General features: G+C 64.1%; 58 protein-coding genes and 1 pseudogene (1 of these 59 running past the window's edge). 40 read left to right on the top strand and 19 right to left on the bottom strand.

The genetic code is table 11. From position 1 onward, the window contains the following. Positions 1 to 297 precede the first annotated feature (297 nt). Positions 298 to 636, bottom strand: coding sequence for a hypothetical protein (locus AC0L15_RS19385; RefSeq protein ID WP_473496779.1), 339 nt, complete (start codon positions 634 to 636; stop codon positions 298 to 300). A gap of 278 nt (positions 637 to 914) precedes the next feature. Here AC0L15_RS19385 and AC0L15_RS19390 point away from each other — a divergent pair, with 278 nt between their 5' ends. The 9 genes from AC0L15_RS19390 (at position 915) to AC0L15_RS19430 (ending at position 9,284) form a co-directional block, all read left to right on the top strand. Beyond that, a complete protein-coding gene (locus AC0L15_RS19390) occupies positions 915 to 1,640 on the top strand; it encodes a GntR family transcriptional regulator (protein ID WP_287250382.1) in 726 nt (241 codons plus the stop codon). A 2-nt stretch (positions 1,641 to 1,642) separates the two neighbouring features. Beyond that, on the top strand, positions 1,643 to 2,677 hold the full coding sequence (locus AC0L15_RS19395; RefSeq protein ID WP_473496782.1) for an ADP-ribosylglycohydrolase family protein: 1,035 nt from the start codon (positions 1,643 to 1,645) through the stop codon (positions 2,675 to 2,677). Between the two features lie 38 nt (positions 2,678 to 2,715). Beyond that, positions 2,716 to 3,684 carry a PfkB family carbohydrate kinase gene (locus AC0L15_RS19400; protein ID WP_473496821.1) on the top strand — a complete coding sequence of 323 codons (969 nt, stop codon included), beginning with the start codon at positions 2,716 to 2,718 and terminating at the stop codon, positions 3,682 to 3,684. 55 nt (positions 3,685 to 3,739) lie between these two features. Next, positions 3,740 to 4,795 (top strand): ABC transporter substrate-binding protein, encoded by a 1,056-nt coding sequence (locus tag AC0L15_RS19405; RefSeq protein WP_287325554.1) that lies wholly within the window; start codon positions 3,740 to 3,742, stop codon positions 4,793 to 4,795. 23 nt (positions 4,796 to 4,818) lie between these two features. Beyond that, positions 4,819 to 5,688 (top strand): ABC transporter permease, encoded by an 870-nt coding sequence (locus tag AC0L15_RS19410; RefSeq protein WP_473496784.1) that lies wholly within the window; start codon positions 4,819 to 4,821, stop codon positions 5,686 to 5,688. Further along, on the top strand, positions 5,688 to 6,476 hold the full coding sequence (locus tag AC0L15_RS19415; protein WP_023798617.1) for an ABC transporter permease: 789 nt from the start codon (positions 5,688 to 5,690) through the stop codon (positions 6,474 to 6,476). The genes AC0L15_RS19410 and AC0L15_RS19415 overlap by 1 nt, the downstream gene beginning before the upstream one ends. Then, complete coding sequence (locus tag AC0L15_RS19420) at positions 6,476 to 7,540, top strand: ABC transporter ATP-binding protein (protein WP_473496786.1); 1,065 nt, start codon at positions 6,476 to 6,478, stop codon at positions 7,538 to 7,540. Before AC0L15_RS19415 ends, AC0L15_RS19420 begins: the two co-directional genes overlap by 1 nt. A gap of 68 nt (positions 7,541 to 7,608) precedes the next feature. Beyond that, on the top strand, positions 7,609 to 8,856 hold the full coding sequence (locus tag AC0L15_RS19425; protein WP_473496788.1) for an aconitase X: 1,248 nt from the start codon (positions 7,609 to 7,611) through the stop codon (positions 8,854 to 8,856). Next, positions 8,853 to 9,284 (top strand): aconitase X swivel domain-containing protein, encoded by a 432-nt coding sequence (locus AC0L15_RS19430; protein ID WP_473496790.1) that lies wholly within the window; start codon positions 8,853 to 8,855, stop codon positions 9,282 to 9,284. The genes AC0L15_RS19425 and AC0L15_RS19430 overlap by 4 nt, the downstream gene beginning before the upstream one ends. Here AC0L15_RS19430 and AC0L15_RS19435 read toward each other — a convergent pair. From AC0L15_RS19435 to AC0L15_RS19445, 3 genes are all read right to left on the bottom strand, one after another. Continuing rightward, positions 9,281 to 9,499, bottom strand: a complete 219-nt coding sequence (locus tag AC0L15_RS19435; RefSeq protein ID WP_473496792.1) for an SIP domain-containing protein — start codon at positions 9,497 to 9,499, stop codon at positions 9,281 to 9,283. The genes AC0L15_RS19430 and AC0L15_RS19435 overlap by 4 nt on opposite strands. 69 nt (positions 9,500 to 9,568) lie before the next feature. Beyond that, positions 9,569 to 10,600 (bottom strand): LacI family DNA-binding transcriptional regulator, encoded by a 1,032-nt coding sequence (locus tag AC0L15_RS19440; RefSeq protein ID WP_287307680.1) that lies wholly within the window; start codon positions 10,598 to 10,600, stop codon positions 9,569 to 9,571. Positions 10,601 to 10,649: 49 nt separating this feature from the next. Further along, complete coding sequence (locus AC0L15_RS19445) at positions 10,650 to 10,859, bottom strand: hypothetical protein (protein WP_473496794.1); 210 nt, start codon at positions 10,857 to 10,859, stop codon at positions 10,650 to 10,652. A 125-nt stretch (positions 10,860 to 10,984) separates the two neighbouring features. Between AC0L15_RS19445 and AC0L15_RS19450 the strand changes: the two genes are divergently transcribed. The 15 genes from AC0L15_RS19450 (at position 10,985) to AC0L15_RS19520 (ending at position 26,842) form a co-directional block, all read left to right on the top strand. Continuing rightward, entirely contained in the window at positions 10,985 to 12,598 is a 1,614-nt protein-coding gene (locus AC0L15_RS19450; protein ID WP_473496796.1) for an extracellular solute-binding protein, read from the top strand. A 79-nt stretch (positions 12,599 to 12,677) separates the two neighbouring features. Continuing rightward, positions 12,678 to 13,538, top strand: coding sequence for a carbohydrate ABC transporter permease (locus tag AC0L15_RS19455; RefSeq protein WP_473496797.1), 861 nt, complete (start codon positions 12,678 to 12,680; stop codon positions 13,536 to 13,538). Beyond that, on the top strand, positions 13,535 to 14,512 hold the full coding sequence (locus AC0L15_RS19460) for a carbohydrate ABC transporter permease (RefSeq protein WP_473496799.1): 978 nt from the start codon (positions 13,535 to 13,537) through the stop codon (positions 14,510 to 14,512). The genes AC0L15_RS19455 and AC0L15_RS19460 overlap by 4 nt, the downstream gene beginning before the upstream one ends. Next, positions 14,509 to 15,594, top strand: coding sequence for an ABC transporter ATP-binding protein (locus AC0L15_RS19465; RefSeq protein WP_473496801.1), 1,086 nt, complete (start codon positions 14,509 to 14,511; stop codon positions 15,592 to 15,594). Before AC0L15_RS19460 ends, AC0L15_RS19465 begins: the two co-directional genes overlap by 4 nt. A gap of 4 nt (positions 15,595 to 15,598) precedes the next feature. Beyond that, complete coding sequence (locus tag AC0L15_RS19470; protein ID WP_287249982.1) at positions 15,599 to 16,690, top strand: ABC transporter ATP-binding protein; 1,092 nt, start codon at positions 15,599 to 15,601, stop codon at positions 16,688 to 16,690. A gap of 35 nt (positions 16,691 to 16,725) precedes the next feature. Next, the gene (locus AC0L15_RS19475; RefSeq protein WP_287249980.1) at positions 16,726 to 17,838 is read left to right on the top strand and encodes a Gfo/Idh/MocA family protein; all 1,113 of its coding nucleotides are present in this window, start codon (positions 16,726 to 16,728) and stop codon (positions 17,836 to 17,838) included. Positions 17,839 to 17,864: 26 nt separating this feature from the next. Continuing rightward, entirely contained in the window at positions 17,865 to 18,779 is a 915-nt protein-coding gene (locus tag AC0L15_RS19480) for a sugar phosphate isomerase/epimerase family protein (RefSeq protein WP_023798628.1), read from the top strand. 25 nt (positions 18,780 to 18,804) lie between these two features. Continuing rightward, on the top strand, positions 18,805 to 19,746 hold the full coding sequence (locus AC0L15_RS19485) for a sugar ABC transporter substrate-binding protein (RefSeq protein ID WP_287249979.1): 942 nt from the start codon (positions 18,805 to 18,807) through the stop codon (positions 19,744 to 19,746). 61 nt (positions 19,747 to 19,807) lie between these two features. Next, on the top strand, positions 19,808 to 20,812 hold the full coding sequence (locus tag AC0L15_RS19490; RefSeq protein ID WP_287249978.1) for an ABC transporter permease: 1,005 nt from the start codon (positions 19,808 to 19,810) through the stop codon (positions 20,810 to 20,812). Further along, positions 20,809 to 21,591 (top strand): ATP-binding cassette domain-containing protein, encoded by a 783-nt coding sequence (locus AC0L15_RS19495; RefSeq protein WP_473496822.1) that lies wholly within the window; start codon positions 20,809 to 20,811, stop codon positions 21,589 to 21,591. The genes AC0L15_RS19490 and AC0L15_RS19495 overlap by 4 nt, the downstream gene beginning before the upstream one ends. Positions 21,592 to 21,607: 16 nt before the next feature. Then, entirely contained in the window at positions 21,608 to 22,789 is a 1,182-nt protein-coding gene (locus AC0L15_RS19500) for an aldose 1-epimerase family protein (RefSeq protein WP_287249974.1), read from the top strand. 91 nt (positions 22,790 to 22,880) lie between these two features. After that, positions 22,881 to 23,969, top strand: coding sequence for a fatty acid desaturase family protein (locus AC0L15_RS19505; RefSeq protein ID WP_287249972.1), 1,089 nt, complete (start codon positions 22,881 to 22,883; stop codon positions 23,967 to 23,969). Positions 23,970 to 24,013: 44 nt separating this feature from the next. Further along, a complete protein-coding gene (locus AC0L15_RS19510) occupies positions 24,014 to 24,328 on the top strand; it encodes a MocE family 2Fe-2S type ferredoxin (RefSeq protein ID WP_287249971.1) in 315 nt (104 codons plus the stop codon). Between the two features lie 37 nt (positions 24,329 to 24,365). Next, positions 24,366 to 25,166, top strand: coding sequence for a 3-methyl-2-oxobutanoate hydroxymethyltransferase (locus AC0L15_RS19515; protein WP_287249970.1), 801 nt, complete (start codon positions 24,366 to 24,368; stop codon positions 25,164 to 25,166). 239 nt (positions 25,167 to 25,405) lie between these two features. Next, on the top strand, positions 25,406 to 26,842 hold the full coding sequence (locus tag AC0L15_RS19520) for a DHA2 family efflux MFS transporter permease subunit (protein ID WP_287249968.1): 1,437 nt from the start codon (positions 25,406 to 25,408) through the stop codon (positions 26,840 to 26,842). A 37-nt stretch (positions 26,843 to 26,879) separates the two neighbouring features. Here the strand turns inward: AC0L15_RS19520 and AC0L15_RS19525 are convergent, their stop codons facing one another. From AC0L15_RS19525 to AC0L15_RS19575, 11 genes are all read right to left on the bottom strand, one after another. Further along, positions 26,880 to 27,767, bottom strand: coding sequence for an amidohydrolase family protein (locus tag AC0L15_RS19525; RefSeq protein WP_287249991.1), 888 nt, complete (start codon positions 27,765 to 27,767; stop codon positions 26,880 to 26,882). After that, positions 27,767 to 28,843 (bottom strand): vWA domain-containing protein, encoded by a 1,077-nt coding sequence (locus AC0L15_RS19530; protein ID WP_287249990.1) that lies wholly within the window; start codon positions 28,841 to 28,843, stop codon positions 27,767 to 27,769. The genes AC0L15_RS19525 and AC0L15_RS19530 overlap by 1 nt, the downstream gene beginning before the upstream one ends. Positions 28,844 to 28,896: 53 nt before the next feature. Continuing rightward, positions 28,897 to 29,793: an AAA family ATPase gene (locus tag AC0L15_RS19535; RefSeq protein ID WP_128170190.1), complete on the bottom strand. Its 897-nt coding sequence runs from the start codon at positions 29,791 to 29,793 to the stop codon at positions 28,897 to 28,899. Between the two features lie 9 nt (positions 29,794 to 29,802). Then, the gene (locus AC0L15_RS19540) at positions 29,803 to 30,807 is read right to left on the bottom strand and encodes a xanthine dehydrogenase family protein molybdopterin-binding subunit (protein ID WP_287249967.1); all 1,005 of its coding nucleotides are present in this window, start codon (positions 30,805 to 30,807) and stop codon (positions 29,803 to 29,805) included. A 1-nt stretch (position 30,808) separates the two neighbouring features. Beyond that, complete coding sequence (locus AC0L15_RS19545) at positions 30,809 to 32,176, bottom strand: xanthine dehydrogenase family protein molybdopterin-binding subunit (protein ID WP_473496804.1); 1,368 nt, start codon at positions 32,174 to 32,176, stop codon at positions 30,809 to 30,811. 14 nt (positions 32,177 to 32,190) lie between these two features. Further along, positions 32,191 to 32,673, bottom strand: coding sequence for a (2Fe-2S)-binding protein (locus AC0L15_RS19550; protein WP_287249963.1), 483 nt, complete (start codon positions 32,671 to 32,673; stop codon positions 32,191 to 32,193). Positions 32,674 to 32,721: 48 nt separating this feature from the next. Further along, on the bottom strand, positions 32,722 to 33,516 hold the full coding sequence (locus AC0L15_RS19555; protein ID WP_287249962.1) for an FAD binding domain-containing protein: 795 nt from the start codon (positions 33,514 to 33,516) through the stop codon (positions 32,722 to 32,724). 31 nt (positions 33,517 to 33,547) lie between these two features. Continuing rightward, positions 33,548 to 33,991, bottom strand: coding sequence for an SRPBCC family protein (locus AC0L15_RS19560; protein WP_128170186.1), 444 nt, complete (start codon positions 33,989 to 33,991; stop codon positions 33,548 to 33,550). 139 nt (positions 33,992 to 34,130) lie between these two features. Beyond that, on the bottom strand, positions 34,131 to 34,958 hold the full coding sequence (locus AC0L15_RS19565) for an AraC family transcriptional regulator (protein WP_027154337.1): 828 nt from the start codon (positions 34,956 to 34,958) through the stop codon (positions 34,131 to 34,133). Positions 34,959 to 35,134: 176 nt separating this feature from the next. Further along, a complete protein-coding gene (locus tag AC0L15_RS19570; RefSeq protein WP_287249960.1) occupies positions 35,135 to 36,133 on the bottom strand; it encodes an ABC transporter permease in 999 nt (332 codons plus the stop codon). Between the two features lie 40 nt (positions 36,134 to 36,173). After that, complete coding sequence (locus AC0L15_RS19575; protein WP_027154335.1) at positions 36,174 to 36,914, bottom strand: ATP-binding cassette domain-containing protein; 741 nt, start codon at positions 36,912 to 36,914, stop codon at positions 36,174 to 36,176. 424 nt (positions 36,915 to 37,338) lie between these two features. On the opposite strand from AC0L15_RS19575, the gene AC0L15_RS19580 reads away from it, so the two are divergent. From AC0L15_RS19580 to AC0L15_RS19590, 3 genes are all read left to right on the top strand, one after another. Then, complete coding sequence (locus AC0L15_RS19580; protein ID WP_023798646.1) at positions 37,339 to 38,328, top strand: sugar-binding protein; 990 nt, start codon at positions 37,339 to 37,341, stop codon at positions 38,326 to 38,328. Positions 38,329 to 38,462: 134 nt separating this feature from the next. Beyond that, positions 38,463 to 39,296: a FadR/GntR family transcriptional regulator gene (locus tag AC0L15_RS19585; protein ID WP_287249959.1), complete on the top strand. Its 834-nt coding sequence runs from the start codon at positions 38,463 to 38,465 to the stop codon at positions 39,294 to 39,296. Between the two features lie 182 nt (positions 39,297 to 39,478). Then, a complete protein-coding gene (locus tag AC0L15_RS19590; RefSeq protein WP_023798648.1) occupies positions 39,479 to 39,787 on the top strand; it encodes an EthD family reductase in 309 nt (102 codons plus the stop codon). Between the two features lie 154 nt (positions 39,788 to 39,941). Here the strand turns inward: AC0L15_RS19590 and AC0L15_RS19595 are convergent, their stop codons facing one another. After that, on the bottom strand, positions 39,942 to 40,097 hold the full coding sequence (locus AC0L15_RS19595; RefSeq protein WP_473496806.1) for a hypothetical protein: 156 nt from the start codon (positions 40,095 to 40,097) through the stop codon (positions 39,942 to 39,944). A 588-nt stretch (positions 40,098 to 40,685) separates the two neighbouring features. On the opposite strand from AC0L15_RS19595, the pseudogene AC0L15_RS19600 reads away from it, so the two are divergent. Continuing rightward, positions 40,686 to 40,838, top strand: a pseudogene (locus tag AC0L15_RS19600) (FadR/GntR family transcriptional regulator); the annotation flags it as partial. Between the two features lie 175 nt (positions 40,839 to 41,013). Here the strand turns inward: AC0L15_RS19600 and AC0L15_RS19605 are convergent. Next, entirely contained in the window at positions 41,014 to 41,952 is a 939-nt protein-coding gene (locus tag AC0L15_RS19605; RefSeq protein WP_287249957.1) for an NAD(P)-dependent oxidoreductase, read from the bottom strand. 153 nt (positions 41,953 to 42,105) lie between these two features. On the opposite strand from AC0L15_RS19605, the gene AC0L15_RS19610 reads away from it, so the two are divergent. Both AC0L15_RS19610 and AC0L15_RS19615 read left to right on the top strand, forming a co-directional pair. Then, positions 42,106 to 43,002, top strand: a complete 897-nt coding sequence (locus tag AC0L15_RS19610) for an NAD-dependent epimerase/dehydratase family protein (RefSeq protein ID WP_287229379.1) — start codon at positions 42,106 to 42,108, stop codon at positions 43,000 to 43,002. Between the two features lie 102 nt (positions 43,003 to 43,104). Continuing rightward, positions 43,105 to 43,881, top strand: a complete 777-nt coding sequence (locus tag AC0L15_RS19615) for a FadR/GntR family transcriptional regulator (RefSeq protein ID WP_287249955.1) — start codon at positions 43,105 to 43,107, stop codon at positions 43,879 to 43,881. 526 nt (positions 43,882 to 44,407) lie between these two features. Here the strand turns inward: AC0L15_RS19615 and AC0L15_RS19620 are convergent. Then, complete coding sequence (locus tag AC0L15_RS19620; RefSeq protein ID WP_023798654.1) at positions 44,408 to 44,695, bottom strand: DUF3175 domain-containing protein; 288 nt, start codon at positions 44,693 to 44,695, stop codon at positions 44,408 to 44,410. Between the two features lie 194 nt (positions 44,696 to 44,889). Here AC0L15_RS19620 and AC0L15_RS19625 point away from each other — a divergent pair, with 194 nt between their 5' ends. The 10 genes from AC0L15_RS19625 (at position 44,890) to AC0L15_RS19670 (ending at position 54,191) form a co-directional block, all read left to right on the top strand. Then, positions 44,890 to 46,122: an MFS transporter gene (locus AC0L15_RS19625; RefSeq protein WP_287249953.1), complete on the top strand. Its 1,233-nt coding sequence runs from the start codon at positions 44,890 to 44,892 to the stop codon at positions 46,120 to 46,122. A 139-nt stretch (positions 46,123 to 46,261) separates the two neighbouring features. Then, positions 46,262 to 46,585 (top strand): ArsR/SmtB family transcription factor, encoded by a 324-nt coding sequence (locus AC0L15_RS19630; protein WP_023798656.1) that lies wholly within the window; start codon positions 46,262 to 46,264, stop codon positions 46,583 to 46,585. Next, positions 46,582 to 46,992 carry an SRPBCC family protein gene (locus AC0L15_RS19635; protein WP_287249952.1) on the top strand — a complete coding sequence of 137 codons (411 nt, stop codon included), beginning with the start codon at positions 46,582 to 46,584 and terminating at the stop codon, positions 46,990 to 46,992. Before AC0L15_RS19630 ends, AC0L15_RS19635 begins: the two co-directional genes overlap by 4 nt. A 124-nt stretch (positions 46,993 to 47,116) precedes the next feature. Then, positions 47,117 to 47,338 (top strand): hypothetical protein, encoded by a 222-nt coding sequence (locus tag AC0L15_RS19640; protein ID WP_023798658.1) that lies wholly within the window; start codon positions 47,117 to 47,119, stop codon positions 47,336 to 47,338. 247 nt (positions 47,339 to 47,585) lie between these two features. Beyond that, positions 47,586 to 48,614, top strand: coding sequence for an HTH-type transcriptional regulator GntR (gntR, locus tag AC0L15_RS19645; protein ID WP_023798659.1), 1,029 nt, complete (start codon positions 47,586 to 47,588; stop codon positions 48,612 to 48,614). 296 nt (positions 48,615 to 48,910) lie between these two features. Next, positions 48,911 to 50,035 carry a sugar ABC transporter substrate-binding protein gene (locus AC0L15_RS19650; RefSeq protein WP_027154324.1) on the top strand — a complete coding sequence of 375 codons (1,125 nt, stop codon included), beginning with the start codon at positions 48,911 to 48,913 and terminating at the stop codon, positions 50,033 to 50,035. Positions 50,036 to 50,105: 70 nt separating this feature from the next. Then, positions 50,106 to 51,674, top strand: coding sequence for a sugar ABC transporter ATP-binding protein (locus AC0L15_RS19655; RefSeq protein ID WP_287249950.1), 1,569 nt, complete (start codon positions 50,106 to 50,108; stop codon positions 51,672 to 51,674). Beyond that, on the top strand, positions 51,671 to 52,651 hold the full coding sequence (locus tag AC0L15_RS19660; protein ID WP_127293490.1) for an ABC transporter permease: 981 nt from the start codon (positions 51,671 to 51,673) through the stop codon (positions 52,649 to 52,651). The genes AC0L15_RS19655 and AC0L15_RS19660 overlap by 4 nt, the downstream gene beginning before the upstream one ends. Then, positions 52,648 to 53,634: an ABC transporter permease gene (locus AC0L15_RS19665; protein ID WP_023798663.1), complete on the top strand. Its 987-nt coding sequence runs from the start codon at positions 52,648 to 52,650 to the stop codon at positions 53,632 to 53,634. Before AC0L15_RS19660 ends, AC0L15_RS19665 begins: the two co-directional genes overlap by 4 nt. 29 nt (positions 53,635 to 53,663) lie before the next feature. Beyond that, entirely contained in the window at positions 53,664 to 54,191 is a 528-nt protein-coding gene (locus AC0L15_RS19670; protein WP_287249947.1) for a gluconokinase, read from the top strand. A 38-nt stretch (positions 54,192 to 54,229) separates the two neighbouring features. Here the strand turns inward: AC0L15_RS19670 and AC0L15_RS19675 are convergent, their stop codons facing one another. Further along, positions 54,230 to 54,389 carry the 3' portion of an RrF2 family transcriptional regulator gene (locus AC0L15_RS19675; protein WP_027154320.1) on the bottom strand. The gene runs 290 nt beyond the window's last position, so the window shows 160 of its 450 coding nt (coding positions 291-450); its start codon lies off the right edge, out of view; its stop codon occupies positions 54,230 to 54,232.

Raw genomic sequence — 54,389 nt, forward strand, 5'->3', positions numbered from 1 at the left:
GGCCCGAAGCGTTATGTGCGAAACCTTTGATGGCAGAGCGAGGCGCCCCCCTCTGTCCTGCCGGACATCTCCCCCACTTGGGGGGAGATTGGCTGTCATCACTGATTTCGCCAATCACAAAAGTCGCAAGAAGAGTGCCGTCGTCGAAGCTGCCAATCTCCCCCCTCGTGGGGGAGATGTCCGGCAGGACAGAGGGGGGCGCCTCGCTCTGCCATCAAAGGTTTCGCACATAACGCTTCGGCCGCGGGACGAAGCACTGTCCCGCGGCCGAAGCGCTGGTCCCGAAATCGATCTCGGCTACATGCCGCAGTGCCTGTCGTTGACGGTCGGTGAAACCGTGCCGGGAGCCTTGTGCGTGGCATCAGGCATCGCGCCCTGCGGGCCTGGCGGGCAGTTCCGGTCGGCATTGGAATTCGTGCCGTCGGGGCCCGCAATGATGCTACCGGTAATCCCGGTATCGACAGCATCCGGCTCGGCCAGGTTCGGATCGGTTGGGGCCGGGTCGATGACGACGCTCCTGCCGCTGCCGGGAGCCATGCCAGCCTCTGTGTCGGCTGGGTCGGCTGTGCTCTGGGCCATCGCAGAAGTGGCCAGACCAGCGGCGAGCACGGACGCCGCGAGTAACTTCATAAGCATGGTTTGCCTCCATTTGTCTCCATTTTTTCGGTCGTCGCCGCATCGCGACTATAGAAAAAACCGCTCGGGCGCGGTGAAGGTTCCCATAAAATTCCAGCCTGCGACGAACCGTCGTGATCAGCAGGGCCCGTCGTGATCGGGAGGGGCCGTCGCGACCAGCAGGGGCAATCTTGCCCGGGATGCCGGGAACCCAAAAGCGTGCCGGCCGCGAGCCGTTGACATGACTTGCCTATCGCGTTATTGAACAGGATTATACAGGTTTACTGAACAGGTATTCCATGGCGCGTCGCACGACCCTGTCGTCTCCCGGAACCGGCAAGCCCGAACGGATCGCCACCGTCCTCGAGCACGAGATTCGCTCCGGCGTGCTCGGCTTCGGCGACCGCCTGCAGAGCGAGAACGAGCTTGTCCAGCGCTTCTCCGTCAGCCGCAACACCATCCGCAAGGGTCTCGAGGAACTGTCGAGCCGCGGGCTGATCACCACCAAGGTCGGCATCGGCTCGTTCGTCACCTTCGACGGCATGCCGGTCGACGACGCCGTCGGCTGGTCGCGGGCACTGGCCAATGCCGGCGCCAATGCCGAGACGCGCACGCTCAGGCTCGAAGTCATGCAGGATGCCGAGCTCGCCGCCACACTCGGCGTCGAAAGCCCGTTCTTCATCGCCGTCGACCGGGTGCGCTCAAACGCCGATGACGGCCACGCCATCTCGATCGAGCGCAGCCGCCTGCCGCTGTCGCCCGAACTGGAGGACGTGCCGCTGCGCGGCCTGCGCGAGGGCTCGCTGCACCAGACGCTGCGCGCGGCGGGGCTTGTCCCCGATCACGGCGAGGAGTGGGTCGATATCGAGATGCTGAGCGCCGAGGACGCGGCCATTCTCGACTGCGCGCCGGACGCGCCGTTCCTGCGCACGCGGCGCCTGACGCGCGCCGCCGACGGCCGCGCCATCGAATATGTCACCAGCCTGCTCAATCCGGCGCATTTCGCGCTTCACCTGGAGTTCTGAGCATGGAGATGGCCGCGGCGATCGACCGGGCGATGGGTGCGCTTGTCGGCGGGGCGCTGGGCGATGCGCTCGGCATGCCGACGCAGCTTTTGTCGCCGGCCCGCATCGTCGAGCTCTACGGTCCTGTCGAGGGTTTCGTCGCGCCCGCCGCCGACCATCCGGTGTCGAAGGGCCTGTCCGCCGGCACTGTCACCGACGACACCGAACAGGCGCTGCTGCTCGGCCGCATCCTGGTCGCTTCAGGCGATGGCTTCGACCACACGCGCTGGGTCAAGGCGCTGCTCGACTGGGAGCGCGAGGTCAAGGCGCGCGGCAGCTACGATCTGCTCGGACCTTCGACCAAGCGCGCCATCGACGCCATCAATGACGGCGTGCCGGCCGAGGAGGCGGGGCGCAGCGGCGACACCAATGGCGCGGCGATGCGCATCGCGCCGGTCGGCATCATGATGCCGCTGGAGCCGCTCGGCGCGCTGGTCGCCAAGGTGGCGGAAACCTGCCGGGCGACGCACAACACCTCGATCGCCATTGCCGCGGCGGCTGCCGTTGCCGCCGCCGTCAGCTGTGGCGTTGCCGGCGGCGACTGGCGCGCCGCCTCGGATCGCGCGGTCGTGGCGGCCAGGCAGGGCGCAGAACGCGGTCACTGGACCAGCGGCGGCGATATCGCCGCGCGGATCGACTGGGCGAGGGGCCTGGTTCGCGGCAAGGCCGTCACCGACGGCATCCGGCTGATCGTCGACCTGGTCGGCACCGGCGTCGCCAGCCAGGAATCGGTTCCGGCGGCCTTCGCGGTGCTGGAAATCGCCGGCGGCGATCCCTGGCAGGCGGCCGTCATCAGCGCCAATCTCGGCGGCGACACCGACACGATCGGCGCCATCGCCGCCGGCATGGCAGGCGCCTGCGCCGGCTTTTGCCGATTGCCAAGGGAATACATCGCCCGGCTCAGAGGCCTCGACATGGCGCAGGTGCACGCGCTCGCCGCCGACCTGGTCGCGGCGCGGATGGCGAAAAGCAGCGCGGCCAAGGATGCAGCGGCATGAGCGGAGCTCAGCCTGACATGAGCGGAGCTCAGCCTGACATGAGCCGGCGTCTCGTCCATATCGGCAGCGCGGTGGTCGACTATGTCTACCGCATCGACGCCTTGCCGGCGCCCGGCACCGAAAAGACCGCATCGAGCTTTGCCCAGGTCGCCGGCGGCGGCTTCAACATGATGGTTGCGGCCAGTCGCACCGGCATGAAGGTCGTCTTCGGCGGCCAGCTCGGCAGCGGACCGAATGGCGATTTCCTGCGTGCCGCTTTTGCCGCCGAAGGCATCGCAACGCTGACGCACCCATCGCCTTTGATGGACAGCGGCAATTGCGTCGCCATGATCAGCGGCGACGCCGAGCGCACCTTCGTGTCATGGCCTGGCGCCGAGAGCGTGCTCAGCCTCGGCATGTTGGCGGCCGTCCGGGTTGCGCCGGGGGATTGGGTGTTCGCCTCCGGCTATACGCTGAGCTATGTCGGGAGCCGCGACGCGCTGGCCGACTGGATCCAGGCGCTGCCGGCGGAAATTCCCTTCGTCTTCGATCCGACGCCGGTCGTCTCGGACATTCCGCGCGCCATTCTCGACCGGGTGCTGGCGCGCACGAACTGGCTGAGCTGCAACACAACGGAAGCGGCCGAGATCGCCGGCCGCGGCGATGTCGAGGCCGTTGCCGCCCGGCTTCTTTCCAATCACTGCCCGACCGCCGAGGCGGTCATCATCCGCGCCGGGGCGGAAGGCTGCTTCGTGCGACTGGCTGACGGCACCGCGCAGGCCGTGGCCGGTTTCAAGGTCGCCGCCGTCGATACCAACGGCGCCGGCGACACCCATATCGGCGTTTTCGTCAGCGCGCTGTCGCGCGGCGTGCCGCCCTTCGAAGCGGCAAGTTACGCCAATGCGGCGGCGGCGCTCTCGGTCACCCGCCATGGCGGATCGTCGGCGCCGACCGACGAGGAGATCCAGACATTCCTCAGCCATGACGATCGATCCGTGCACGGCCGGAAGCAAAAGGCCCATTTATGACAGCCTAAATGACGTAACAAGCCCGCCAACCGGGCAAACAATGAGAGGAACGAACATGCGCATGCCCAAACTGACTGCTTTTCTGACGGCAACCGCCGTCTTCGCTTCCGCACTGGTCGCCAGCGCCGACGAGGTGCATGTGCTCAACTGGAAGGGCTATGGCGCCGACGAGCCCTGGGCCATCGCCGCCTTCGAGAAGGCGACCGGCAACAAGGTCGTCAACGACTTCTTCAATTCCGAACAGGAAATGCTGACCAAGCTGAGGACCAATCCCGGCCTCTACGACGTTGTCATGATCAACGCCGCCTTCAACGACCAGGCGACGGCGGAAAAGCTGATCCAGCCGATCGATGTCTCGAAGATCCCCAACTATGCCGACATCAGCTCGGACAAGGCAGGCTCGCCGATGCTTGTCCGCGACGGCAAGGTCTATGGCGTGCCGTGGGTGTGGGGCTTGACCGCGCTCGCCATCAACGAGAAAGCCTTCGAGACGCCGCCGACCAGCATCGCCGAGATGTGGAACGAGGCGCATAAGGGCCGCGTCACCATTCGCGACGATGCCGTCGAAGCGGTCCAGTTCGGTGCCATCGCCACCGGCCAGAACATCAACGACATCAAGGATATGGAGGCGGTCAAGGCGAAGCTGACCTCGCTGATGCCGCAGATCAAGACGTTCTGGAGCTCGGAAAACGACTGGAACCAGATGGTCGCCTCCAACCAGATCGACATCGGCACCTATTGGAGCGGCTCCGCCGACCGCGCCAAGACGCATTTCAAGCTGCCGGTGTCGCTGGTCATCCCCGGGGAAGGCGCCGTCGCCTGGCTCGACGCCTTCTCCATCCCGGTCGGTGCCAAGAACGTCGCCGGCGCTGAGGCCTTCATCAACTACATGACCGACCCGAAATTCTACGTCGAATGGGTCACCAAGGTCGGCGCGCCGGTGTCGGCCAACGCCAAGGCGGTCGCCGCCCTTCCCGAAGACGCCTTCAACCGCAAGGTGATGGGCGACCCCGATGTCGCCAAGCGCATCCAGTTCCAGGCGCCGATCAGCGACGCGCAGCGCGAGGCTTATCTGGCGCTGTGGCAGGAGCTGAAGGTCAATGTGAAGTAACGCAAGCTTTTCGGGAGGAGCATATGGCAGGACAGGTCGCAACCGGTTCGAGGAGCGGATTGCGATCGGCTTTGCCGCTGCTTGTGCCGGCCTATCTCTGGCTGACGGTGGCGATCTTCTTGCCGCTGTCGGCCATGGTGTTCTTCTCCTTCATGACCGAACTGCCGCTGTCGGGAAAGGCGTGGTCGTTCACGCTGGACAATTATGCCACCTTCTTCTCGCAAGGCCTCTACCGGACGCTGCTGCTGGCCTCGCTCAGGCTCGGGCTCGAGGTGACGCTGTGGTGCGTCGTCATCGGCTATCCCGCGGCCTATGTGCTGGCCAAGGTGCTTAGGGGACGCAGCCGCGAGGCGATCTTCCTGCTCGTCATCCTGCCGTTCTGGTCGAACGGCCTGGTGCGCATCTTCTCCTGGGCGATGGTGCTGCGCGAAGGCGGCATTCTCGATACCGCGCTCAATGCCGTGCTGCCGTTCAAGATCAACATCGACCTGATGTATTCCTATCCGGCCGTCATCATCGGCCTGGTCCACTCCTACGTGCCCTACATAGTGCTGACCTGTTACCTGACGCTGCAGGCCATCGACGATTCGCTGATCGAGGCAGGGCGCTCGCTCGGCGCCTCGCGGCTGCAAATGCTGAAACGGGTGATCATTCCGCTGTCGATGCCGGGGCTGGTCGCCGGTGCGGCGCTGATCTTCGTTCCCGTCGTCGGCTCCTTCATGGAACCGCGTATTCTCGGTGGCCGCACCGGCACTTTCTACGGCACGGTCATCGAGGACCAGTTCGTCGCCGTGTTCAACTGGCCGCTGGGTGCGGCGCTGTCCTTTATCCTGCTGGCCGTCGTGCTGGTCATCCTGGCATTGGCGTCGCCGGTGTTGAAGAGGGCCGCGTGATGGCGACGACGCGTATCCTGGAATGGTGTGGGCGCCTCTACATCTGGCTGCTGCTCGCCTTTCTCTACCTCCCGATCATCATCATGGCGCTGATGTCGTTCAACGTCTCGCCCTTCTACCAGTTGCCGTTCGAATGGACGACCGAGTGGTACGCGTCGTTGTGGCAGAACGACCAACTGATCTCGGCCACCTGGAACAGCGTGGAGATCGCCATCATCACCACCATCATCTCCACGGTGCTCGGCTCGGCGGCATCGCTGGCGCTCTATCGCCATGAATTTCGCGGCAAGAAAGTCCTGCAAGCGCTGCTGTTTCCACCGATCGCCATTCCGTGGCTGATCACCGGCACGGCGATGCTGATCTTCTTCTTCGGCGTCGGCATCGGCCGTGGGCTGTTCGCGATCCTGCTCGGCCATGTGGCGCTGGCGCTGCCCTATGTCATCGTCGTCGTCTCAGCCCGGCTGCAGACCTTTGCGCCGGAGCTGGAAGAGGCGGCGCGATCGCTCGGCGCCAACCAGTGGCAGGTGACTTCGCGGGTCACGCTGCCCTGGATCATGCCGGGCGTCATCGCCGGCGGGCTGTTCGCCTTCGCCGTGTCGTTCGACCAGTTCGTGGTCTCGTACTTCCTGTCGACGCCGGGCCAGACGACCTTGCCGGTCGAGATCTACGCCGCGATCCGCAAGGGTTTCACGCCGGAGATCAATGCCGTCTCGACGATCATCATCGTCGTCTCGATGGCGCTGATGCTGCTCACGGCAAAATTCTTCAAATTCGGCGGAGAGAAATAATGGCCGGCGTGCAGGTAGCGAATTTGTCGCGCAGTTTTGGCGCGCACAAGGCGCTGGACGATGTCTCGATCGATTTCGCCGACGGCGGTTTCTACGCGCTGCTCGGGCCGTCGGGCAGCGGCAAGACCACGCTCCTGCGCCAGATCGCCGGCTTCGATTTCCCCGACTCCGGCCGCATCGCCATCGGCGGCGAGAGCGTCGAGCGGGTGCCGGTCGAGAAGCGGCGCATCGGCATGGTGTTCCAGAACTATGCGCTGTTTCCCAATATGAGCGTCGCCGACAATGTCGGCTTCGGCCTGTCGGTGCGCGGGCAAGCCAAGCCAACGATAGCCAGCGAGGTGCAGCGCGCGCTCGACCTGGTGCAGCTCGGCAAGCTCGGCGCCCGCCGCCCGCACCAGCTGTCGGGCGGCCAGCGCCAGCGCGTCGCGCTGGCCCGCGCCATCGTCACCAAGCCGCGCGTGCTTTTGCTCGACGAGCCGCTCGGCGCGCTCGACAAGGCGCTGCGCGTCGACATGCAGATCGAGCTGAAGCGCATCCAGCGCGAGATCGGCATCACCACCATCTTCGTCACCCACGACCAGGAAGAAGCGCTGACGATGAGCGACCGCATCGGCATCCTGCGTGACGGCAGGCTTGTGCAGGAGGGGCCGCCCGAGGAGATCTACGACAGGCCGAAGAGCGAGTTCGCCGCCACCTTCCTCGGCGACGCCAATATTTTTTGCGGCGAGACCACCGGCGCCGGCATCCGGCTGCCGGACGGCACGGCGATTGCCGCTGCGGCAGGCGCGACGCTTGCCGCCGGCGCCAAGGCCAGCTGCGCGGTGCGGCCCGAACGCATCCGCATCGCCACCGATTCAGGGACATCCGATCCGAACGCCAATATGCTCCGCGGCCAGGTATCCAAGCGCATCTTCGCCGGCAACAACAGCACCTATTTCGTCGATCGCGACGGGCAAACGCTCAAGGTCATCGTGCAGAACACCGGCGTTGAAAGATTGGCGGAGGGGCAAAAAGTGGTGCTGCGCTGGTCGCCGGAGAGCACGGTGCTGATCGCTGCCGGCTAGTAAAAGCTGGCGATCCGTCCCACCTGTCCCGCTGTCTGTCGAGCAAAATGGGGCGCCGGAGCATGCCGATGACGCTTGAACTCAGTGCGGGCGACCAGTCGATGCTCGACGGCGAGCACGACCGGGCCGTGGCCGCAGCGATGAAGATACTGGTCGCCTTTTCCAACGCCGTCGGCGCGCGCAAATTGTTGGACATTGCCGGGGCGCATATCGACGGCTGCCTCTATCACGGCCAGGCCAGCCTCGATTTCGTCGAAAGGCTGGTCGAGGGCGGCGGCCGCGTTCGGGTGCCGACGACACTCAATGTCGGTTCTTTCGACCTCATCCATCCCGGGCTGGTGAAGATGCCGCCGGCGCAAGAAGTGCCGGCGCGGCGGCTGATGAAGGCGCATCTAAAACTCGGCTGCCAGGCGACCTTCACCTGCGCGCCCTATCAGACGCGGTTCCGGCCGGGCTTTGGCGAGCAGATCGCCTGGGGCGAGTCCAACGCCATCGTCTTTGCCAATTCGGTGATCGGCGCGCGGACCAACCGCTATGGCGATTTCATCGATCTGTGCTGCGCGATGACCGGGCGCGCGCCGGCCTGGGGACTGCATCTCAGCGAAAACCGGCGCGGCCAAATCCTGTTCGAGCTGACCGGTTCTTTCGAACCTGCCGATGCCCTGTTCGTCGGCGTCGGGCTGGTAATCGGGCAAGCGAGCGGCGACCGCATTCCGGTCATATCGGGCCTGCCGCAGCCGCGCGACGAGGATCAGTTGAAGGCGCTTGGCGCGGCGGCGGCAACGACGGGTGCGGTGGCGCTGTTTCATGCGGTCGGCATCACGCCGGAAGCAAGGACGCTCGACGAGGCATTTCGCGGCATGGCGCCGGAGGCGACGATCCGGATCTGTCGCGCCGGCATCGACCAGGCGCTGGCAAAACTGTCGAGCGTCCCCGACGGAGCGCCGCTTGCGGCCGTATCGCTCGGCACGCCGCATTTTTCGCACGAGGAATGGATGCGCCTGTTGCCGATGCTGCGCGAGGTGGCGCCGGGCAGGGGCATCCCGATCTACGTCAACACCGGGCGCGCCACTTTCAAGAGATTGCAGGACGAGGGCGAACTGGACGATGCGCAAAAGTTCAACCTCATTCCGGTTACCGATACCTGCACTTATGTCACCTCTGTGCTCGAGCGTCTCGACGGCGTGGTGATGACCAATTCCGGCAAATTTGCGCACTATGCGCCCGGCAATATCGGCGTGACAGTGGCCTTCGGCGACCTGGCAGACTGCGTTCGCTCGGCCGCTGCCGGCCGCGTCGTGCGAGGCGCGCGATGAGCCAACAGGACAGTCGAGCCCTGAACAGAGTTGGCACGTTCCAGCATGCCGGCGAGGCGCAGGGATCGGCGCTGGTATTGTTGGATGCGCTCAGCTTCTGGGGTGGCGTCGATGCCGAAACGGGCGACATCATCGACCGATCGCACCCGGGCGGCAACGTTGCCGGCAAGATCCTGGTGATGGCATCCGGGCGGGGATCGTCGTCCTCGTCTTCGGTCCTGGCCGAGGCGATCCGCCGGGGCACGGCGCCGGCCGGCATCATCCTGCAGCGGCCCGATCCGATCCTGGCCGTCGGCGCCATCGTCGCCGAGTTCCTCTACGAAATCAGCATGCCGCTGGTCGTCTGCGACATATCGGGCATTGTCTCCGGCGACCGGATCGCGATCGGCCTCGGCGAGGGTGACCGGGCGATCGTGAGCAGGATCTAGCCGGCCATCAGTCCTGCCGCGCCGCGCCGCCAATAGGCGGCAACCAGCGTCTCGTCGCGACCGAGCCCGAGCGTGCCGCGCCAGTGTTCGCGAACGATCCTGGCGGCAGCTGCTTCCGCTGCAAACCAGCCGAAGGCCGAGCCGTTTGGCACGCAAAGGCGATCCGCGGTCGTCCTCGTCCCCGAAGACAACAGCCCGCACGGCATCCAGCTCATGATTACCTGATCGCCGGAGCACCACAGGCCGCACTTGCTGGCGCGGCCAACTTGTTTCGAGCGGAAGGTTCAGATCTCCGGGATGCTCTCCCTGAAGATCACCTGCAGCCTCGGCTGGTGCAGTTCGTAGGGCAATCCCCTGATCGCATGGGTCAAGGTGTTGAGTGCTTCGCGGGCCTCGACGCGCGGGTTCTGGTCGATCACTGCATCGAGCGTGCCGTCGAGCAAAAGCTCCTTGGTGCCTTCCGTCACCTCGTGGCCGAGAAACACGGTCGACAGCGCGCGGCCTCGCTCCTTGAGCGCGCGGGCGATGCCGGTGTTGCCGGCGCCGACATTGTAGATCGCGGCCAGGTCCGGATGCCGGTCCAGCAGGGCGGAGGCTTCCGCATAGGCCTTTTCCCGGTCGTCGAGCATCTCGCGCATCTCGACGATCTGCAGATTGGGCGATTCTTCCGTCAATATGTGGCGGAACCCCATCTCGCGTTCCTCATGGCCGCGATAGGAGAGCGAGCCGGCGAACAGCGCGACCTTGCCCGGACGACCGGCGCCCATGAAGCGGTTGAGCAGATAGCCGGCGAGCCGGCCGGCGGCGCGGTTGTCGATGCCGATATAGGCGACCCTCGGCACATGCAGGATATCGGACGCTATGGTGACGACCTTGACGCCGCTGGCCGACAGCGAGCGGATCGCTTCGCGGACCGTCGGGTGATCGAGCGCGATGACGCCGACGCCCTGCGTCTGACCGCGCAATTCCTGCAGTAGGCGGGCCAGCCGGTCGGGATTGAAGCCTTCGATCGTGGCGACGCGAACATCGAGGTCTGGCCGCGATTGCGCCTGCGCCTCGATATGCCGGTGCAGCATCTTGATGAAGGAATTGGTGCCGGCGGGCAGGGCGAAGTCGAGCCGTATGACATCGCCGGGCGGTGCGTGGCGCGGGGTCGGGCTGTTCGAATTTTCAGCGATGTAGCCCAGTCGCTGCGCCGTCTCCAGCACGACCTCGCGGGTGCGCGCCCTGACCCCGGCGCGGTTGTTGAGCACACGATCGACCGTCGCGGCTGAAACGCCGGCTTCCCGGGCTATGTCTGTCAGGGTGGACCGCACAGTCGATCACCTCACTGCTTGCGCGCTATCGCGCATCAAAATCGCGCGTTCAATGGTTCGAATGCCGGATGACGGCTTCATGCCATCCGCGATTCTGATGGGAAATGATGTATCCGGCCTTAGCCGATGCGCAAGCCGGCGCGCTACACCAAATCGTCGAGCCGGGCCGAAAAGGATCGGCGCGGCGCACGATGCCCTCAAATTCAGGCCCCTCAAATTCAAGCAGCGATTGCGGTGTGATGATCTGGGTCGACTGCATTTTCCCTCATTTTGCTATGTTGTGAGTTGTTTTGAGTATTTATGATGTTGACAGCCTTCCCATACTGCCGTCAATATCCATCATAAGGGCCGTGGAGGAACAAGGCCCCCGAGGGAGGAGTTCCAATGTCTGATATGATCCGCATGTCGCGGCGCCGTCTGCTGGCGTCCGGTGGAAAGGCGGCCGTGCTTGTTGCCGCCGCAGGTATCGCGCCGAAATTCATCCGCCCCAGCCGCGCCTATGCGGCCGATGCGCTGGCGCCGGGCATGATCGGCGGCCCGACCGGCTTCGACGGCTCGGAGCGCTATCAGTATGGTCCCGACACGCCGGAAGGCCGCGCCATCGAGGCGGCCAAGGCGATGAAGGGGGCCGGCAAGGCGCCGGCCAAGATCGTGCTTGGCCTGTCCGACGGCTCGATCGGCCAGCTGACGCAGCCATTTCCCGCCGGCGCGCCTTCGATCAAGGATCTGTGGGAGAAAGAAACCGGCATTCCGCTCGAGATCGTCGGCGTGCCGAACGGCCAGGAATTCACCAAAACGATGCAGGACATCTCCACCAAGGGTGGGGCCTATGACATCTACGCGGTGGAATGGAACCGTCTCGGCGACCTCGCCGAAACCGGCGGCATCCTGAAGCTTGACGACTTCGTCGCCCAGTACAAGCCGGAATGGGACGACCCCGAGCGCGGCTATGTCGACGGCGCCAAGGGCGTCTCGCTGCTCAACCAGTATCGCGGCTCGACCTATGGCGTGTCGCTGGACGGCGATTTCCAGACTTGGGTCTATCGCACCGATCTGTTCGGCGACGCGGCCGAGAAGAAAGCCTTCTCCGACAAGCATGGCTATGAACTGGCGCCGCCGAAGACCTGGAAGCAGCATGACGAGATCGCCGCCTTCTTCCATCGCCCGGACAAGGGCCTGTTCGGTTCGACCGATCTGCGCAACCAGGGCTGGGGCTACACCAACTGGTATCAGCGTTATGTTTCAATGGCTTCGCCCAATCAGTTCCTGTTCGACGATACCGGCAAGCCGCTGATCAATTCGCAGCAAGGCATTGCCGCTGTTAACGAGTACATCGCCTCGCTGGCCCACCATTCGCCGGATGCGATCTCTTGGGGCTGGCCGGAGCAGTACGGAAATTTTGCCAAGGGCGGCGCCGCCATGACCTGCGCCTTCTCCAACTTGCCGAAATTTTTGGACAATGCCGGCAACAAGGATTCAGCCGTCACCGGCAAGATCGGCTCGATGCTGCCGCCCGGCCGCGAGATCGACGGCAAGCTGATCAGCCGCTCGGTGCTGTGGCTCAATCTGTCGGCCTCGGTCTCTTCGCAGGCCAAGAATCCGGAGGCCTGCTACCTGTTCCTGCAGTGGCTGGGATCGAGCCGCATCTATGCTTGGATGACCGCCAATCCGGGTGGCTATTTCGATCCCTTTCGGCTGTCGGATTTCTCCGATCCGCTGGTCCGCCAGACCTATCACGCCTACCACATGGATGTGGTGCGCGAGACGGTCGCCCGCACCGTGCCGACCATCAACTATCCCGGCGCCACCGCCTTCCACAACGCGCTGGACGAGAACCTCGTCGCCGCGCTGACCAAGGCCAAGAACGCCGAGCAGGCGATGGCCGACACCGAGGTCGAATGGAAGAAGATCGCCCGCCGCACCGGCGAGGAGAAGCTTCTCGAAGCCATCAAGACCAACAAGGAGGCCTGGCCCACCGTTCTCGATCCGGTCAGCTGATCCTCCTCCCAGGATCCGAATGGAGGCGAGGAGTTTGCGCTTCGCCTCCGCAAGTGATGGTTACCAGCAAAGCGGCAAGATGAAGCGTTCCGTTCCCTTCGAAATATTCCGCTATGCAGCGATCCTTGCCGCCATCGCGGTGACGCTGGTGCCGATCCTGTGGATGGTGTCGATGGCCTTCAAGCCGATCGCCGAATGGTCGGCGACCGGCGCCGAGCTGAGCTGGTGGCCGAAGGATCCGACGCTCAGCAATTTCCGCTTCGTCTTCGGTGAATCGACCAACAACCTGATCGTCGCGCTCGACCGCACCGCCCTGAAGCCGATCCTGTCGTCGCTGCTGTCGGCCACCTTCGGAACGGCGATCGCCATGTCGGCGGGCACTGCGGCGGCCTACGGGCTGTCGCGCTTCGGCTCGGGCCAGAACCTGCCGCTGGCGCTGATCCAGCTCCGCCTGTTTCCGCCAATGGCGGTGATGACCCCGGTGATGATCATGTGGGCCTTCCTCAACTTCACCGACAGCTGGTGGGGGCTGTCGCTGATCTACGGCATCGTCACGCTGCCCTTTGCGTTCTGGCTGATGAAGACCTTCTTCGACGACATGCCGCGCGAGATCGAGGAAGCGGCACTGGTCGAGGGCTGCTCACGGCTGCGCGTCTTCACCCGCATCACGCTGCCGATGATGCGCGCGCCACTGGCCAGTGCAGCGCTGTTCGTCTTCATCCTCAACTGGTCGGACTATCTGATCGCGCTGCTTCTGACGACGCGCGAATGGGTGACGGTCCCCGTCTACATGGCCTCGCTGTCCTCCTCGATGACCGGGCAGCTCTATGGCGCCAAGGCAGCTCTCGGCCTGATCGCGGCGGTGCCGCCTGTCATCATGGGTATCGCCATCCAGCGCCATCTGGTGCGTGGGCTGACCTTCGGGGCGCTCAAGCAATGAGCGCTGCGACTGCCGCAATTTCGGATCAGGCTCCCATCCCGGAAGACAACAGCGATCCGGCCCAGGCAAGACCGGCTTTGCGTGATGAAGGGGCTAAGCTCGGTTTCCGGCTGACCTTGCCGGCGCAGATACTGGTGCTGTTCATCGCGGTCTTCCCGCTCTTGATGCAGCTCTATATCAGCCTGACCGACTGGTCGCCGCTGTCGGGCCTCGGCTGGTGGAGCGCCTGGTCGCTGTGGAACAATTTTGCCAACTACACCGACCTTGCCGCCGACGCTCGCTTCTGGAGCGCGCTCAAGCGCACCGCCATCGTCATGATCGTCTGCGTGCCGGCGGAATTCCTGCTCGGTCTGGCGCTCGCAACACTGTTTGCCGACGAGTTTCCGGGCAAGCGGATATTTTATTCGATCCTGCTGATGCCGATGATGGTGGTGCCGGCGGTGGCCGGCTACATGTTCTTCATGCTGTTCCAGTCGGGCGGACCGGTCAACGACATCCTGTCGGCGCTATCAGGCTTGCCCGTCACCATCGCCTGGCTGTCGGACCCGACGCTGGCGCTCATCGCCGTCATGGTCGCCGATATCTGGCAGTGGACGCCGCTGATGTTCCTCATCCTGCTTGCCGGCCTGGTCGGCGTGCCCGAAGACCAGATCAAGGCGGCGACGCTGCTCGGCGCCAATCCCTGGCAGCGCTTCGTCACCATCGTGCTGCCGAAGATGAAGACGATCATCATCATCGCGCTGGCGATCCGGTTGATCGAGAACTTCAAGATCTTCGACACGCTCTACATCATGACCGGCGGCGGCCCCGGCGTCGCCACCGAGACCATGTCCGTCTACATCTACAAGCTCACCACCCAGGACCTGATCTGGGGCTATGTCGCGGCGATCGCGCTGGCCATATTGATCGTGCTGTCCATCGCCGCGGTGTTTGCCATGAAGCGCATGGCCCGGGCACGCGAGTTGACGGCATGAGCGCCATCCATCTGCAGAACCTGGTCAAGAAGTTCGGCGACTTCACTGCGCTGAAGACGATGGATCTTGCCATCGCCGACGGCGAGTTCATGGCGCTGCTCGGGCCGTCGGGCTGCGGCAAGTCGACGACGATGAACATGATCGCCGGCATGGAGGAGCCGAGCAGCGGCAAGATCCTGTTCGGTGAGCGCGATATGGCCGGCGTGTCGATGGGACGCCGCGGCGTCGGCTTCGTCTTCCAGAACTACGCGATCTTCACCCATATGAGCGTGCGGCAGAACCTCGCCTACGGCCCGAAAATGCGCGGCGCGCCAAAAGCCGAGATCGACCGCCGCGTCGGCGCGATTGCCGAGATGCTGCAGCTGACGCCGCTGCTCAACCGCAAAGCCGACCGGCTGTCGGTCAACATATTGCAGCGGGTGGCGATCGGCCGCTCGGCGATCATGGAGCCGTCGATCTTCCTGCTCGACGAGCCGCTGTCCAATGTCGACGCCGCCTTCCGGGCGGTGATGCGGACCGAGCTGAAGCAGCTGCAGCGGCAGTTCCGGCAGACCATGGTCTATGTCACCCACGATCAGCTCGAAGCGATGACCATGGCCGACCGCATCGCGGTGATGGACCACGGCGTGCTGCAGCAGGTCGGCACGCCGCTCGAGGTCTACAACAATCCGGTCAACGTTTTCGTCGCCGGCTTCATCGGCGCGCCAGGCATGAACCTGCTGAGGGGCAGGCCGGCGGAAAGCGATCGGGGCCTGGTCATCGACCTCGGCCCGCTCGGTGTCACGCCGCCGCTGCCGGACAATCTCGCCGCGGCGGTGAGGGCCGCGCGCGGAGATGTGCTATACGGCTTTCGGCCTGAGCAGGTGATTCTCTCAGACCGCGGCCTGTCGATGCCGGTAACGTTCGTCGAGCGCATCGGCGCGCGCACCATCGTCCATTTCGGCCAGGGCGAGAGCACGGTGAAGGCGGTGTTCGACAATGACGTCGGGCTGGCGATCGGGCAGACAGCGGTTGTCGCGCCGGCCCAGGCGTCCGTGCGTGTGTTCGACGCCGCCACCGGCCTTGCCATGAAGGCGGGCTGAGACCATGGCCGATATCGTCTTCCGCAATGTGACGAAACGCTATGGCGACACGCTCGCCGTCGACGACGCCTCGTTCACTGTCAACGACAATGAGTTCTTCTGCTTCTTCGGCCCGCCGCTATCGGGCAAGTCGACGGTGCTGCGTCTGGTGCTCGGGCTGGAGACGCCGGACGCCGGCGAAATCCTGATCGGCGGCAGGCCGGTCAACACGGTGTCGCCGGCCGAACGCAATGTCGCCATGGTGTTCCAGAACCTGGCGCTGTTTCCGCATATGAGCGCGCGCGACAATGTCCGCTTTCCCCTGGTCGAACGCCGGGTCGCCGAGGCCGAAATCGAAAAGCGTGTCGCAGACGTCGCGGCCAAGCTGCATATCGGCCACATCCTGCATAAGCCGCCGGCGCAGCTTTCGGGCGGCGAGCGGCAGCGCGTGGCGATCGCTCGGGCGCTGGTGCGCGACCCCAATGCCTATCTGATGGACGATCCGATCTCGGCGCTCGACGCCAGGCTTCGCGAGGAGACTCGCGTCGAGCTGAAGCGCATCCAGCGCGAGCTCGGCAAGACGCTAATTTATGTCACGCACGACCAGGAAGAGGCGATGTCTGTCGCCGACCGCATCGCCATTCTGGAAAACGGCAGGATCAGGCAGACCGGCGCGCCGGCCGAGATCTATGATCGGCCGGCCAGCACCTATGTCGCGCGGCTGCTCGGTTCGCCGATGATGAACATCTTGAAGTCGGTGCGCGGCGCGGAAGGCATGGAGGCGGCCGAAGGCACGATCCGCATCGCGGACCAGGCCGCGCCGGCCGATGCCGTCGAGATTGGGCTCAGGCCGGAAGACATCAAGGTCCGGCCCTGGCAGGATGGGGAAATATCGGATGATGGAATGTCGGTTGGGCGCGCGGGCCGCCCGGCGCGAGTGTTCGAGGTCGAGCCGCTCGGCGGCTACACCGTGGTGACACTCGCCGCCGGGCAGGCGCGTCTGCGGGCACTGCTGCGCGGCCAGCCCGATATCAGGCCGGACGCGATGGTGGCGATATCCTGCGAGCCGGGCAGGGTGCATTATTTTGGGCAAAGCGGGGCAGCGCTGGCGCGATGACAGCGGTTCTAAGAAACGAGCTTCGGGAGGATCAGATGGCTGGCGAAGGAATAGCGGGCAAGGACTTCGAGCCGGACGTTAAAGTCCGCACCAGGGAATACAGGATCGGCTGCGTCGGCGCCGGCATGATCATGACCGAATGTCACCTTGCGGCCTACCAGGAAGCTGGTTTTCCCGTGGTGTCAATCGCCTCCAGGACCAAGGCCAGCGCCGAGAAGGTCGCCAGGCGCTGGGAGATACCGACCGTCCACGACACGCCGGAACAATTGATCGAGGACAAAAATGTCGAGATCATCGACCTTGCGTTTCCGCCGGACCAGCAGCCGGCACTGATCCGCCATGCGCTGAAGCAGCAGCATATCAAGGCGATCCTGGCGCAAAAGCCGCTGGCGCTGTCGCTCAATGAAGCGGTCAAACTGCGTGACGAGGCGGCCAGGGCCGGCAAGATCCTCTCGGTCAACCAGAACATGCGCTACGACCAGTCGATGCGGGTGCTGAAGCAGATCATCGACAGCGGCGCGCTCGGCGATATCGTCTTCGCGCAGATCGACATGCATGCGATCCCGCACTGGCAGACATTTCTCGAGGACTATGACCGGCTGACGCTCGCCAACATGAGCGTCCATCATCTCGACGTGCTGCGTTTCCTGTTCGGCGATCCCGACGAGATCACCACGCTGACCCGCAAGGATCCGCGCACGCGTTTCGACCATTCCGACGGCATCACCGTCTCGACGATGCGATTTCCGTCCGGCGTGCTCGCCGTATCGCTGGAGGATGTCTGGTCCGGCCCGCGCCAGGACGGCTACAGGGACGACCAGCACATCAACTGGCGCGTCGACGGCACCAAGGGCGTCGCCAAGGGCACGATCGGCTGGCCGACGGGTTCGCCCTCAACGCTGACCTATGCCTCGACCGAGACCACCGGCGGCGAATGGGTGACACCCAGCTGGGAGACGATGTGGTTCCCGCATGCCTTCATCGGCGTGATGGAGCAACTCCAGCATGCGGTCAAGACGGGTGAGCCGCCGGCACTTTCCGTCGCCGACAACACCAAGACCATGGCGCTGATCGAAGCCGGCTATCGCTCGATCGACGAGCGCCGCACGGTCAAGCTGTCCGAAATCTCGATAAACCCAATCAACTGAATCGCTTACAGGGAGGATTTCATATCATGATGCAGGCAGGTATCTTCACGGGCTATTTCCCGTACGGCCTCAAGGAAACCGCGCAGAAGATCCGCGCGCTCGATTTCAACACGGTGCAGCTCGACCTGCATTTCAGGGATATCGACCTGTCGGTCGGGCAGATCACCAAGGAAAAGGCCAGGACAGTTCGCGACACGTTTCGCGACCATAACCTGCCGGTGTGCTGCGTGTCGGGCTACACCAACATCATTCATCCGGACATGGGCGAGCGCGAGAGGCGCGTCGGCTATCTCAAGGAGATCATCCGCAATGCGCGCGAATTCGGCACGCCTTACGTGATCTCGGAAACCGGCACCTACAACACCGAATCCGACTGGGTGCACCATCCCAAGAACAAGACCGAGGAAGGTTTTGAGGAATGCCGCAAGGTCATCGCCGACCTTGCCCAGACCGCCTACGACCACGGCGCGGTGTTCCTGCTCGAAACCTATGTCAACAATGTCGTCGGCTCGGTCGAGGAGACGGTGAAGATGTTCGCGCAGGTCGACCATCCCGGCCTCGGCCTGTTGATGGATCCGACCAACTATTTCGAGACCCATAACATCGACAGGATGGACCAAATCCTGAACCAGGTATTCGACACCCTGACCGACAAGATCAAAATAGCCCACGCCAAGGACGTCAAGCGCTCGGGCGGCGACAAGTCGGAGAAGCACGCCGATATCGGCGACGAGGACGCGCTGGAAAGCCACACTTTTCGCGGTGTCGGCGAGATCGAGCTGCCGGCGCCCGGCCTCGGTTCGCTGAACTACGACCTCTATCTCAAGCGTTTGGCCGAAAAGCACCCGAACATCCCGGTCATCATCGAGCACCTTTCGGAGGACGACGTGCCGCGCGCCAAGAAATTCCTCGACGAGAAATTCCGCGCCAACGGACTGTGACGGCCACAAAAAAGGGAGGAAGAGAATGTTGAGATTCGTATCGAAAATCGCGGCTGCGGCGACCGTGTTCGCCGGTGTTGCACTGGCTGCACCGGCGCTGGCGCAGGATGCTCAGAAGACGTTCTACCTGCTGTCGCATGGCGGCCCGTCGGACGCCTTCTGGATCGACTGGAATGCAGGCGCGACCAAGGCCTGCGACCAGCTCAAGGTGACCTGCAAGATCTCGTTCAGCGGCGGCGACATGGCGGCGCAGAAGGAGGCCTTCAACTCCGCACTTGCCGCCAAGCCGGACGGCATCGCCACCACCTCGGCGCAGCCCGGCCTATGGACCGAGGAGGTCAAGGCAGCCAAGGCGGCTGGCGTCCCGATCGTGTTCTTCAACACCGACGATCCAGCGACCGGCCGGCAGGCCTATGTCGGCGCCGACCTCAGGCAAGCCGGCGTCATCTGGGCGAAATATCTGGTCGACCACAAGATGGTGAAGCAAGGCGACAAGGTGTTCCTGCCGGTGGAAGTGCCGGGCGCCAGCTATCAGCAGCTCGAGACCGAAGGCATCGCCAGCGTCTTCGATCCGCTCGGCATCAAATACGACGTGGTCGATTGCGGCACCGATCCGGCCGGCATCATCGCCAAGATGACCGACTACATGGTCGCCAACAATCCGCCGGCGATCATCGCGCTCGGCGATTCCGTGGCGGCCAGCATCAAGCGGGTGTTCGACGGCGCCGGCGTGCCAGCCGGCACGATCCCGGTCGTCGGCTGGGGCAATTCCAGGGAAACCGCCGAATCCGTCAAGGCCGGCTTCGTCAACGCGGCCGCCTGGCAGTTCCCGTCGGCACAGGGCTTCATGCCGGTGGCGGTGCTCGGGCTTGCCGCCGCGGGCGAACCGATCGGCTACGACATCCACACTTTCAGCCTCTACGACGCATCGAGCGTCGAACCGATCCTGAAACTCTACGACAAGTGATTGAAACTGACGCCCGCTGCGCAGGCGGCGGGCGCCGCCCCGAGCTATGATCTAGGCAGTCATGACTATCGCCGCAGAACAGGAAATGCCGCGCTCCAAACGCAAGTCGAGCCTGATCCGCTCGCCGCAATTCTCCTCGCTCGTCATCCTGATTGCCCTGCTGGCGGTGTTCGCGATCGCCGATGCGAACTTCCTGTCGCCGCTCAACATCTCCAACATGATGGCGTTCCTGCCCGAACTCGGCATCATCGCGCTCGGCATGACGCTGCTTCTGACGGCGGGCGAGTTCGACCTTTCGGTCGGCGCCGTGTTCGGCCTTGCGCCGGTCGTCGTCATGCTTTTGGTGCAGAACGGCGGGTTCGATATCGGCATCGCGCTGCTTGCCGGGCTATTGCTGTGCGTGGCGATCGGCGCCATCAACGGGCTGATCGTCACCAAGATCGGTATCTCCTCGTTCCTGGTGACGCTGTCGATGCTGCTCGTCGTGCGAGGTGCTGCGCTCTACATCACGCAAGGCTTTCCGCTGAAATCCTGGGGCCAGCCTGGCTTTTTCGTGACACTGCTGGCCGGCAGCTTCAATATCGGAACGTTCCGTTTCTATACCTCGCTGTGGTGGTTCATCGGCCTGTCGCTGCTGGCGATCTACGTGCTGCGCTACGCCAAGCTCGGCAACTGGATCAGCGCCATCGGTTCGAACCGCAACGCTGCGGTGGCGCGCGGCGTGCCGGCCGATGCGGTCAAGGTCTGGCTGTTCATCCTGACCTCAGTGCTGGCGGGTCTGGCCGGCATGATCAGTGCGTTCCGCATCTCGGCCGCCTCGCCGGTAGCCGGTACCGGATACGAGCTCGAAGTGATCGCCATGGTGGTGGTCGGCGGCACGGCGCTGACCGGCGGGCGCGGCACCATCCTGGGCACCATCGTCGGCGCGCTGATGCTGCGCAGCATCCGCAACGGCATCGTGCTGATCGGCGTGCCCGGCCTCGCCTACAATATCTTCGTCGGCGTCATCATCCTTGCCATGCTCATCCTGCACGCTTTGCTGCAGAAGAACGCCGCCAGGAGCTGACCATGGAAGTGCTTCGGCTGCAGAACCTGCAAAAGTCCTTCGGCAGCGTCCGCGCGCTGAAGAGCGCCTCCTTCACCCTCAACGAGGGCGAAGTGGTGGCCTTGCTCGGCGACAATGGCGCCGGCAAATCCACGTTGATCAAGGCGATCTCCGGCGTCTTTCCCGTCGACCGCGGCGACATCTATGTGCGCGGCCAAAAAGTCTCGATCCGCTCGACGCGCGACGCCATGGATCTCGGCATCGAGACGATCCACCAGGATACCTCGCTGGCGCCGGACCTGAGCATCGCGCGCAATCTCTTTCTCGGCCGCGAGCCGGTCAATATGAAATGGCTGGGCGTGTTCGCGCCACTCGATCTCGCCAAACTGCGCGATGCCGCCGCAGCACTTTTGAAGCGCGTCGGCATCTCGAAAAAACTCGACGCCGATGCGCTGGTCAGCACGCTGTCGGGCGGTGAGCGCCAGTCGATCGCCATTTCGCGGGCCATGCAGTTCGCCGCCAAGGTCATCATCCTTGACGAGCCGACCAACAATCTCGGCGTCGAGGAAACGCACGGTGTGCTGCGTTTCGTCAAGGAGATGCGCGCCGCCGGCCATTCGGTGCTTTTGATCACCCACAATATCCATCATGTCTTCCAGGTCGCCGACCGCATCATCGTCATGCGCCGTGGCGAGATCGTCGCCGAGCAGACGGTCGCCGATACCGATCTGCTGACGGTGGAGAGCATCATCACCGGCGCCGACATGTCGGCCCTGCTCAAGGAGACGAGAGCGAAGTGAAGGAACTAGCCGTCACATGGTAGAGCTTTACGGCAAGACGCTTTCGCGCCGGCAGGTCTCGGAACGGTCCGGCATGCTGTCGCAGTTCGCCGGCGTGCGGCTGATGACGCTTGGCGACGGGGTGGAGCGCGGCATCCGCATGCTCGAATTCCGCACCGGCTCCGGCCTGCGCTTCACCGCGCTGGTCGACCGGGCGCTCGACATCGCCGATTGCGATTTTAGGGGCCAGGCGATCGGCTGGCATTCGCCGAGCGGCTTTCGCCATCCCGGTCTGCACGAATATGAAGGCGAGGAGGGGCTGGCTTGGGCGCGGTCGTTTTCCGGCCTGCTGCTGACCTGCGGCCTCGACCATATATTGTTCATGAACGAGGTACCCGCCGACAGCTACAATTATCCGCCGAGGAAGACGGTGCGCCATTCGCTGCATGGCCGCGTCAGCACCATCCCGGCGCGATTGACCGGCTATGGCGAGACATGGGACGGCGACCGCTGCGTGCTGTGGGCCGAAGGCATCGTCCAGCAGTCGACGGTGTTCGGCGAGGATCTGCATCTGCTGCGGCGAATCGAGGCCGATGTCGGCGGCAACGAGATCCGGCTTTCGGACCGCGTCGTCAATCACGGTTTTAGCCGCACGCCGCATATGTACTTTTATCACATCAATGTCAGCCATCCGGTGCTCGACGAGGGCTCGCGCTACCTGGCGCCGATCCGCGACGTCGTCTGGGCGGGCCATGCCGGCGAGCGCTATGAGGCGCAGAAGGTCGGCTACCGCACGGCACCGGCACCCCAACTGGGCTTCATTGAACAGGTCTGGCAGCACGAACTCGGCGCCGACGCCAACGGCGACGTGCCGGTGGCGGTGGTCAACGACCGTCTCGGCCTCGGTCTCGAAGTCGTCACCCGCAAGCAGCAGTTACCTTGCTCCTATGAGTGGCAGAATTTCCAGGCCGGGCATTATGCGCTCGGCATCGAGCCGTCGACGCATCATGTGCTGGGCAATCTGGCAGCGCGCGAACGCGGCGAGATGATCTGGCTGCAGCACGGCGAAAGCCGTTCGTACGAAGCGGTGTTTCGGGTTCTCGACGGCGCCGGCGAGATCGCCGCCGCCGAGAGCCGGATCGCAGCGATTGCCAGGCAGCCGCGGGAGGAATATCCGCGGCCATCGGGTCATTTTCCTGTTCTCGGAGGCAGGTCGTGACAATGGCGAAGGCGATGCGAAACACCAATTGGAAGGCTGGCCCTAGCCGGAGTGGAGAGGGCTCGCGGCCGTTCGGAAATTGGAGGTCACAATGGCTGGCAAGGTGAAGCGCGATTACAACCTGGTCGGCGAAAGCACGCGGATTGCGATCGAGACCGGGCTGGCCTCGGCGGAGTGGTACCATACCGATGTGCCGCGCAAGACGATGAAGGAGCTGATGCAACGCTCCGACGGTCCGGCAATCCGCGACACGGCCATCTGGCTGGGCGCCATCCTGGTCTCCGCCGCCGGCGGCGTTTACTTCTGGGGCACCTGGTGGTGCGTGCCGTTCTTCTTCGTCTATGGCGTGCTCTATGCCTCGGCCAGTGATTCGCGCTGGCACGAATGCGGCCACGGCACGGCTTTCCGCACGCGCTGGATGAATGATGTCGTCTACCAGATTGCCAGCTTCATGCTGATGCGCAACCCGGTGACCTGGCGCTGGAGCCATGCCCGCCACCACACCGACACCATCATCGTCGGGCGCGACGCCGAGATCGCCGTGATGCGCCCGCCGGACCTGCTGCGCACCGCACTCGCTTTCACCGGTATCCTTGATTTTCGCTATTCGCTTCCGGCGCTGGTACGCCAGGCGTTCGGCAAGCTGACGCCCGACGAGAAAAGCTTCGTTCCCGAGATGGAACAGCACAAGGCCGTCATCGCCGCGCGCTGGCATGTCGCCATCTACATCGCCACGATTGCGCTCGCCCTCACTATGCGATCATGGGTGCCGCTGGTGCTCATCGGCGTGCCGCGCCTCTACGGCACCTGGCACATGGTGCTGACCGGCCTGCTGCAGCACATCGGTCTCGCCGACAATGTGGTCGATCATCGGCTCAACAGCCGGACCGTCTACATGAATCCGATCAGCCGGTTCATCTACTGGAACATGAACTACCACGTCGAGCATCATATGTTCCCGATGGTGCCCTATCATGCGCTGCCCAGGCTGCATGAATTGATCAAGCACGATTTGCCTGAGCCGAACCCGTCGATGTGGCATGCCTATCGCGAGGTCTGGCCGGTCCTGCTCAGGCAGCTCAAATACGAGGATTATTTCCTCAAGCGCGAACTGCCGCCGACGGCACGGCCCTATCGTGGCGAGTTCCACGAAGTGAACATGTCGGCAGCAGCTGAATAGGCACCGTGCGCCGCCGCAATGCAGGAATTTCGGGAGAAACAGAGATGGCCGATTGGGTCGAAGCGTGCGCCGTGGACGACGTCGACGAAGAGGATGTCATCCGCTTCGACCATGGCGGCCGCACCTTCGCAATCTACCGTTCCCCTGATGACGAATTCTTCGCCACCGACGGGTTTTGCACGCATGAGAAGGCCCACCTGGCCGATGGGCTTGTCATGGACGACATCATCGAATGCCCCAAGCACAATGGCCGCTTCAATTACAAGACCGGCCAGGCCAAAGGGGCTCCCGTCTGCGTCAATCTGCAGACCTATCCGGTCAAGGTCGAAGCTGGCAAGGTGATGATCCAGATCGCCTGACCGGCCTTCCGTTCACGTAACAAAGGGGACCAAATCGATGAGCCGTAAAAGACCCACGATTGCCGATCTGCGTGCCATGAAGGGCAAGCGGCAACTGACCATGCTGCGCGTGCTGACGATGGACGAGGCCGAGGCCGCCGAAAGAGCCGGGGTGGACATCGTCTCGGTGCCGCCGGAGCTGGTGCTCAACCCGCAATACCGCGATGCCGCACCCAGCCTGTTCACCATGCCGGGCGACAATTTCTATGAGATCGGCACAGCCGACGATTTCGTCCGTTGGGCGTTCCGGCTCTACAAGGCGAGCGCCGACGCGGTCTATTGCAGCGCCGGCTTTGCCACTGTCAAACGGCTGGCTGATGACAATATCCCGGTGATCGGCCATGTCGGCCTGATCCCGTCGCGCGCCACCTGGACCGGCGGCTTCAAGGCGGTCGGCAAGACCGCCGACAGCGCCATGCAGATTTTCGACGCAGTCAAGCAATACGAAGCGGCCGGCGCGATCGGCGCCGAGATCGAAGTCGTGCCGGTCGAGGTGGCCAAGGCGATTTCGGAACGCACTTCGCTGATCATGCTGTCGATGGGGGCCGGCACCGGCTGCGACGCGCAATATCTGTTCGCCGACGATATCCTTGGCCAGAACCGTGGCCACATGCCGCGCCATTCCAAGGTCTATCGCAATTTCGCCGCCGAATATGACCGCCTGCAGGCGGAACGCATCGCTGCTTTTTCCGAATATGTCGCCGACGTCAACAGCCTGGCCTATCCCGAAGACAAGCATGTGGTGCATATGGACCCGGATCAGCTCGGTCAGTTCATGGAGAAGATCGACGCCGGATGAGACGCTCCGGCCAGGACCTGCTGTGACCTTCTCCCACAACAAGGGGAGAAGGAAAGGGCGCTGCTCGCTACACCGGCCGATATACCTTCTCTGCCGTGACTGGTCGCGTACGACACAAAAGTTTGTTGGGCCAAGTCTGGACGTCGCCGCCCAAATGCTGTTCAAACCGGTGCGTCAACGATTTGCCGGACAATCGCCTGGTCCCAGTGGCGCGGGAAACCTTTCGTACAGTTCTGCGCATGACCGCCATTCCCGAAAACAAAGCCTTGCCCGAAACCGCGACGGCGGCGCGGCAGGCGCGGCGCGTGGCGCTGATCGTCGCCGTCGCCTTCTTCATGCAGCTTCTGGATTCGACGATCATCTCGACATCGCTGCCGCAGATGGGAGAATCCTTCGGCGTGCCGGCAGTGGCGATGAGCATCGGCATCACCGTCTACATGCTGACCATGGCGGTGTTCGTGCCGCTGTCCGGCTGGCTCGCCGACCGCTTCGGCGCGCGCAACATCTTCCTCGTGGCGATCGCCCTGTTCACGCTGGCCTCGATCGCCTGCGGCATCTCGCAGAACCTGACCCAGTTCGTCGCCGCGCGTGCCGTGCAGGGCCTGGGCAGTGCGCTGATGACACCGGTCGGCCGCATCCTGGTGCTGCGCAACGCCTCGAAGTCCGAGCTTCTCAACGCCACCGCGCTGATCACATGGCCGGCGCTATTTGCGCCGGTGATCGGGCCGGTGCTTGGCGGCTTCATCACCACCTATCTGTCCTGGCACTGGAATTTCTTCATCAACATTCCGCTCGGCGCGGCCGGCCTGGCGCTAGTCGCCCGCTTCATTCCCGGCGACCGCGCTTCCGAAACCAGGCCGCTCGACTGGCCGGGCTTCCTTGTGACCTCGGTCGGGCTTGCCTCAATGCTCTACGGCCTCGAGCGCATCGCCCATCCGCAAGACGGCGCATTGCCGACCGTGGCGCTGCTTGGCGCGGGCGTCCTGATCGGCTGGCTGGCCGTGCGGCACCTGGCGCGCGCCAAAAATCCGCTGCTCGACCTTGCTGCATTCAAAGTGCAGACTTTCGCCATATCGACACTGTCGGCCGGCACCATTTTCCGGGTCTCCATCAACGCCACGCCGTTCCTGCTGCCGCTGCTGTTCCAGGTCGGATTCGGCCTGAGACCCGTCGATGCCGGCATGCTGATCCTGGCTTATTTCCTCGGCAATCTCGGCATGAAGACGGTGACGACGCCGACGCTGAAGCGCTTCGGTTTCCGTTCGGTGCTGGTCGTCAACGGCGTGATCGCATCGCTATCGATCATGGCCTGCGCCGCGATATCGCCGCAGACACCGCAAGCGCTGGTGGTGGCGCTGATGCTGATTGCCGGACTGACGCGTTCGATGCAGTTCACCGCGCTCAACACGCTGGCCTTCGCCGATATCGCTTCGGAGCAGCGCAGCTCGGCGGCGACGCTGTCCAGCATGCTGCAGCAGGTGGCGATGCTGTTCGGCGTGGCGGTCGCCGCGGCGCTGCTCAACCTGTCGCAGATCGCCAGGGCCGGGGCGGCGCCCGACCTCGTCGACTTCCGCCTCGCCTTCCTGGCGATGGGCGCCATCGGGCTCGTGGCCTCGTTCCGCTTCCTGGCGCTGCCGCGGTCCGCCGGCGCCAAGGTTTCGGGCCATCGGGCGTGACCTTCTCCCACAAGGGTGTTTGGAAGGGGGCAGCGCGTCACACCGGCCGATATACCTTCTCCGCTGTGTTCCAAAAAATGTCCGCCTCTGCCGCCGCACCATGCTTGGCTACTGCCTGCCGGTGCGCCTTGATCAGTTCGGCGTGGCTGGTCCACAGCTTTTCGATCGGGAAGTTGGAGCCGAACATCAGACGGTCGCTGCCGAGGATGTCGATTGCGTTGTCGACGATGTAGGCGATCAGCGCCGGGTCGTTGCGGTGGACGAAGGTGCCGAGACCGGACAGCTTGGCGTAGAGGTTTGGCGCCGCTGAAAGCGTGCGCAGGCCGGCCTTCCAGGCTTGCGTGGTTTCCTCCGACATGTCGGTCAGCATGCCGGCATGGGTGAGGATGAAATTGGTTTCAGGATTTTCGCCGACAAGCGTCAGCCCGTCCTTCATCTGGGCCGGGAAAAGCTGCAGGTCGAAGGACAGACCATAATCCTTCAGCCGCGCCACATTGGCCCGCACCTTCGGGTCGACGACCTGATCGGCGGACGCGGCAAAACGGGAGGCCGGCGTTTCGTGCCAGTGGAGTTGCATGCGCACGCCGCGCAGCAGGGGGTATTTGATCAGTCGGTCGACCTGATGGCGCACGTCGTCCACCGTCATGTCGGCATAGCCGACGATGGCGTGCGGCCAGCCGGTTTCGTTAGCCGTCGTCTGCAGGAAGGCGACTTCTTTCTCGAAATCCTCCTTGGCCCAGTTGGTCTGGACATAGACCGCCTTCTCGACATCAGAGCCTTGCTGGTCGGCGAGGAATTCCTCGATCTGGTAGTCCCGTCGGATCGGCTCGTAGGGACCGAAGATGCGCGGCACCATCGGCCCGCGCAGCCAGGGCTGATCCTCCTGGCGCCAGATGTGGAAATGCGCGTCGATCGCCTTTTTCATCATGAAACCCTTTTCCAGATTGCTGCGGCCGCCGGAGCGGGGCGGGCGAGCGACAGGATGAAATCGCTGAGAGCGGCGATCGATGAGCCGTCGACCAGATCGTCCAGCACCGGCAGGATGGCGCGAAGTGCTGCCGTCGCCGGCTGAAAACGCGGATCGCCGGCCAGCGGCGTCGCCAGCGACAGCCGGAAGGCGCGGGCGCTCAGCCGGCGCATCGCCATTTCAAGCTCGGCATGGTCGCCGCGCTCCAGGGCATCCGACAGGATGACCACCGCCGCGCCGCGTGCAAGTGAGGAAAAGCGCGGCACCGACAGGAAGGCGAGCAGCGTCGGTCCCATGCGGGTGCCGCCATCCCAGTCGTCGACCAGTGCTGCCACGCGGGCGAGCGCTTGGTCGCGGTCGCGAATACGCAGCGCCGTGGTGATGCGGGTCAGCCGCGTGCCGAAGGTGAAAATTTCAGCCCGGTCCGCGCCTTGCACCGCCGCATGCGCCAGCTTGAGATAGTCCGATGTGTAGAGCTTCATCGAGCCGGACACGTCGATCAGCAGCAAAAGCTTGCGCGACACGGTCTGCCGGCGGCGCAGCAGCGGGGACGGAATATCGCCGTCGGCACTGACGATTTCGCGCAGCGAGCGGCGCAGATCGAGCTTGCCGCGTGCGTGCGTGCGCACGGTTCGGAAGGAGCGGCGGGCGGGCAGGGCACTAGCGAGCTTGCGGCGGAAAGCGGCAAGCCCGTCGCCGACGCGCTGGAAGTCGCGGGCGCTCAACTGTTCGGCGCCGGACGACAGCGCGCCGCCTTCCGCCTGACGCGCCACCTCGTTGTCCTCGTCGCTGGCGCCGCCGTCGTCCTTGATGCGGGTTTCCTCGTCGGCCTCGCCTTCGATGACGGCCGCGGTGTTGCCGTAGAAATAGCTCCGGAAATGCGCCTCGAATTCGTCGCGGCGGTCGGGCGGCGGCGCCAGCGTGGCAAGCGCCGCCTCGTGGATATCGGCCATGGAGCGGGGCCCGAGCAGCGTCACCGCCTGCATGAAGCCTGACACCTGCTCGGGCGCCACCGGAAAGCCGTAGCGGCGCAGCAGCCGGCCAAAGCCGAGCAAGGGTGCAGCCGCCCGGGGTAGGGCCGCGGGGCTCACGCCAATGCCTCCTCGACGATCCGGCCAAGCTCGGGGGCGATGTAGGACAGGTCCTCCTCGTCCTTGATCAGCACGCCGATGGCGCGGCGAAAAGCTTCCGGCCACGGGCTGCCGCCCTTTTCGAGGATCGTCGCGGCGTTGGCCCATTCGACCGCTTCGGCGATGCCCGGCGGCTTGGCCAGCGGGCGGGCGCGGATGTCGCGCACGGCAGATGCCACGGCGCGTGCGGTCGCCCCGGCGACGTCACCGGCGCGCAGCATGATGATGGCGGCCTCGCGCTCGGCGTCGGGATAAGTGATCCAGTGGTAGACGCAGCGCCGCCGCAGCGCTTCCGCCAGTTCGCGGGTGCGGTTCGAGGTCAGGATGACGATCGGCTGCGATTTGGCGCGAATGGTGCCGCGCTCGGGAATGCTGATCTGGAAATCGGAAAGGAATTCCAGGAGCAGCGCTTCGAACTCATGATCGGAACGGTCGATCTCGTCGACCAGCAGCACGCGCTTTTCCGGCGCCTTCAGCACCTGCAGCAGCGGCCGTGCGATCAAAAAGCGGTCGTCATAGATGTCGACCTCACGCTCGCCGGCGTGGCGGATGGCGAGCAACTGGCGCTGGTAGTTCCATTCGTAAAGCGCGTGTGCTGCGTCGATGCCCTCATAACATTGCAGCCGCACCAGGTCGCGCCCGAGCAGTTCGGCTATCGCCTTGGCCGCCTCGGTCTTGCCGACGCCCGGCGCGCCTTCGAGCAGCAGCGGCTTGCCCAGCCGGATCGCCAGGAAAATGGCGGTGGCCAGGCTTTCATCGGCCAGATAGCGCGAGGCGGCGAGGCGCGATGCCACCGCCTCCGGCGAGATCACGACAGTGTCGGCGCTTCCAGTCCGGGCGCTTCTTTTGGGCATTTCCAGCACTCAGTTCGAGGCTTGCGCCTTCAGCGCCCGCAGGATGCGTTCCGGCGTGATCGGCAGCGTGTCGATGCGGACGCCGACGGCGTCGAAGACCGCGTTGGCGACCGCCGGGATTTGCGGGTTGGCGCACATTTCGCCCGGCCCCTTGGCGCCGTACGGCCCGTCGGCCGAGGGCCTCTCCAGCACGATGATCTCGGTTGGCGCAAGATCGCCTGGTCCCGGCATCAGATATTGGTTGAAGTCGATGCCGCCATGATCGCGGTCGGGGTAATAGGGTTCCGTCGTCTCGTAGAGCGCGTGGCTGATGCCCATCCACGAGCCGCCGACGAGCTGCTGCTCGACCATTTTCGGGTTCAGCGCGCGGCCGATCTCGAAGACGTTCTTGACCGTCAGCACGGTGACCTCGCCGGTTTCGTCGTCGACCTCGACCTCGACCACCGTGCAGGCATGCGCGTAGCAGGTCGACGGTTTCATCGCGCCGGTTTCTTTTTCCGGATAGGAGCGCGGGATCAAGAACATGCCGCGGCCGGAAATCGAGCGGCCGCGCTTGAAATGCGCCGACAGCGCGACATCGAAGATCGAGATCGATCTTTGCGGCGCGCCCTTGACCAGGATGTTGCCCTGGCCGTCGGTCTCGAGATCCGAGGCGTTCACTTCCAGTTCCTCTGCCGCCACTTCCAGCATCACCTGGCGGGCTTCCCTGGCCGCCTGGATGACGGCGTTGCCGGCGCGGTGGGTGCCGCGCGAGGCGAAGGTGCCCATGCAGTGCGGGCCGGTGTCGGTGTCGGCGGTGTCGACGACGACGCGGTCGGTCGGCACACCGATCGTCTCGGCACAGATCTGTGCCATGATCTGCTTCATCCCCTGGCCGAGATCGACGCTCGACAGCGTCACCATGAAATTGCCGGTCGGCGTCGAATGGACCAGCGCCTGGGTTGGATCGCCGCCGAGGTTCATGCCGGTCGGATAGTTGATCGCGGCGACGCCGCGCCCGCGCCTGATCGCCATTTCAAGCTCCCTTCGCGTAGGACGACATCGCCATGAATTTTTCCGCCACCGGCCAGTTGGCGGCGCGCGAGGCTTCCTGCATACACTCGATCAGCGCCGCGCCCTCGGTCGGCTGGCGGTGCGCCTTCATGTCGCCGTCGCGGTAGGCATTGATGAAGCGGAATTCAAGCGGGTCCATGCCGATCAGCCGGGCGAGCTTGTCCATCTGCACCTCAAGCGCGAAATCGCCGATGGTGACGCCGAAGCCGCGCATGGCGGAGGAGGGGGTGCGGTTGGTGTAGACGCAGTAGGTGTCGATCCAGACATTCGGGATGGTGTAAGGGCCGGGATAGTGGCCGGCGCCCTTCTGCGCGCCATAGGGCGAATGGCGCGAATAGGCGCCGGCATCGGTGTACCCGGTGACTTTTCTGGCGACGATACGGCCGTCCTTCATGACGCCGTCCTTGATGACGACTTTTTCGGCGGCGCGCGGCGAGGAAATCTGCATCTCCTCCTCGCGGCTGTAGATGAACGAGACCGGCCGCGCGGTCAGCTTGGCGCCGAGGATGGCGATCGGTTCGACGATGACGTCGACCTTGCCGCCAAAGCCGCCGCCGACGGTGCCGCCGACGAAATGCAGTCTGTTGCCGGGCATTTGCAGGATGATCGAGGCGTTGTCGAGGGTGAAGAACATGGCCTGCGTGTTGGTGTAGCAGGTGAAGCGGTCGTTGCCCTCCGGCGCGACGATGCAGCCGGTCGTCTCGGTCGGCGCGTGCTCGATCGGCGACGATTGATAGGTTTGCTCGAGCACGTGATCGGCGCCGGCGAAACCGGCCTCGACATCGCCGAAGCGCACCTTGCGGCATTCGCCGCTGTCATAGAGGTAATAATTCCGGCCGTGATATTCGTTGACGACAGGCGCGCCGGGCTTCAGCGCTTCTTCCATGTCGAAGACGGCCGGCAGCACCTCGTAGTCGACCTTGACCTTGGCCGCCGCCTCCTGGGCGGCACGCTCGGTCTCGGCCAGCACCGCCACCACGGCTTCTCCCTTCCAGCGCACCTTGCCGTCGGCCAGCACCGTCTCGTCCTCCGGGCCGATCTGGATCAGGATCAGGATGGTGTAGACATTGTGCGGCACGTCCTTGGCGGTCAGGATTTTCACCACGCCCGGATGCATCTGCGCCTCTGAAGTGTCGATGCTGCGGATGCGGGCGTGATGATGCGGGCTGCGCACCATCTTCAGATGCAGCATGCCTGGAAAATTGCGGTCGGCGAAATAGGCGGTCTTGCCGGTGACATGACCGGGCGAATCGGAGCGCGGCCGTGGCTGGCCGATCTCGTGCAGATCGTCCTTGCGCTGGTCGGCGAAGTAGCTCTTGCGGAGTTCCATGTTTTCGACTCCCCTCAAGCTGCGTTCTGCGAATTGGACCGCGCGGCGGTCAGCACCGCTTGGATGATCGGCTCGTAGCCGGTGCAGCGGCAGATATTGCCCGACAGCGCCTCGACCACCTCGTCGCGGCTGGGGTCCGGCGTGTGATCGAGCAGCACCTTGGCGGCCATGAGCATGCCCGGCGTGCAGAAGCCGCATTGGGTGGCGAAGGCGTCGAGGAAGGCGCGCTGCAAAGGATGCAGCACGCCGCCTTGCGAAAGCCCTGACGTCGTGGTGATCGCCGCACCGTTGCAGGTTTCGGCGAGCGTCAGGCAGGACAGCCGCAACTCGCCGTCGATGATGACCGAGCAGGCGCCGCATGTGCCCTGATGGCAGCCGCCTTTCGGCGAGGTGTCGCCGACCTTGTCGCGCAGCGCATTGAGCAGCGTCGTGCCGCTGTCGATGAATTCGGCCTTCTCCGCGCCGTTGAGCGTGAACTGAACCGGGATCTTTGCCATCTTTTACTCCTTGCGCCGCAGCCAGGCGGACATGCGCGCCATCGGCCTTCAGGCGAGCAGAAGCCGGCCGAGATGGACCGGCAGGACTTCGTTGCGATACCAGGCACTGGCGACCGCATCGGTAATCGGCGAGGTGCCGTCGCTCGCGACGGCCAGCGCCGGCGCGATGCCATCGCTGGTGAGTTTCCTGCCGAGCAGCGCCTTCTCCGCCGCCTTGGCGCGCATCGGCCGGTCGGCCAGGCAGCCAAGCGCGATGTGCGCCGATGACACGGTTCCGTCCGGCGCTTGTTCCAGCACGGCGGCGATGCTTAGCACCGAGACGCCCTTCGGCTTGACCCTCGATATTTTCAGGAAGCGAAAGCCGCCTTCCAGTGGCAAGCTGAAGCCGACCGAAGTGACGATGGCGTGATTGTCTTCGCGTTTTGCCAGGAAGGTTTCGATCGGCACCTCGCCGTCATCGGTGCCGACGGTTGCGCCCAATGCCAGCAGCGCGACGGTGAAATCGCCATAGGGCGCCGGAGCGAAGAGATTGCCGCCGACGGTCGCCATGTTGCGGATCGCCGGGCCGCCGACGGCGCGCGCGGCGCGGGCAAGGGAAGACAGATCCGGGTGACGGGCGATCGCCGCCATGGTCACCGAAGCGCCGATGCGGACCTCCCTGCCGGAAACGGTGATGGCCGACAGCGCCGGCTCAGTCGACCTGATGAGGCCGGAGACCGAAACGTCGCCTTCATTGGCGGCGCGCACGACCAGCGTGCCGCCGCCGAGATAGCGGGTGCCGGCGGCTTTCAGCGCCGCATTGGCGTCCTTGACCGTCGAGAAAGTCTGCAGTGCAAGCGCCATGGAACGCTCCTTTTTGTGAGCCCCATTCAGCTCAACCCTGGCCGGCGAAATGGGTCTTCAGGGCGTTAAAGCCGCCCTGGAAGACATTGGCGCCCATGCCCTCGGCCAGCTTGTCGGCTTCCTCTGGAGCCGCGTCGAAGCTGGCGGTCCATTCGGCATAGGTGCGGTCGCCATCGGTCACCCGGCGCAGCTGCAGCGTCGCCTGGTGGTTGGTCAGCGGCTGCGGCGTCTCCAGGATGGAGTAGCTGACGAGGAAATTATCGTCAGAGAAGTCGAGCAGCTTCTCGCGGATGCGGGCGCCGCTGGCGAGCTGAAAGTTGCGCACGCAGCCGATCGTGCCGGCGTCCTTGCCGTCCTCGATATGGCTTTCGACCATGCGCGGGTGCCAGCTCGGCAGCCCGTTGAAATCGCGTATGCGCGCCCAGACCTTTTCGACCGGTGCGTCGATGACGCTGGAGACGGTGACTTTCGCCATATGATGCTTCCCTTGCAGATATCTGTGTCGCGAGGGTAGGGCGGCGAGCCCGGCAGCACTTATCAATGCGTCTTGAACGCCTATCAATAAGTCTGAAAAAAACCGGCAATCTGAAAAAAACGGGCGGTGTGAAAATGGCTCAGGAAATGGCCCGCGCCGCCTCGCGATAGAGTGTCGGCGGAACGCCGACATGGTCGCGGAAGAAGCGCGAGAAATTGCCCTGCGTGGTGAAGCCGAGATTGCAGGCGACCGAGATCAGCGGTTCCTGCGACCACTGCAACTGCCGCACCGCTTCCTCCATGCGCAGCGTGTTCCAGTAGACATTGGGCGTCAGATTGGTCTGCTCCTTGAACAGCGCGAAGAAATGCGGCCGCGACAGGCCGACGCTGCGCGCCACCTCGTCGAAGCAGATGCGTTCGCAGACATTGGCCTTCATCAGCTGGATCGCCTTGCGGACACGGAAATCCTGCACGCAGTGGACGCGGGCGCGCGCCACTTGTGGCGCCGAGGCGTCGGCGGCGTCGAGCACGCTGTCGATGAAGCGCTCGATCTCGTAATTGGCGATGTCGTCGATGCTCTCATTGTCGCTGAGATGGTCGAGAAGATTGGCTGCCGCCTTGTGCAGCCACGGCTCCAGCGTGATCGCCGGTGCCGAAAACAGCGGCGCGGTCGACCGCAGGTCGCGGCGCCGGCGCGCCCAGTCCGGATCGATGTAGAAGGCGAGGAACAGGCCGGGCCGGCCGTCGCGGGACAAAGCGTGGCTGTGCGGCTGGAAGGAATTGATGCCGGCGGCGGTGCCGGGCCCAAGCCGCACCGTCTCGCGGCCGATGGTCATCTCGCCGGCCGTGCCTTCCAGCCAGATGATGATATGCGCCTCGACATGGGCATGGGTGACGAAGTCGCTGGCGACGTTCAGGACAGAAACATGTCCGAACCGGCCCCAGTAGAGCCTGATCGCTTCCGTCATGGGTATATCCTCCCGCAGGCGACTGGCCTCCCTTCGCCTGCAATCGGGATAGTGCGGCTCAGTCCGGGCCTGCGTCAAGGCGCATGTGCGCGCCTGGCGCCGGCCACGCGGCGTGCCGGCCGATTTTCAGACTGAGCGATAGCAACGACAACGAATTGCGCGCGTGACCTGCGGCCCTACTCGTTGCGCCGGAAATTGCGGAGCCGGTCGAACAGGACCGCCATCAGAATGGCGCCGCCGATGAACACCCCCTGCCAGAAGGCGTTGATGCCGAGCAGGCCAAGGCTGTTGCGGATCACTTCGATCAGCGCCGCGCCGACGACGGCGCCAAAGGCCGTGCCCATGCCGCCGGCCAGGTTGGCGCCGCCGATGACGGTGGCGGCGATGACCTGAAGCTCCATGCCGTTGCCGAGATTGGTGGTGACGGCGCCCAGCCAGCCGGTCTGGATGATGCCGGCAAGGCCTGCCGCCAGCGCCGAGATCATGTAGACCGCGACCTTGATCTGGCGCACCGGAACGCCGGTCAGCGTCGCCGCATGCTCGTTGCCGCCGATGGCGAAGATGTGCCGGCCGAATTTCGTCCAGCGCAGGACGAAGCCGGTGATCAGCGCCAGCACGATCATGTAGAGCACCGGATTGGCGATGCCGAACACAAAGGCGCCGCCGCCCAGCGCCAGAAGCTTGTCGTGGTCGGGCCCGAACTGGAAGACGACGGTGTTGTTGGAGGTGACCATGGCCAGGCTGCGCGCGATCGACAGCATGCCAAGCGTCACCACGAACGGCGGAAACCCGAGATAGGCGATCAGGATGCCGTTGAAGGCGCCGATGATCAGCGCCGTCGCGATCGCAGCGGCAATGCCGACCTCGATGCCGTAGCCGGCATGCATGGTCACGGCGAGCACCATCGAACACAGGCAAAGCACCGAGCCGACCGACAGGTCGATGCCGCCGGTGATGATGACGAAGGTCATGCCGAGCGCGACGATGGCGACGAAGGTGATGTTGCGGGTGATGTTGTAGAGGTTCTTCGTCGTGGCGAAGGAATCGGTGGCGACGGACAGAAACAGGCAGGCGAGGATGACCGCGATCACCACCCAGAAGGTCTGGCTGGCAAACACCCTGGTCAGCAAAGTGTGCTGTTTCTGTGCGATCGTCTGGTCAAGAGTTACTGCCATCGTCGACCTTTATCTGCTTGCGTGGTGAAACCGGCTGGCATCAAACCTGTTCGATGGCGCCGGTGATGAGCCCGGTGACTTCCTCGGGCGAACTCGACGCGATCGTCTTGTCGGCGACCTTGCGGCCGCGCCGCATGACGATGACGCGGTCGGCAACGTCAAAGACGTCGGGCATGCGGTGGCTGATCAGCACGACGGCAATGCCCTGGTCGCGCAGATGGCGTATCAGGTTCAGCACCTCGGCGACCTGCCGGACCGAGATCGCCGCCGTCGGCTCGTCCATCAGCACGATCTTGGCCTGCGAAAGCATGGTGCGGGCGATTGCCACCGCCTGGCGCTGGCCGCCCGACATCTGCTTGACCAGATCGCGCGGGCGGGTTTCGGATTTCAGCACGGCAAAGATCTGGCCGGCGCGCTTGTACATGGCGGCGTAGTCGAGGATGCGAAACGGCCCGACGCCGCGGCGCAGCTCGCGGCCGAGATAGACATTGGCGGCGGCCGTCAGATTGTTGCACAGCGCCAGATCCTGGTGGACGATCTCGATGCCGTGCTGGCGCGCCTCCACCGGCTTGTGCAGGATCAGCTCCTTGCCGTCCATCTGCATCGTGCCATGGCTCGGGCGGAAATTGCCGGCGATCATCTTGACCAGCGTCGACTTGCCGGCGCCGTTGTCGCCCATCAGCCCGACCACCTGTCCGGCCTCGATCGACAGCGAAACGTCGTTGACGGCCTGGATGGCGCCGAAATGTTTTGAGATGTTGGCGAGTTCGAGAACCGGCACCAGTCTGCTTCCTCCGTGCTTTCGGCCTGCGGTCCTGCCGCGGCCTCGCTCTTCCCAGCTCCTCCCGGGAACCGCGCTTTGGCCCATTTACGCATATGCCCCCTTGCCGTCAACAGCGGCTTCTTTCGAAAAATCCGTTTTGTAGGACAAATAGCAATTGACGTCCGTCGCAAGCCGATATTAGCTAAGCGTCGGAGGAGATTATGCCGATCTCCTGCCCCGGCTCGCCGGGGCTGAGCAGGCGGAGGTTTATCGGTCGAGGATCTGGCAGCGTCCATCGCGCTGGTCTGCAACCGCATCTGGAAATTCTTATCGGCCCGGCTTGACGACACGAGCGCTCGCGAAACGAACCTCTGTCATCGCGCATCCGGGCTGGTCTGTGTGGCGGGCACGCCGTGTCCGTCTGTTTCAAGGGAGGACTGAAATGAGGAAATCACTATTGCTCGCTGCCGTCGCCATGCTGGCGTTGGGCGCCGGGCCGGCCATGGCCAAGAAACAGCTCGTCATCGTGGTCAAGGGGCTCGACAATCCGTTCTTCGAGGCCATCAACCAGGGTTGCCAGAAATGGAACAAGGAAAACGCCGACTCGGAGTATGAGTGCTTCTACACCGGTCCGGCATCGACCTCGGACGAAGCCGGCGAAGCCCAGATCGTCCAGGACATGCTGAGCAAGCCGGACACGGTGGCGATGGCGATTTCGCCGTCCAACGCACCGCTGATCGCCCAGACGATCAAGAGCGCCAATCCGTCGATCCCGATCATGACGCTCGACGCCGACCTCAGCAAGGAAGATGCGGGGCTGCGCAAGACCTATCTCGGCACCGACAACTACCTGATGGGCTACAAGATCGGCGAGTACATCAAGAAGGGCAAGCCGGATGGCGGCAAGATCTGCACCATTGAAGGCAATCCGGCGGCTGACAACATCCTGCGCCGCGCCCAGGGCATGCGCGACGCGCTTTCAGGCCAGAAGGATCTCCCGGCGCTCAAGGGCGAGGGCGGCTGGACCGAGGTCGCCGGCTGCCCGGTGTTCACCAATGACGACGGCGCCAAGGGCGTGCAGGCGATGACCGATATCCTCGCCGCCAATCCCGACCTCGATGCCTTCGGCATCATGGGCGGCTGGCCGCTGTTCGGCGCGCCGCAGCCCTATCGCGACCTGTTCAAGCCGATGGCCGACAAGATCGCCAAGAACGAGTTCGTCATCGGCGCTGCCGATACGATCGGCGACGAAGTGGCCATTGCCAAGGAGGGTCTGGTGACCGCGCTGGTCGGCCAGCGGCCGTTCGAGATGGGCTACAAGGCGCCCTCGGTGATGATCGACCTGGTCGAAGGCAAGCCCGTCGCCGATCCGGTCTTCACCGGTCTCGACGAGTGCACCAAGGATACGGTCGATACCTGCATCCAGAAGTAGGTTCGCAGTTTCGGGGCGTCCGCTCGACGGGCGCCCCGTCACACCGGTTCACGAAAACCTGCGAGGCGACAGTGCTGGGGCGAACCGCTCCTGCTTTGCTGCGCCTTGAGTTCAGCCTGTGCCGGGGAACATGGATGTCGGACGCCAGATCGAAAAAGCGACTTAGCACTGTCAAGGCACGGGCTACGGTCAAGGCACGGGCCAAGGTCAAGGCACGGGCCAAGGTCAAGCCGCCGGTCGCCCGCCCGGCCGGCGCCCGCCGGACCGATGCGGCGCTGATCCCCGGATCGAGCGTGCATGCGTCGCTGGCCAACGAGATCGGCCTCAGGATCGTGCGCGGCGACTATCCGCCGGGAACCATCCTTCCCAACGAGGCCAAATGGTCCGAGACTTTCGACGTCAGCCGCTCGGCGGTGCGCGAAGCGATAAAAATGCTGATGGCCAAGAGCCTGCTGGCCTCACGCCCCAAGATCGGCAGCTGGGTCGAGCCGAAAGAGCGCTGGAACCTGCTCGATCGCGACGTGCTCGCCTGGTATGCGACAGCGCCCGATCGCGAAATGTTCCTGCGCACTGTCCAGGAATTCCGTCACATCATCGAGCCGGAAGCCAGCGCCTTTGCGGCGATCCGGCGCAGCGACGAGCAGATGGCCGAGATCAGCCAGGCCTGCCGGGAGATGGGCGAGGCGGCGACGCTGCCGGAGCGCACCCGCGCCGATACGCGTTTTCACCTGGCCATCCTGCGCGCCTCGGGCAACGACCTGCTGGTGCCGCTCGGCGTGCTGATCGAATCGGCGCTCGATCATCTCTTCGTTTTCGTCACGCGCGAAACCAGCGACCAGCCTCGGGCGCAGGCGCTGCATGAGGCGATCGAGAAGAACATCCGCCTCCGGCGGCCGGCGGCAGCCCGCACCGCGGTGCACCGACTGCTCGCCAACACCGACGAGGTTATCGGGCGGTCGCGGCGGTAAGGTCAAACGCAATCGCTCTGAACGGCCAGGGAGCGGCGACTTGGAAGACTCACGTCGGGCCTGAAACCCCATATGCTTCGTTGACCTCCTCAGAGCGAGGAACGAACCCATTTGCCAGCACTCTTGCTGAGGAGTATCCTTTTGCGCAAAGCTGGCGGTGAGTGTCGGTTGAAAGGGGGAGCATGGCCAGACTTGTCGCACTCTACAAGACTCCGAAAGACGTGGCCGCCTTCGACCGTTACTATGTTTCGACCCACATTCCTCTGGCCAAAGCCATTCCCGGCTTGAGGAAATACGAAATCAGCGATGGCGGCGTCCATTCGCCGGGTGGGGCCTCAGGCTATCATCTTGTTGCTACGCTCTACTTCGATTCCGTTGCGGATATTCAAGCGGCCTTAGCGTCCCCCGAGGGTCGGGCCACGGCGGCTGATCTTGGCAATTTTGCAGATGGCGGAGTGGAGCTAATGCTCTTTGAGACTAGGGAAGTCTGAACCTCGCACAATCCGACCCCAGCAAAGTTTCAACCGAATTTCGGTTGTCGTTCCGCTGTTCGTCATGGGCTCAGTTGCGCCATGACCATCCATTCGCGCCGCCCTGGACGAACGGCAACTCATGGCGGGCCACACACCCGGGCATATGTCGGTGTTAGTGGCGTCGGGCGGCGTTACGATGTTGGTCACAGGCGATGCCCTCGCCAATATCCACTTCGCGTTCGATCACCCGGATTGGCAGATGATTTAGGGCCATGATCGCGAACTCGGCGTCAAGACGCGCAAGTCCCTGCTGGACCGCGCGGCTCACGATCGGCTTCTCGTTACCGGCTACCACTATCCGTTCCCGGGCGTCGGCCATGTCGTGAAGGAGGGCGATGGCTTTCGCTGCCTGCCGGCGGACTGGGTCTGGGATAGAGAAACCTGACCTGTTTGCGTTTCCTGGGCGATCTGCTGTCGGCGGATGTCACGCCTAAACGTCGATTGACACGGATCGCGGTTCTCAACGACGTCCCGTGGAAAAGCCACTGTCACCAACCGATCCGCCATCAAGTGGCCGTCAAGGCGGGACTGGAAATCCGCTGGGGCGCGTGAGCCATCGAAGAGGGCTTCTGAAGCATTGATGGCGTTTTCCGAGCGCCCACTTGGTGTATTAGATGTCGGATGTCATCTGCAGTATGACCGTAGATTGCCATGATCGTCAGGATGATCGGCTCGCTCAGGAGATCGTCAAGCGTAGGTTCACGCTCTCGCGTCATGGGTCGCCTCAAAATTCTTGTTCATTCCCGCACCTTCTCCTCGAACGATGACAGTGAGACGGCGTTCGGGAAATTCCTCAAAAAGAGGTAGTCTGCATCGTCATTGTCGACGACTGATATGGGTGCAGGTTGCCGCCATCGTCACGCGCGAAACCAGCGACCAGCCTCGGGCGCAGGCGCTGCATGAGGCAATCGAGAAGAACATCCGTCTCCGGCGTCCGGCGGCTGCAAGGAGTGCCGTGCACAGGCTGCTCGCCAATACTGACGAGGTTATCGGGCGGTCGCGGCGGTGATTTATACCGCAGAGTCGGCGCTGCCCCTCACCCTTACCCTCTCCCCGTGAAGAACGGGGAGAGGGGGACGCCAGCGCTGGAGCTTGTCCCTTCTCCCCGTTTCCACGGGGAGAAGGTGGCGGCAGCCGGATGAGGGGCAGCGCCAAATTTGATCAGATACAGCGAGCCGATCGCCTCAAATCGTCTGCTTCTCCCCATCCTTCGTCGGCGTTAGATCGACGCCGTTGACCTTGCCGATATGTGTCGCCAGCATCGGCACATATTGATCGACCGGCCCGGCGGCGAATGCGCCGGCGAAGGCGTTCTTGGTGGCGTTGCCGAGCGGGTTGGCGATGCCGGCGGCACCGGCCATCGATTCGAGGTAGGTGAGGTCCTTGAAGGCGTTGGCGATGGTGAATTTGTGCGCATCGCGGTCGCCTTCCAGCGTCCAGCGCATGAAAGTCTGGTAGAAGCCGCAATCCATGCGGCCGTTGCGGATGACGCTGTCGAAGCGCGGCGGCGAGATGCCGACCTTTTCGGCCAGCGCCAGCGCCTCGGAATAGATCGCCGCATAGCCCAGCGAGATGAAATTGTTGAGCAGCTTCATACGGTGGCCGTCGCCGGTGTCACCGATATGGACGATACGTCCGGCCCAGGTGTCGACCACTGGCTTCAGCCGGGCAAAGACCGCGTCGGATGCACCGACCATGGCGTCCAGCGTGCCTTCCCAGGCCTCCTTCGGGGTGCGGCTGAGCGGGGCATCGACATAGTCGACGCCGAGCCCCTTGAGTTCGGCGGCAAGCGCCACCGTCGAAGTGGGATCCGAAGTCGAGCAATCGACGACCACCGAACCCTGCTTCAGGCCCTCCTTGAGGCCGCCCGGCCCGCGGATGATGGCCTCGACCTCGCGCGAGCCGGTGACGCAGATGAAGACGATATCGGATGCCACCGCCACCTCGCGCGAGGTCGCGGCTTCCTTCGCGCCCCGGCCGAGCATGTCTTGCGCCGGCGCGCGGTTCTTGCGGCCGAGAAACGTCAGGGAATAGCCCTTGTCGACGATGTTCTTCGCGATCCCGTGTCCCATCAGGCCCAGTCCGATAAAGCCGATCTTTTCGCTCGCGGCGGTGGTGTTCATGGCGTGTAATCCTGTGTTGCGGTCTCATGACGGCGCTGCACTTCGGCAGGCGAATTGTTGAAGCGGGTTTTCGCCGCAGGCGGTTGGCAGGCGATTGCGGAATGCCATATTGTCTGACAATACACATGTATTCCAGGGAATGTGGAGAGCAAAATGACGAAGCGGATCATGTTCACCGGCGGCAGCGGCAAGGCGGGGCGCCATGTCGTGCAGTATCTGGTCGAGCAGGGCTGCCAGGTGCTCAACATCGACACCAAGCCGCTCGACAATCCCAAGGTGCGCACCCTGATCACCGATATCACCGACAGCGGGCAGGTGTTCAATGCGCTGTCGAGCTATATGGGCCTGCATGAATTCGACCCGTCGCTGCGCGCGCAGCCGGTCGATGCCGTGGTGCACTTCGCGGCGATCCCGCGCATCATGATCACGCCCGACAACGAGGTGTTCCGCATCAACGCGCTCGGCACCTACAATGTCATCGAGGCGGCGGTGAAACTCGGCATCCGCAAGGTGGTGATCGCCTCCAGCGAGACGACCTATGGGCTGGTTTTTGCCAACGAGCCGCGCGACCCGACACATTTCCCGCTCGACGAGGACTATGACGTCGATCCAATGGACAGCTATGCGCTGTCGAAGATCGTCAACGAGAAGACGGCGCGCGCCTTCGCGCTGCGCAGCGGCATCGACATCTACGCCTTGCGCATCGGTAACGTCATCGAGCCGCATGAATATTCGCTGTTCCCGAAATGGTTCGCCGATCCAGGTTTCCGCAAGCGGATCGCCTGGAGCTATATCGACGCGCGCGACCTCGGCCAGATCACGCTGCGCGCCATCGAGAAGGACGGGCTCGGCTATCAGGTGTTCAACGCCGCCAATGACGACACCTCCTCCGACCTGCCGACGGCCGAACTCTTGAAGCGGTTCTATCCCGGCGTGCCGGTCAAGGGTGAGCTGGGCGAATACGAGACGCTGCTTTCGAACCGCAAGGCGCGGGATATGCTCGGGTTCCGCCCGGAACACAGCTGGCGGAAATACGTCAGGACGGCATGACGAGGCCGCTGCCTCCCGGCTGATCTGTGCACAGAAGCAGGCTTTGCCGCCCGAGGCTGTTCCGGTGCTTGACAGCTTTCGCAATCCGGACTTTGTGAACGCATGCGGGACGGCAAGCCGAATAAGCGAAAAACACCGGCCAAGGCGGCGTCAGCCGAGCGCCCGGCTGTCGTTCGCCGTGCCGATACGGCGCGTATGCCCGGGGCGAGCGTGCATGCGTCGCTGGCCAACGAAATCGGTCTCAGGATCGTGCGCGGCGACTATCCGCCGGGAACCATCCTGCCCAACGAGGCCAAATGGTCCGAGACTTTCGACGTCAGCCGCTCGGCGGTGCGCGAAGCGATCAAAATGCTGATGGCCAAGAGCCTTTTGGCGTCGCGTCCAAAGATCGGCAGCTGGGTCGAGCCGAAAGAGCGCTGGAACCTGCTCGACCGCGACGTGCTGGCCTGGTACGCGACCTCGCCCGACCGCGAGGTGTTCCTGAAGACGGTGCAGGAGTTCCGCCACATCATCGAGCCGGAAGCGACCGCCTTTGCTGCGATGCGGCGCACAGACGAGCAGATGGCCGAGATCAGCCGGGCCTGCCGGGAGATGGGCGCGGCGGCGACGCTGCAGGAGCGGACCCGTGCCGACACCCGTTTTCATCTGGCGATCCTGCGCGCCTCCGGCAACGACCTCCTGGTGCCGCTCGGCGTGCTGATCGAATCGGCGTTCGATCATCTGTTTGCCTATACGACGCGGGAACTGGACGATCTGCAGCACGCGCAGAAGCTGCACGAGGCGATCGAAAAGAACATCCGCCTGCAGCGGCCGGATGCGGCACGCAACGCGGTGCGCAAGCTGTTGGCCAACACCGACGGCGTCATCAAATCGCGCTGATAAAGCGCGGCGGACCACTGCAGCGCTTCATCTTCTTTCTCCACCGCCCGCAATTTCGCCGTTCGCAATCTCCCCGTTCGCGATCGCCGCCGGGCCACAGCCGCCAATCTCCAAGATTTGAGATTAGCCGCAGGGTCCCATGCCTTCGTCATCCTGGGGCGAAGCAAGGAGCGAAGCGACGCCGCGCAGACCCCAGGATCCATGCCGTTACCTTGGAGCACTGCTGCGGTGCAGGACCTTTGATCGCGGGAGGGACAGCGCCCCCCTCTGTCCTGCCGGACATCTCCCCCACAAGGAGGGAGATTGGCTTCATCACTGATTTCGCCAATCACCAACCTTGCGGACGCTGTCCGCGAAGCTGCCGATCTCCCCCAAGTGGGGGAGATGTCGAGTCTTGGCAAAGAGGGCAGGACAGAGGGGGGCGCGAAGGATCGCTACAGAGCGCTTTTATTCTGAGCCGTTGCATTCTTCGGCGGCTGTCACGGAATGGCTCCCAGGGTCTGCGCCGCGTCGCTTCGCTCCTTGCTCAGTGTTCTCTCGGGCGCCCAAACGCGGCGCGCAGTTCGTCCTTGGCGTCCTCCAGCACTTTCTTCTGCTTGGCCGGCAGGTTCGTGCCGGCGCGGTTGATGTAGAAATTCAGCATCGACATGGCGGACTGGAACGGCTCGGCCTTGCGCCGGTCGCTGTGCTCGGCCGATCGCTTCAGCGAGGCTGCGATCTTCTTGGGATCGTGGGATTCGAAGATATGGTCCTCGAGGTCCAGCGCATCGCTGTGCTCGGTGACCTCGGCCGACCATTTCCTTTTCGCGGTCATGACAAGCTCCTTCTCCCTTCTATTGGCCTATCGGCAAGTTTGATGAAAAACTCCGGGACGGCGGCCACCGTTCCACTGCAGCTCAAATCCCTGGAGCCACGGAATTGCGCGATGTGGCGCTGCACGGCGCCGCCAATGTCCCGATAGTGGTGCCGAACCCGTCGACTTGCGCACAACCGCGGACAGGAAACGCCTTGACCACAACCGCCTCCAGCCGGCCGAGCAGCCCCGACATAGACAGCGCCTATGCCTGGCTGCGGCTCGGCATCTCGATGCTGCTGGCGACGATCGGCGGTGTCGGCATGTGGGCGGTGGTCGTGGTGCTGCCCGCCATGCAGGCCGAATTCGGCGTCGATCGCGCCGCCGCTTCGATGCCCTATACCGCGACCATGGCCGGTTTCGCCGTCGGCAATGTGCTGGTCGGCCGCGCCATCGACCGCATCGGCTACTGGATACCGGCGCTCATTGCCTCGGTGACGCTCGGTACCGGGTTCCTGCTGGCGTCGCTGACCACTTCGATTCTGCAGTTCACCCTTGTCCAGGGACTTTTGATCGGCGTCGGCACGTCGGCGATTTTCGGGCCGCTGATCGCCGACATCTCGCACTGGTTCAACCGCCGCCGCGGCGTCGCGGTGACGGCTGCCGCCGCCGGCAGCTATCTCGCCGGGGTGATCTGGCCGTTGGCAATGCCCTACGTCATACAGAGCGAGGGCTGGCGCTTCACCTATGCCGCGATCGGCGTCGTCTGCCTCGCCACCATGCTGCCGCTGATCACGCTGCTCAGGCGCGGCGCACCACATGCCGCCGCTCCCGGTTCACCTGGCAGCCGGCCGGTCCAGCCGATCACGCTGTCACCGGCAGCGCTGCAGGTGTTGCTCGTCGTCGCCGGCCTTGGCTGCTGCGTGGCGATGTCGATGCCGCAGGTCCATATCGTCGCCTATTGCATGGATCTCGGCTACGGCGTGGCGCGAGGCGCCGACATGCTGTCGATCATGATGGCGGCGGGCGTCGTCAGCCGGCTGGCGTCCGGCTTCCTTGCCGATCGTATCGGCGGCGTGAAAACCCTGCTGATCGGCTCGGTGCTGCAAGCCCTGTCGCTGTTGTTCTACATCCCCTTCGACGGGCTCGCGTCGCTTTACGTCGTCTCGCTGGTCTTCGGCCTGTCGCAGGGCGGCATCGTGCCTTGCTATGCCATCATCGTGCGCGAATACATGCCCGCCAAAGAGGCCGGCCAGCGCGTCGGCGTCGTAATCATGGCAACGATCTTCGGCATGGCAATCGGCGGCTGGATGTCGGGCTGGATCTACGATCTGACCGGCTCCTACGCCGCTGCGTTCCTCAATGGCATCGCCTGGAACCTGCTGAACATAGCGGCCATGGTGCTGGTGCTGTGGAAGGCACGGCGCAGCGCCGCGGCGATGGCCTGAGCACTGACCCCGCTGGCCAGAGCGATGGCAGCGACATGGGGTAGGCCCCCGTGACGCGGAGCCCGGTCCAGGTTCCTGCTTGACGGACACATATCTCGGCGGTTATTGGTTTCCAATAGCCAGAGAGTTATCGATCGCCATGTCACAGCCCCACGAGATCCTCTTCAAAACGCTTGCCGATCCGACGCGACGGGCCATTTTCGAGCGGCTGTGTCGCGACGGAGACCAAACCGTCGCGGCCCTGACCGCTCGGGCCGGGGTCTCGCAACCGGCCGTGTCAAAGCATCTTGGGGTGCTGAAGCAGGCCGGGTTGGTGCGCGATCGCCACGAAGGCCGCAACACGCACTACAGCGCGGAACTCGGCGCCCTGGCGCCGCTGATCGACTGGACAAACCAAATGGCTGGGTTCTGGCAAAGCCGGTTCGACAACCTCGAAGATCTGCTCAAAAGGATGGACCAATGACCAATACCGAGACCGAAACGCGCGCCGTCATTGTCGAACGGGAGGTCGCTTTTCCGCCGGAAAAAATCTGGCGCGCGCTCACCCAATCACATTTGATCGAGGAGTGGCTGATGAAGAACGATTTCAAGCCAGACGAGGGGCACCGTTTCAATCTGAGCGCGGACTGGGGGACGGTCGACTGTCAGGTCCAGGCAGTCGAGCCCAACAAGACGCTGTCTTACACGTGGGATACCAAGGATCTCAGAAGTATCGTCACGTGGACGCTCACCCCTACGAGCACGGGGACCCATCTGCGCATGGAGCAGTTGGGCTTCCGGCCGGATCAGCAGCAGTACTATCAGGGCGCCCAACACGGATGGCAGCGGTTCTTTGCGAAGCTGGAGCAGGTCCTGGCGCGAATAGAATAGGCGTGCCGGCGCCATAGGCATCTGCGGGCGAAACGCAATGCCCAACAAGACGTCTGTCAACGAAACAAGGTAGCAAAAAAGCCGCCAAGCGGGTCGTGCGGCTCGTCTTCAGAGGAGGTCCCAAATGAACTGGAACACGTGGATCCGGCAATTCCACCGCTGGCTGTCGATCATTTTTACGGCGGTCGTCGCTGCCATCTTCATCACCTTGGGCGTAGGTGTCGAGCCGGCCTATTGGGTATATCTCATGCCGCTGATCCCGCTCGGCTTGCTCATGCTCAGCGGTCTCTATCTGTTCGCGTTGCCCTATGCCACGAACTGGCGCAGCGGACGACGCACGGCGTAGAAGACTGAGCACGGTGGACGACAAGACGCCCGCTCACCACCCACAGCCGAAATTCAAACAGTGGCGCTACCCGAGTTCGGGTAGCGTCCTGCCCGGTTCGCTTGACAATGGGGTAAGGCTGCGCGACGCCAGACGGGTGTGGCAAGTCGGGTGCGGCAAAGTCGGATGGCATGGCGACAGTGGCAAAGACGCTGAACAGCATTTCGCGGTCGCGCTTCGGCGAGGGCGCCGCGTTCGGGACCAGGCTATGACCAAACCGCGCTCGCGCCGTGGCGGCGGCCGTCCGACGATCGCCGATGTCGCGCGCAAGGCCGGCGTCGGCGCCATTACCGTCTCCCGTGCCTTGCGCGAGCCGGAGCGCGTTTCGGAGGATCTGCGCCGCCAGATCCAGGCTGCTGTCGATGAGCTCGGCTATCTGCCCGATCCGAATGCGCGAGCATTGGCTTCGGCGCGCGCCGAGGTCTTTGGCGTGCTGGTGCCGTCGCTCACCAACAGCGTCTTTGCCGAAGTGCTGCGCGGCATCTATGACAGCCTGTCCGACAGCTCCTACCGCATCCAGTTCGGCAACACCCATTATTCCGGCCTCGAGGAGGAACGGCTGCTGCAGGTGTTCGGCCCGCAGCGCCCGGCGGCGCTGATCGTGGCGGGCATCGACCAGACGCCAGTTTCGCGAAGACTGCTCGAGACGGCCGGCTGCCCGGTGGTGCAGGTCATGGAGACCGGCCCCGATCCGGTCGACATGATGGTCGGCTTCTCGCATTTCGATGGCGGCAGGGCGGCGACTGAGCACATGATCGAAATGGGCTATCGCTGCATCGGCTTCATCGGCGCGCGCATGGACCCGCGCTCGCAGCGGCGTCTGGCCGGCTATCGCGCGGCGATGGAGGCGGCCGGCCTGTTCAACTCGCGGCTTGTCACCACCACGCCGGTGCCGTCCAGCGTGACGCTCGGGCGCGAATTGTTTCGCGACGCGCTGGCCAAGATGCCGACGCTGGACGGGATTTTCTGCAACAACGACGACATCGCGCTCGGCGCGCTGTTCGAGTGCCACCGCGCCTCGATCGCCGTGCCGAAGACGATCGGCATCACAGGCTTCAACGATCTCGACATGATGGAAGTGGCTTTCCCCTCGGTCACCAGCGTCCGGACGCCTCGCTACGAGATCGGCCGGCTGTCGGTCGCCATGGCGCTCGCGGCGATTGCAGGCAAGCGGCCGCAACAACCGGTCGTAGACCTTGGCTTCGAACTCAAGCGCCGTGAGAGCACTGCCCGCTGAAAGCGCTTGCAGGCATCGCCAAATGCCGCTTTACTCTACGTCATGGTAGCGCTACCAGTTATATCCAGGCGAAAGCTCGCGAAACAGCGAAAGTCTGTTTATTATATATAAGCGACAGCTGATGCTTGTTTATTATGTATAATATGATAGTTTTTATTCCGGTTTACTGAGCCACGAGGGAGGAGATCGGGTTGGCATTCGGCCACCCTGAAAGCGCGACGGCAAGGCAGGAGGTGCCGAGCCAGGCACGCGAGACGCGTAAGAACAATCAGAAACTGCAACTGGGAGGAATATCGATGATCAAGTCACTCGTAGGTGGCGTCGTCGCCGCCACTGCATTCGTCATGCTGAGTTCGTCGGCGCTCGCCGAACCGGAAATCGTCGCAGGCCCATCCGCCGAGCCGGAATGCTTCGCGCCATGGGCCGCCGACACGCAGTTCTTCAAGTTCCCCAAGAAGGAAGGCCCGTACCGCATCGCGCTCGCCAATGGCTACATCGCCAACACCTGGCGCATCCAGATGGTGCAGACGGCAAAAGCCTATGCGGCGCAGCCGGAAGTCGCGGCCAAGCTCAAGGAATTCAAGGTCGTCTCGACCGGCGAAGACGTGCCGGCGCAGATTTCGGCGATCAATAATTTCATCGATTCCGGCTATGACGCGATCGTTGTCAACGCGCAGAATCCGACGGCGTTCGGTCCGGTCATCAAGCGCGCCAAGCAAGCCGGCGTGGTGCTGGTCGCCTTCGACAACATCCTCGACACCAAGGACGCCATCAACGTCAACGTCGACCAGAAAGGCCTTGGCGAATTGTGGGCCAACTGGCTGATCAAGCATATCCCCAATGGCGGCAAGCTCCTCGAGGTGCGCGGCGTTGCCGGCACGTCGGTCGACACCGACCGCCACAACGGCATCCATGAGGCCCTCGACGCTTCAGGCAAGAAGTGGGAGGTCACCGAAGTCGTCGGCAAATGGGACGACGGCGTCGCGCAAAAGGCTACGGCCGACGCGATCGCCACCAACGGTCCCTTCGACGGCGTCACCGGGCAGGGTGGCGACACCGGCATCGTTCAGGCGATGATCGACGCCAAGCATCCGTTCGTGCCGTTCGGCGGCGAAACGGAGAATGGCTTTCGCAAATTCTGCGCCAAATTCGCCTCAGAAGGGCTGAAATGCTCGTCGGCCGGAACCGGACCCGCCCAGGTGGCGGTCGCCATCAAGACGGCGATCGCCGCGCTCGAAGGCCAGGTCGTCCCGCAGGCGGTGAAGCTGCCGCTGGCGATCGTCGAGGATCCGAACTTCAAGGAGGGCGAGGACTATTTCCCCGACCAGTCCGACAATTTCTTCGTCGGCAATTCCTTCCCGACCTGCGGCATCAATTTCACCGCGCAGGAAATCATGGGCCAGAGCAAGGAAAATCAGTAGGCTGATCGCTCGGCGCCGCGGGATATTACGCGGCGCCGGTCCCGGTGAACAAGCGCCTTGGGAGGGGCCGATGGACGGTGCGGTTCCGCTCTTCCGCATGGAGGGCATATCCAAGCGCTATGGCGGTGTGCGGGCGCTGGAAAAGGCCGAGCTTTCGGTCACGCCAGGCAGCATCCACGCCATCCTCGGCGAAAACGGCGCCGGCAAATCGACGCTGATCAAGGTCATGGCCGGCGTCGTCGCGCCTGACGAAGGCCGCATGATGCTGGACGGAAGCGAGGTGAGCTTCGCGTCGCCGGCCGCGGCCAACCAGGCCGGCATCGTCTGCATCTTCCAGGAATTGTCGCTCGTCCCCGAACTCAGCGTCGCCGACAACATCGTCATTTCCGATCCGCCCACACGGTTCGGCATGATCGACCGCAAGGCGCAGCGGCGCATCGCGGAAGAAGCCCTGGCGCGTGCAGGCGCCGCCGACATCCACCCGCTGGCGCTGGTCAAGGACCTTCCGCTTTCAAGACGGCAGATGGTCGAGATCGCCAAAGCACTTGCCAGGAAGCCGCGCATCCTGATCCTCGACGAGGCGACCTCGGCGCTGACCGCGGCCGACGTCGCCAAGATTTTTGGCGTCTTGAAGCGGCTGCGCTCGGAAGGGTTGGCGCTGCTCTACATCTCGCATCGGATGAACGAGATCGCCGAACTGGCCGACCAGTGCACGGTGTTCCGCAACGGCCGCAACGTCGCCAGCTATGTTGCGGGCTCGAAGAGCGACAATGAAGTCGTCGAGCTGATGATCGGCCGCGAATACAGCCATATTTTCCCACCGAAGCCGGTGCGCGCCCCGGCTATAACCGCTCCGGTACTGGAGGCGCGAAAACTGTCGTGGACCGACCGGCTGGACAATATCTCGCTCACGGTCGGGGCGGGCGAAGTCGTCGGCCTCGGCGGCCTCGACGGCCAGGGCCAGCGCGAATTGCTGCTCGCCTTCTTCGGCGTGCTGCGCGGCCTCAGCGGCCAGATACTGATCGACGGCAAACCGGTGGCGATCGCCAGCCCGGCCAAGGCCCGCGGTGACCGGATCGGCATGGCGCTGATCCCGGAGGACCGCAAGACCGAAGGCCTGATGCTGCCGATGACGGTGCGCGAAAACCTCTCCTTTGCCGCACTCGACCGGTTATCCAGGGCCGGCATCATCGACCGTGCCGCCGAGCAGCGGCTGATCGACGACATGGTAGCCCTGCTGGCGATCAAGACGGCCGGCCTCGACATCCCGGTCGGCGCGCTGTCCGGCGGCAACCAGCAGAAGGTCGTCATCGCCAAATGGCTGATGCGGCAGCCGCGCATCATCCTGCTCAACGACCCGACGCGCGGCATCGACGTCGGCACCAAGCAGGAACTGTATCAGCTGATGCGCAAGCTTGCCGACCAGGGCGCGGCGATCCTGTTTTACTCGACCGACTATGACGAGCTGATCGGCTGCTGCGACCGGGTGCTGGTGCTCTATGACGGAGCGGTCAAGCGCGAGCTGGTCGGCGCCGAGATCACCGAGCGGGCGCTGATCGCCAGCGCGCTCAACATCCATGGCGAAGAGATGCCCGTTAGAGGCATGGCGAAGACGCCAGCCCGAGGAGCGGACGCGTGAAAGATTGGCGCTACTGGCTTGCGGAACAACGCGGAACGCTGCTGGCGTTCGGTATCTTCATCGTGATGTTCACGATCTACACCTCGAACCATCCGGCCGGCTTTACCGCCAATGTCGTGCAGACGGCTTCCAACAAAGGCGTGCTGCTTGCCTTCGTCGCCATGGCGCAGACGCTGGTGGTGATCACCGCCGGCATCGACCTTTCCGTCGGCATGATCTTTCTGCTGACCAACTGCCTGGCCTCGTGGCTGGTCATCGGCACCGGCATCGAGACCGCGTTCGGTGTCGTCGCGGTGCTCGGCACCGGACTGCTGTGCGGGGCGATCAACGGCGCCATCGTCATCTACGGACGGCTGCAGCCGATCGTCACCACCATCGCCACCGGCGCGGTCTATTTCGGCATCGCGCTGCTGCTGCGACCGTTCCCGGGCGGTTCGGTCAACGAGGATCTTGCCGACGCGCTGACCGGGCGGCTGTTCGGCGTGGTGCCGGCGAGCCTGGTGGTGCTGCTGGCCGTCGTGCTTGTCGTCTGGGTGCCGTTCAGCCGCTCCGTGCTTGGGCGCGCGGCCTATGCCGCAGGATCTTCGGAGATGGCAGCCTACATGTCCGGCGTGCCGATCCGCCGGGGAAAATTCGCCGCCTATGCGCTGGCCGGCCTGCTGGCCGCGATCGGCGGGCTGTTCCTGACCTTCTTCACCTATACGGGCGAGGCGGCCTATGCCAGCGGCAATGCCTATACGCTGTTCTCGATCGCCGCCGTGGTGCTCGGCGGCGTCTCATTGTTCGGCGGCAAGGGCAGCGCCATCGGCGCGATTTTTGGCGCGCTCGCCTTCCGCACCATCGGCGACCTGCTCTTCGTCTTCGATTTCGATCCGCTCTGGCAGCCGCTGTTCCAGGGCGTCATCCTGCTGATCGCCGTCAGCCTCGGCGCCTTCGCCCTGTTCAGGGTCCGCAACCGGCTGGAGTGGTTCCTGTGAGCGAAACGACCATCGCCGGCATCGCCGGCCGCATGCCGAAATTCATCCGCCGCGCCGACCCTGCGGTGCTGACCGCCTTTGCGTGCATCGTGCTGCTGCTGTTTGTCGGCAGCCTTTACTCGCGCAGCTTCCTGTCGCCGGAATATCTGCTGCAGCAGCTCAAGGTGGCGTCGTTTCTCGGCGTCATCGCCACCGGAATGATGCTGGTCATCCTGCTTGGCCAGATCGACCTGTCGGTGCCGTGGTCGGTGGCGACGGGCGCGATGATGGCCTGTGCGGCCGCCGCCTACGGCCCGCTCGGCGTGGCGCTGGCGATCCCGTTCGGCATTTTCTGCGGCGTCGCGATCGGCATCGTCAACGGCATTGGCGTCGCTTATCTGCGCATTCCCTCGATGATCATCACGCTCGCCACCAATGCCGTCGCGCAAGGGCTGATGGTGGTCTATACCGGCGGCTTCTCGCCACAGGATTCGGCGACCCGGGCGATGCGCTATCTGGCGACCGGCTTTGCCATTCCGGGTGTGCCCAATGCCGTCGTCATCTGGGCGCTGATCGGCGCTGCGATGGTTTTCGTGCTGACCCGCACCGGCTTCGGCCGCACGGTCTACGGCATCGGCAACCGCGAGCGCGCCGCCTACCTCTCCGGCATCGACACGCGGCGCGTGGTGCTGATCGCCTTCGCCGTATCCGGCGGGCTCTCCGCCTTCGGCGGCGTGCTTCTGGCCGGTTATGCCTCCAAGGCGGCGCAGTCGATGGGCGACGCCTATCTGCTGCCGTCGATCGCTGCGGTGGTGCTTGGTGGCACCTCGATCCTCGGCGGCCGCGGCTCCTATCTCGGCACGGTCGCGGGCGTCATCCTGATCACGCTTTTGCAATCCATTCTTTCCGTCATGCAGATGCCGGAGGCGGGGCGGCAGATCATCTATGGCGTCGTCATCGTCGCCATGCTCCTGCTTTACGGCCGCGCGCCGGCCAGCCGCTGACCCGCATCGTGGACGAAAAGACAGCACAAATGCAGAGCGATTGCATTCGGCCCGCGCCGGCCGTCGTGGTGATGGGCGTCGCCGGCTGTGGCAAGTCGGCGGTCGGCGAAGCGCTGGCGGCGGCGCTGGGCGCTGTCTTCGTCGAGGGCGACCGGCTGCATCCACCGGAAAACGTCGCGCGCATGGCAAGCGGCGAGCCGCTGACCGACGAATTGCGCGAAGGCTGGCTCGACGCGATCGGCCTGCGCATTGCAGGACCGGTCGGCGATGGGCAGGGCGTCGTCGCCGCCTGCTCGGCGCTCAAGCGCAGTTATCGCGAGCGTCTGCGCGGCTTTTGCCAGGACATTTTGTTCCTCTACCTGGAAATCGATCCGGCGACGGCAAAGCAGCGTGTCGGCTCCCGCCAGGGCCATTTCATGCCGGCAAGCCTGGTCGACAGCCAGTTCGCCACGCTCGAAGCGCCGGCAGCCGACGAGAATGCATTGACGCTCGATGCAACGCGCCCGATCGCCGACATTGTCGCTGACGTCACAAGCCTGTTCGAGCCGGATTCATGAGGGGGTCGCCGGCGCGGATATTGCTTCAAGACGCCAGATCAGATCTGTGACGTCAGTTCGACTGGAAAATCGTCATTGTCGGCGTCGCGCATGGCGGCGAGGCTGCGATTGTCCAGCACCTCGGCGATCGCATGGCGCACCTCCAGCATCATGTTCCGGACCTGGCATGTCGCCTCGTCGCAATCATCGCAGCGCTGA

The sequence above is a fragment of the Mesorhizobium sp. WSM4846 genome, assembly GCF_055811415.1.

What these genes read in the sequence shown, in the direction of transcription:
- AC0L15_RS19475 (WP_287249980.1), top strand. Translation starts at nt 16,726, where the DNA reads ATGGCTGGCGAAGGAATAGCGGGCAAGGACTTCGAGCCGGACGTTAAA.
- AC0L15_RS19630 (WP_023798656.1), top strand. Translation starts at nt 46,262, where the DNA reads ATGTCACAGCCCCACGAGATCCTCTTCAAAACGCTTGCCGATCCGACG.
- AC0L15_RS19610 (WP_287229379.1), top strand. Translation starts at nt 42,106, where the DNA reads ATGACGAAGCGGATCATGTTCACCGGCGGCAGCGGCAAGGCGGGGCGC.
- AC0L15_RS19510 (WP_287249971.1), top strand. Translation starts at nt 24,014, where the DNA reads ATGGCCGATTGGGTCGAAGCGTGCGCCGTGGACGACGTCGACGAAGAG.
- AC0L15_RS19505 (WP_287249972.1), top strand. Translation starts at nt 22,881, where the DNA reads ATGGCTGGCAAGGTGAAGCGCGATTACAACCTGGTCGGCGAAAGCACG.
- AC0L15_RS19455 (WP_473496797.1), top strand. Translation starts at nt 12,678, where the DNA reads ATGAAGCGTTCCGTTCCCTTCGAAATATTCCGCTATGCAGCGATCCTT.
- AC0L15_RS19655 (WP_287249950.1), top strand. Translation starts at nt 50,106, where the DNA reads ATGGACGGTGCGGTTCCGCTCTTCCGCATGGAGGGCATATCCAAGCGC.
- AC0L15_RS19410 (WP_473496784.1), top strand. Translation starts at nt 4,819, where the DNA reads ATGGCAGGACAGGTCGCAACCGGTTCGAGGAGCGGATTGCGATCGGCT.
- AC0L15_RS19435 (WP_473496792.1), bottom strand. Translation starts at nt 9,499, where the DNA reads ATGAGCTGGATGCCGTGCGGGCTGTTGTCTTCGGGGACGAGGACGACC.
- AC0L15_RS19650 (WP_027154324.1), top strand. Translation starts at nt 48,911, where the DNA reads ATGATCAAGTCACTCGTAGGTGGCGTCGTCGCCGCCACTGCATTCGTC.
- AC0L15_RS19415 (WP_023798617.1), top strand. Translation starts at nt 5,688, where the DNA reads ATGGCGACGACGCGTATCCTGGAATGGTGTGGGCGCCTCTACATCTGG.
- AC0L15_RS19395 (WP_473496782.1), top strand. Translation starts at nt 1,643, where the DNA reads ATGGAGATGGCCGCGGCGATCGACCGGGCGATGGGTGCGCTTGTCGGC.
- AC0L15_RS19620 (WP_023798654.1), bottom strand. Translation starts at nt 44,695, where the DNA reads ATGACCGCGAAAAGGAAATGGTCGGCCGAGGTCACCGAGCACAGCGAT.
- AC0L15_RS19545 (WP_473496804.1), bottom strand. Translation starts at nt 32,176, where the DNA reads ATGGAACTCCGCAAGAGCTACTTCGCCGACCAGCGCAAGGACGATCTG.
- AC0L15_RS19470 (WP_287249982.1), top strand. Translation starts at nt 15,599, where the DNA reads ATGGCCGATATCGTCTTCCGCAATGTGACGAAACGCTATGGCGACACG.
- AC0L15_RS19585 (WP_287249959.1), top strand. Translation starts at nt 38,463, where the DNA reads ATGTCGGACGCCAGATCGAAAAAGCGACTTAGCACTGTCAAGGCACGG.
- AC0L15_RS19520 (WP_287249968.1), top strand. Translation starts at nt 25,406, where the DNA reads ATGACCGCCATTCCCGAAAACAAAGCCTTGCCCGAAACCGCGACGGCG.
- AC0L15_RS19670 (WP_287249947.1), top strand. Translation starts at nt 53,664, where the DNA reads ATGCAGAGCGATTGCATTCGGCCCGCGCCGGCCGTCGTGGTGATGGGC.
- AC0L15_RS19425 (WP_473496788.1), top strand. Translation starts at nt 7,609, where the DNA reads ATGACGCTTGAACTCAGTGCGGGCGACCAGTCGATGCTCGACGGCGAG.
- AC0L15_RS19570 (WP_287249960.1), bottom strand. Translation starts at nt 36,133, where the DNA reads ATGGCAGTAACTCTTGACCAGACGATCGCACAGAAACAGCACACTTTG.
- AC0L15_RS19445 (WP_473496794.1), bottom strand. Translation starts at nt 10,859, where the DNA reads ATGCAGTCGACCCAGATCATCACACCGCAATCGCTGCTTGAATTTGAG.
- AC0L15_RS19465 (WP_473496801.1), top strand. Translation starts at nt 14,509, where the DNA reads ATGAGCGCCATCCATCTGCAGAACCTGGTCAAGAAGTTCGGCGACTTC.
- AC0L15_RS19580 (WP_023798646.1), top strand. Translation starts at nt 37,339, where the DNA reads ATGAGGAAATCACTATTGCTCGCTGCCGTCGCCATGCTGGCGTTGGGC.
- AC0L15_RS19550 (WP_287249963.1), bottom strand. Translation starts at nt 32,673, where the DNA reads ATGGCAAAGATCCCGGTTCAGTTCACGCTCAACGGCGCGGAGAAGGCC.
- AC0L15_RS19450 (WP_473496796.1), top strand. Translation starts at nt 10,985, where the DNA reads ATGTCTGATATGATCCGCATGTCGCGGCGCCGTCTGCTGGCGTCCGGT.
- AC0L15_RS19385 (WP_473496779.1), bottom strand. Translation starts at nt 636, where the DNA reads ATGCTTATGAAGTTACTCGCGGCGTCCGTGCTCGCCGCTGGTCTGGCC.
- AC0L15_RS19430 (WP_473496790.1), top strand. Translation starts at nt 8,853, where the DNA reads ATGAGCCAACAGGACAGTCGAGCCCTGAACAGAGTTGGCACGTTCCAG.
- AC0L15_RS19640 (WP_023798658.1), top strand. Translation starts at nt 47,117, where the DNA reads ATGAACTGGAACACGTGGATCCGGCAATTCCACCGCTGGCTGTCGATC.
- AC0L15_RS19400 (WP_473496821.1), top strand. Translation starts at nt 2,716, where the DNA reads ATGAGCCGGCGTCTCGTCCATATCGGCAGCGCGGTGGTCGACTATGTC.
- AC0L15_RS19485 (WP_287249979.1), top strand. Translation starts at nt 18,805, where the DNA reads ATGTTGAGATTCGTATCGAAAATCGCGGCTGCGGCGACCGTGTTCGCC.
- AC0L15_RS19480 (WP_023798628.1), top strand. Translation starts at nt 17,865, where the DNA reads ATGATGCAGGCAGGTATCTTCACGGGCTATTTCCCGTACGGCCTCAAG.
- AC0L15_RS19390 (WP_287250382.1), top strand. Translation starts at nt 915, where the DNA reads ATGGCGCGTCGCACGACCCTGTCGTCTCCCGGAACCGGCAAGCCCGAA.
- AC0L15_RS19560 (WP_128170186.1), bottom strand. Translation starts at nt 33,991, where the DNA reads ATGGCGAAAGTCACCGTCTCCAGCGTCATCGACGCACCGGTCGAAAAG.
- AC0L15_RS19540 (WP_287249967.1), bottom strand. Translation starts at nt 30,807, where the DNA reads ATGGCGATCAGGCGCGGGCGCGGCGTCGCCGCGATCAACTATCCGACC.
- AC0L15_RS19555 (WP_287249962.1), bottom strand. Translation starts at nt 33,516, where the DNA reads ATGGCGCTTGCACTGCAGACTTTCTCGACGGTCAAGGACGCCAATGCG.
- gntR (WP_023798659.1), top strand. Translation starts at nt 47,586, where the DNA reads ATGACCAAACCGCGCTCGCGCCGTGGCGGCGGCCGTCCGACGATCGCC.
- AC0L15_RS19515 (WP_287249970.1), top strand. Translation starts at nt 24,366, where the DNA reads ATGAGCCGTAAAAGACCCACGATTGCCGATCTGCGTGCCATGAAGGGC.
- AC0L15_RS19525 (WP_287249991.1), bottom strand. Translation starts at nt 27,767, where the DNA reads ATGAAAAAGGCGATCGACGCGCATTTCCACATCTGGCGCCAGGAGGAT.
- AC0L15_RS19460 (WP_473496799.1), top strand. Translation starts at nt 13,535, where the DNA reads ATGAGCGCTGCGACTGCCGCAATTTCGGATCAGGCTCCCATCCCGGAA.
- AC0L15_RS19535 (WP_128170190.1), bottom strand. Translation starts at nt 29,793, where the DNA reads ATGCCCAAAAGAAGCGCCCGGACTGGAAGCGCCGACACTGTCGTGATC.
- AC0L15_RS19605 (WP_287249957.1), bottom strand. Translation starts at nt 41,952, where the DNA reads ATGAACACCACCGCCGCGAGCGAAAAGATCGGCTTTATCGGACTGGGC.
- AC0L15_RS19490 (WP_287249978.1), top strand. Translation starts at nt 19,808, where the DNA reads ATGACTATCGCCGCAGAACAGGAAATGCCGCGCTCCAAACGCAAGTCG.
- AC0L15_RS19615 (WP_287249955.1), top strand. Translation starts at nt 43,105, where the DNA reads ATGCGGGACGGCAAGCCGAATAAGCGAAAAACACCGGCCAAGGCGGCG.
- AC0L15_RS19635 (WP_287249952.1), top strand. Translation starts at nt 46,582, where the DNA reads ATGACCAATACCGAGACCGAAACGCGCGCCGTCATTGTCGAACGGGAG.
- AC0L15_RS19590 (WP_023798648.1), top strand. Translation starts at nt 39,479, where the DNA reads ATGGCCAGACTTGTCGCACTCTACAAGACTCCGAAAGACGTGGCCGCC.
- AC0L15_RS19500 (WP_287249974.1), top strand. Translation starts at nt 21,608, where the DNA reads ATGGTAGAGCTTTACGGCAAGACGCTTTCGCGCCGGCAGGTCTCGGAA.
- AC0L15_RS19420 (WP_473496786.1), top strand. Translation starts at nt 6,476, where the DNA reads ATGGCCGGCGTGCAGGTAGCGAATTTGTCGCGCAGTTTTGGCGCGCAC.
- AC0L15_RS19565 (WP_027154337.1), bottom strand. Translation starts at nt 34,958, where the DNA reads ATGACGGAAGCGATCAGGCTCTACTGGGGCCGGTTCGGACATGTTTCT.
- AC0L15_RS19405 (WP_287325554.1), top strand. Translation starts at nt 3,740, where the DNA reads ATGCGCATGCCCAAACTGACTGCTTTTCTGACGGCAACCGCCGTCTTC.